This is a genomic window from Modicisalibacter coralii (assembly GCF_004117855.1).
Classification (GTDB): Bacteria; Pseudomonadota; Gammaproteobacteria; order Pseudomonadales; family Halomonadaceae; genus Modicisalibacter; species Modicisalibacter coralii.
Map to the genome: position 1 here is coordinate 55348 of NZ_QWBW01000014.1, position 56644 is coordinate 111991.

General features: G+C 67.6%; 52 protein-coding genes (2 of these 52 running past the window's edge). 22 read left to right on the forward strand and 30 right to left on the reverse strand.

Annotation, left to right across the window (positions count from 1 at the left end; genetic code table 11):
• The 6 genes in view from D0901_RS21065 to D0901_RS09180 are tightly spaced (each overlapping or abutting the next) and all read left to right on the forward strand, a layout consistent with a single transcriptional unit that may run on beyond the window.
• On the forward strand, positions 1–493 hold the 3' portion of the coding sequence (locus D0901_RS21065) for a hypothetical protein (protein ID WP_203234841.1). Its footprint begins 17 nt before the window's first position; the window shows 493 of its 510 coding nt (coding positions 18–510); its start codon lies off the left edge, out of view; it ends in the stop codon at positions 491–493.
• A complete protein-coding gene (locus D0901_RS09160; protein ID WP_203234842.1) occupies positions 490–3441 on the forward strand; it encodes a hypothetical protein in 2952 nt (983 codons plus the stop codon). Before D0901_RS21065 ends, D0901_RS09160 begins: the two co-directional genes overlap by 4 nt.
• Positions 3431–4255, forward strand: coding sequence for an FTR1 family iron permease (locus D0901_RS09165; protein ID WP_129140002.1), 825 nt, complete (start codon positions 3431–3433; stop codon positions 4253–4255). The genes D0901_RS09160 and D0901_RS09165 overlap by 11 nt, the downstream gene beginning before the upstream one ends.
• The gene (locus D0901_RS09170) at positions 4239–5678 is read left to right on the forward strand and encodes an FAD-dependent oxidoreductase (protein ID WP_129140003.1); all 1440 of its coding nucleotides are present in this window, start codon (positions 4239–4241) and stop codon (positions 5676–5678) included. The genes D0901_RS09165 and D0901_RS09170 overlap by 17 nt, the downstream gene beginning before the upstream one ends.
• Positions 5620–6258: a hypothetical protein gene (locus tag D0901_RS09175; protein ID WP_203234843.1), complete on the forward strand. Its 639-nt coding sequence runs from the start codon at positions 5620–5622 to the stop codon at positions 6256–6258. The genes D0901_RS09170 and D0901_RS09175 overlap by 59 nt, the downstream gene beginning before the upstream one ends.
• Positions 6255–7637 carry a hypothetical protein gene (locus D0901_RS09180; protein ID WP_129140004.1) on the forward strand — a complete coding sequence of 461 codons (1383 nt, stop codon included), beginning with the start codon at positions 6255–6257 and terminating at the stop codon, positions 7635–7637. Before D0901_RS09175 ends, D0901_RS09180 begins: the two co-directional genes overlap by 4 nt.
• 36 nt (positions 7638–7673) lie before the next feature.
• Here D0901_RS09180 and pepN read toward each other — a convergent pair whose 3' ends face one another.
• Positions 7674–10355, reverse strand: a complete 2682-nt coding sequence (pepN, locus tag D0901_RS09185; protein WP_129140005.1) for an aminopeptidase N — start codon at positions 10353–10355, stop codon at positions 7674–7676.
• Positions 10356–10450: 95 nt separating this feature from the next.
• Positions 10451–10906, reverse strand: coding sequence for a YbaN family protein (locus D0901_RS09190; RefSeq protein WP_129140006.1), 456 nt, complete (start codon positions 10904–10906; stop codon positions 10451–10453).
• A 252-nt stretch (positions 10907–11158) separates the two neighbouring features.
• Here D0901_RS09190 and D0901_RS09195 point away from each other — a divergent pair, with 252 nt between their 5' ends.
• Positions 11159–11986, forward strand: coding sequence for a DODA-type extradiol aromatic ring-opening family dioxygenase (locus D0901_RS09195; protein ID WP_162500847.1), 828 nt, complete (start codon positions 11159–11161; stop codon positions 11984–11986).
• Here D0901_RS09195 and D0901_RS09200 read toward each other — a convergent pair.
• Positions 11967–12452: a YajQ family cyclic di-GMP-binding protein gene (locus tag D0901_RS09200; protein ID WP_129140008.1), complete on the reverse strand. Its 486-nt coding sequence runs from the start codon at positions 12450–12452 to the stop codon at positions 11967–11969. The two genes, D0901_RS09195 and D0901_RS09200, sit on opposite strands and share 20 nt — an antisense overlap.
• Before the next feature lie 37 nt (positions 12453–12489).
• Positions 12490–13011, reverse strand: coding sequence for a GNAT family N-acetyltransferase (locus tag D0901_RS09205; RefSeq protein WP_129140009.1), 522 nt, complete (start codon positions 13009–13011; stop codon positions 12490–12492).
• A gap of 175 nt (positions 13012–13186) precedes the next feature.
• Here D0901_RS09205 and D0901_RS09210 point away from each other — a divergent pair, with 175 nt between their 5' ends.
• Positions 13187–14671 (forward strand): RimK family protein, encoded by a 1485-nt coding sequence (locus tag D0901_RS09210; RefSeq protein ID WP_129140010.1) that lies wholly within the window; start codon positions 13187–13189, stop codon positions 14669–14671.
• A gap of 65 nt (positions 14672–14736) precedes the next feature.
• Here the strand turns inward: D0901_RS09210 and D0901_RS09215 are convergent, their stop codons facing one another.
• The 4 genes from D0901_RS09215 to D0901_RS09230 all read right to left on the reverse strand — a co-directional run bounded on the left by D0901_RS09215 (position 14737) and on the right by D0901_RS09230 (position 18259).
• Entirely contained in the window at positions 14737–15996 is a 1260-nt protein-coding gene (locus tag D0901_RS09215) for a TRAP transporter large permease (protein WP_129140011.1), read from the reverse strand.
• Positions 15996–16451 (reverse strand): TRAP transporter small permease, encoded by a 456-nt coding sequence (locus D0901_RS09220; RefSeq protein ID WP_129140012.1) that lies wholly within the window; start codon positions 16449–16451, stop codon positions 15996–15998. Before D0901_RS09220 ends, D0901_RS09215 begins: the two co-directional genes overlap by 1 nt.
• 15 nt (positions 16452–16466) lie before the next feature.
• Positions 16467–17450 (reverse strand): TRAP transporter substrate-binding protein, encoded by a 984-nt coding sequence (locus tag D0901_RS09225; RefSeq protein WP_129140013.1) that lies wholly within the window; start codon positions 17448–17450, stop codon positions 16467–16469.
• 71 nt (positions 17451–17521) lie between these two features.
• The gene (locus D0901_RS09230) at positions 17522–18259 is read right to left on the reverse strand and encodes a GntR family transcriptional regulator (RefSeq protein WP_129140014.1); all 738 of its coding nucleotides are present in this window, start codon (positions 18257–18259) and stop codon (positions 17522–17524) included.
• Positions 18260–18342: 83 nt separating this feature from the next.
• On the opposite strand from D0901_RS09230, the gene D0901_RS09235 reads away from it, so the two are divergent.
• Positions 18343–19149 (forward strand): amidohydrolase family protein, encoded by an 807-nt coding sequence (locus tag D0901_RS09235; RefSeq protein WP_129140015.1) that lies wholly within the window; start codon positions 18343–18345, stop codon positions 19147–19149.
• A gap of 18 nt (positions 19150–19167) precedes the next feature.
• Here D0901_RS09235 and D0901_RS09240 read toward each other — a convergent pair whose 3' ends face one another.
• Genes D0901_RS09240 through D0901_RS09255 form a run of 4 tightly spaced genes read right to left on the reverse strand, consistent with a single transcriptional unit; the run spans position 19168 to position 23190 of the window.
• A complete protein-coding gene (locus D0901_RS09240) occupies positions 19168–20247 on the reverse strand; it encodes an AbrB family transcriptional regulator (protein ID WP_129140016.1) in 1080 nt (359 codons plus the stop codon).
• A 7-nt stretch (positions 20248–20254) separates the two neighbouring features.
• Positions 20255–21745, reverse strand: a complete 1491-nt coding sequence (locus tag D0901_RS09245; protein WP_129140017.1) for a tripartite tricarboxylate transporter permease — start codon at positions 21743–21745, stop codon at positions 20255–20257.
• A gap of 12 nt (positions 21746–21757) precedes the next feature.
• Entirely contained in the window at positions 21758–22207 is a 450-nt protein-coding gene (locus D0901_RS09250; protein WP_129140018.1) for a tripartite tricarboxylate transporter TctB family protein, read from the reverse strand.
• Positions 22204–23190 (reverse strand): Bug family tripartite tricarboxylate transporter substrate binding protein, encoded by a 987-nt coding sequence (locus D0901_RS09255; RefSeq protein ID WP_129140019.1) that lies wholly within the window; start codon positions 23188–23190, stop codon positions 22204–22206. Before D0901_RS09255 ends, D0901_RS09250 begins: the two co-directional genes overlap by 4 nt.
• Positions 23191–23324: 134 nt before the next feature.
• On the opposite strand from D0901_RS09255, the gene D0901_RS09260 reads away from it, so the two are divergent.
• The 3 genes from D0901_RS09260 to D0901_RS09270 are packed head-to-tail and all read left to right on the forward strand — an operon-like array spanning position 23325 to position 26421.
• Complete coding sequence (locus tag D0901_RS09260) at positions 23325–23993, forward strand: response regulator (RefSeq protein WP_129140020.1); 669 nt, start codon at positions 23325–23327, stop codon at positions 23991–23993.
• The gene (locus D0901_RS09265) at positions 23990–25393 is read left to right on the forward strand and encodes a sensor histidine kinase (protein ID WP_129140021.1); all 1404 of its coding nucleotides are present in this window, start codon (positions 23990–23992) and stop codon (positions 25391–25393) included. The genes D0901_RS09260 and D0901_RS09265 overlap by 4 nt, the downstream gene beginning before the upstream one ends.
• The gene (locus tag D0901_RS09270) at positions 25390–26421 is read left to right on the forward strand and encodes an ABC transporter substrate-binding protein (RefSeq protein ID WP_129140022.1); all 1032 of its coding nucleotides are present in this window, start codon (positions 25390–25392) and stop codon (positions 26419–26421) included. Before D0901_RS09265 ends, D0901_RS09270 begins: the two co-directional genes overlap by 4 nt.
• On the opposite strand, the gene D0901_RS09275 is transcribed toward D0901_RS09270, so the two are convergent.
• The 5 genes from D0901_RS09275 to D0901_RS09295 form a co-directional block, all read right to left on the reverse strand.
• A complete protein-coding gene (locus D0901_RS09275; protein ID WP_233440388.1) occupies positions 26422–27216 on the reverse strand; it encodes a DUF2797 domain-containing protein in 795 nt (264 codons plus the stop codon).
• Between the two features lie 26 nt (positions 27217–27242).
• Positions 27243–27515, reverse strand: coding sequence for a YeaC family protein (locus D0901_RS09280; protein ID WP_129140023.1), 273 nt, complete (start codon positions 27513–27515; stop codon positions 27243–27245).
• 57 nt (positions 27516–27572) lie between these two features.
• Positions 27573–28415 carry a rhomboid family intramembrane serine protease gene (locus D0901_RS09285; protein WP_129140024.1) on the reverse strand — a complete coding sequence of 281 codons (843 nt, stop codon included), beginning with the start codon at positions 28413–28415 and terminating at the stop codon, positions 27573–27575.
• 218 nt (positions 28416–28633) lie between these two features.
• Positions 28634–29638, reverse strand: coding sequence for a metallophosphoesterase (locus D0901_RS09290; protein ID WP_203234844.1), 1005 nt, complete (start codon positions 29636–29638; stop codon positions 28634–28636).
• Between the two features lies 1 nt (position 29639).
• Positions 29640–30521: an NAD(+) kinase gene (locus D0901_RS09295; protein WP_129140025.1), complete on the reverse strand. Its 882-nt coding sequence runs from the start codon at positions 30519–30521 to the stop codon at positions 29640–29642.
• Between the two features lie 123 nt (positions 30522–30644).
• Here D0901_RS09295 and D0901_RS09300 point away from each other — a divergent pair, with 123 nt between their 5' ends.
• Positions 30645–31601, forward strand: a complete 957-nt coding sequence (locus tag D0901_RS09300; protein WP_129140026.1) for a DUF1853 family protein — start codon at positions 30645–30647, stop codon at positions 31599–31601.
• Between the two features lie 30 nt (positions 31602–31631).
• Here the strand turns inward: D0901_RS09300 and D0901_RS09305 are convergent, their stop codons facing one another.
• Together D0901_RS09305 and D0901_RS09310 are read right to left on the reverse strand one after the other, a co-directional pair.
• Entirely contained in the window at positions 31632–32672 is a 1041-nt protein-coding gene (locus tag D0901_RS09305; RefSeq protein ID WP_129140027.1) for a zinc-dependent alcohol dehydrogenase family protein, read from the reverse strand.
• Between the two features lie 184 nt (positions 32673–32856).
• Positions 32857–33729 carry an EamA family transporter gene (locus tag D0901_RS09310; RefSeq protein ID WP_129140028.1) on the reverse strand — a complete coding sequence of 291 codons (873 nt, stop codon included), beginning with the start codon at positions 33727–33729 and terminating at the stop codon, positions 32857–32859.
• Here D0901_RS09310 and D0901_RS09315 point away from each other — a divergent pair.
• Positions 33728–34231 (forward strand): DUF6314 family protein, encoded by a 504-nt coding sequence (locus D0901_RS09315; protein ID WP_224419486.1) that lies wholly within the window; start codon positions 33728–33730, stop codon positions 34229–34231. The genes D0901_RS09310 and D0901_RS09315 overlap by 2 nt on opposite strands.
• Positions 34232–34317: 86 nt before the next feature.
• On the opposite strand, the gene D0901_RS09320 is transcribed toward D0901_RS09315, so the two are convergent.
• Together D0901_RS09320 and D0901_RS09325 are read right to left on the reverse strand one after the other, a co-directional pair.
• Entirely contained in the window at positions 34318–34602 is a 285-nt protein-coding gene (locus D0901_RS09320; RefSeq protein WP_129140030.1) for a hypothetical protein, read from the reverse strand.
• Between the two features lie 55 nt (positions 34603–34657).
• Positions 34658–35308 (reverse strand): MBL fold metallo-hydrolase, encoded by a 651-nt coding sequence (locus tag D0901_RS09325; protein ID WP_129140031.1) that lies wholly within the window; start codon positions 35306–35308, stop codon positions 34658–34660.
• 251 nt (positions 35309–35559) lie between these two features.
• On the opposite strand from D0901_RS09325, the gene slyD reads away from it, so the two are divergent.
• A complete protein-coding gene (gene slyD / locus D0901_RS09330) occupies positions 35560–36042 on the forward strand; it encodes a peptidylprolyl isomerase (protein ID WP_129140032.1) in 483 nt (160 codons plus the stop codon).
• A gap of 69 nt (positions 36043–36111) precedes the next feature.
• Here slyD and D0901_RS09335 read toward each other — a convergent pair whose 3' ends face one another.
• Together D0901_RS09335 and D0901_RS09340 are read right to left on the reverse strand one after the other, a co-directional pair.
• Positions 36112–36762 (reverse strand): CDP-alcohol phosphatidyltransferase family protein, encoded by a 651-nt coding sequence (locus tag D0901_RS09335; RefSeq protein WP_129140033.1) that lies wholly within the window; start codon positions 36760–36762, stop codon positions 36112–36114.
• 14 nt (positions 36763–36776) lie between these two features.
• Positions 36777–38972 (reverse strand): FAD-dependent oxidoreductase, encoded by a 2196-nt coding sequence (locus D0901_RS09340; RefSeq protein WP_129140034.1) that lies wholly within the window; start codon positions 38970–38972, stop codon positions 36777–36779.
• Positions 38973–39173: 201 nt separating this feature from the next.
• Here D0901_RS09340 and msrA point away from each other — a divergent pair, with 201 nt between their 5' ends.
• The gene (gene msrA / locus D0901_RS09345; RefSeq protein WP_129140035.1) at positions 39174–39794 is read left to right on the forward strand and encodes a peptide-methionine (S)-S-oxide reductase MsrA; all 621 of its coding nucleotides are present in this window, start codon (positions 39174–39176) and stop codon (positions 39792–39794) included.
• Positions 39795–39831: 37 nt separating this feature from the next.
• On the opposite strand, the gene D0901_RS09350 is transcribed toward msrA, so the two are convergent.
• Positions 39832–41034 carry an MFS transporter gene (locus D0901_RS09350; RefSeq protein ID WP_129140036.1) on the reverse strand — a complete coding sequence of 401 codons (1203 nt, stop codon included), beginning with the start codon at positions 41032–41034 and terminating at the stop codon, positions 39832–39834.
• Positions 41035–41124: 90 nt separating this feature from the next.
• On the opposite strand from D0901_RS09350, the gene D0901_RS09355 reads away from it, so the two are divergent.
• On the forward strand, positions 41125–42012 hold the full coding sequence (locus tag D0901_RS09355) for a LysR family transcriptional regulator (protein WP_129140063.1): 888 nt from the start codon (positions 41125–41127) through the stop codon (positions 42010–42012).
• Between the two features lie 48 nt (positions 42013–42060).
• Here the strand turns inward: D0901_RS09355 and D0901_RS09360 are convergent, their stop codons facing one another.
• A complete protein-coding gene (locus D0901_RS09360) occupies positions 42061–42660 on the reverse strand; it encodes a C40 family peptidase (RefSeq protein WP_129140037.1) in 600 nt (199 codons plus the stop codon).
• A gap of 254 nt (positions 42661–42914) precedes the next feature.
• Positions 42915–45365 carry a DUF1266 domain-containing protein gene (locus tag D0901_RS09365; protein WP_129140038.1) on the reverse strand — a complete coding sequence of 817 codons (2451 nt, stop codon included), beginning with the start codon at positions 45363–45365 and terminating at the stop codon, positions 42915–42917.
• A gap of 209 nt (positions 45366–45574) precedes the next feature.
• Here D0901_RS09365 and gabT point away from each other — a divergent pair, with 209 nt between their 5' ends.
• Positions 45575–46867, forward strand: a complete 1293-nt coding sequence (gene gabT, locus D0901_RS09370; RefSeq protein WP_129140039.1) for a 4-aminobutyrate--2-oxoglutarate transaminase — start codon at positions 45575–45577, stop codon at positions 46865–46867.
• A gap of 103 nt (positions 46868–46970) precedes the next feature.
• On the opposite strand, the gene katE is transcribed toward gabT, so the two are convergent.
• From katE to D0901_RS09385, 3 genes are all read right to left on the reverse strand, one after another.
• Positions 46971–49220, reverse strand: coding sequence for a catalase HPII (katE, locus tag D0901_RS09375; RefSeq protein ID WP_325051835.1), 2250 nt, complete (start codon positions 49218–49220; stop codon positions 46971–46973).
• A gap of 69 nt (positions 49221–49289) precedes the next feature.
• Complete coding sequence (locus tag D0901_RS09380; protein WP_129140041.1) at positions 49290–49535, reverse strand: GlsB/YeaQ/YmgE family stress response membrane protein; 246 nt, start codon at positions 49533–49535, stop codon at positions 49290–49292.
• Between the two features lie 64 nt (positions 49536–49599).
• Positions 49600–50148, reverse strand: a complete 549-nt coding sequence (locus tag D0901_RS09385) for a DUF924 family protein (RefSeq protein WP_129140042.1) — start codon at positions 50146–50148, stop codon at positions 49600–49602.
• Positions 50149–50464: 316 nt separating this feature from the next.
• Between D0901_RS09385 and D0901_RS09390 the strand changes: the two genes are divergently transcribed.
• The 4 genes from D0901_RS09390 to D0901_RS20885 all read left to right on the forward strand — a co-directional run bounded on the left by D0901_RS09390 (position 50465) and on the right by D0901_RS20885 (position 54591).
• On the forward strand, positions 50465–52069 hold the full coding sequence (locus D0901_RS09390) for a solute:sodium symporter family transporter (protein ID WP_129140043.1): 1605 nt from the start codon (positions 50465–50467) through the stop codon (positions 52067–52069).
• Positions 52070–52220: 151 nt separating this feature from the next.
• Positions 52221–53237 (forward strand): GlxA family transcriptional regulator, encoded by a 1017-nt coding sequence (locus tag D0901_RS09395; RefSeq protein ID WP_129140044.1) that lies wholly within the window; start codon positions 52221–52223, stop codon positions 53235–53237.
• Between the two features lie 2 nt (positions 53238–53239).
• Positions 53240–54418 carry an MFS transporter gene (locus D0901_RS09400; RefSeq protein ID WP_129140045.1) on the forward strand — a complete coding sequence of 393 codons (1179 nt, stop codon included), beginning with the start codon at positions 53240–53242 and terminating at the stop codon, positions 54416–54418.
• A 23-nt stretch (positions 54419–54441) separates the two neighbouring features.
• Positions 54442–54591: a hypothetical protein gene (locus D0901_RS20885; RefSeq protein WP_162500848.1), complete on the forward strand. Its 150-nt coding sequence runs from the start codon at positions 54442–54444 to the stop codon at positions 54589–54591.
• Here D0901_RS20885 and D0901_RS21250 read toward each other — a convergent pair.
• Positions 54588–56644: the final stretch of a calcium-binding protein gene (locus tag D0901_RS21250; protein WP_129140046.1), read on the reverse strand. The gene runs 2521 nt beyond the window's last position; the window shows 2057 of its 4578 coding nt (coding positions 2522–4578); the start codon falls outside the window, past its right edge; it ends in the stop codon at positions 54588–54590. The genes D0901_RS20885 and D0901_RS21250 overlap by 4 nt on opposite strands.

Genomic DNA, 56644 nt, shown 5'->3' on the forward strand with positions numbered 1-56644 from the left:
CCGACTGACATCGCGCTCCCCGCTGCCCGAGGCCGCCGCCGGGTACTGGTGGCGGCTGGCCTATCGTCATCGCGCCGCGGAGTGGACCCTCTACGCCCTGCTGCTCACCGGCCTGCCGCTGGTCGCCTGGTGGGCGGCGGACTGGCCGTTGCAGCGCTGGTCGCTGGCCCTGCACGGCCTGCTCGGCATGTTCGGCGCGCCACTCGTGGTGGCGCCCTTCTGGCTCGCTCACCGGCGGCTCTTGCAGACCTCGCGCAAGGCCTTCCTGCGCGTCACCGGCCGGCTGATGGAAATTCTCCTGCTGATCATCGCCGTCAGCGGCGTCTATCTGGTGGGGTGGGGCAATCGTGGCGACACGCTGGGTGCCGTCATGCACTGGGCCCACCTGATCGCCACCCTGACCTTCGCCCCGCTGCTGCTGCGTCACGCCTTCCGCTGGTCGGTACTGCGCCCGCTGTGGCGGCGTCTGGGCTGGCTGCGGACGACGCCATGAGTCGAGTGTCGCGCAGCACGGGGTGGCGGGGGCTGACGGCACTGGTGTGCCTGCTGGTCTGTGTCACGGCCTCGGCGGCGGTCAGCAGCGGCGGCTTCATCGCTTCGCCGGACGGTGACTTCCTCTATTCGGCCAATCTCGAAGCCGGCAGCGTCTCGCGGATCGCCGTCGAAGATCCCGACCAGCGCATCGAGCGCCACCTGGGCCGCGACGTCAGACGCCTGGCCCTGGCGCCCGACGCGGGGCTGCTGGCGGTGACCGACGATCTCGCCGAGAAGCTCTGGCTGCTCGACGCCGATACCCTCGAGGTCGAGAAGACCCTGTCGCTGGCGAAGAAACCCTTCGGCGTGGTCTACGATGCCCGCAACCGGCTGTTCTGGGTCACGCTCTTTGAATCGGCCGAGCTGGTCGGTGTCGGCCTCGACGGCAAGATCCGCCAGCGCCTCGGCACCGCCGACACGCCGCGAGGCCTGGCGCTGCTCAGTGACGGCCGGCTACTGGTCAGCCACGCCATGACCGGCCAGGTGTCGCTCTACGACACCAGCCGCCTGCCGCCGAAGCGGGTCAAGCGCATCGACCTCGCCGTCGAGCAGAATCCCGACGAGAGCGTCTCCCAGGGCTTGCCGCGGCGCCTCGACGACATCGCCGTGTCGCCGGACGAGAGCGTCGCCTGGCTGCCCCACGTGCTGTGGAACTTCGACCACCCCTTCCAGTTCCAGTCGACGGTGTTTCCGGCGATTTCGGAGCTCGCGCTGACCCCGGGCAAGGAGCGCGAGATCCTGCCCTGGCGCAAGCAGCTGTTCCAGCAGATCAACCTGCAGAACACCCGCAACCGCACCCTGATCACCTCCAACCCCACGGACGCCGAGTTCTCCGCCAGCGGCAAGAAGGTCTACGTGACCATGGCGGGCAGCGAGGACGTGCTGGTCTTCGATCGCTCGCGCGGGGTCCACGACCCCGAGAAGCTCGGCCACAGCAAGCGTGGCCGTGGCACCGAGAGCGGCGCCCAGGCCTCGCAGCTGGTGCGCGACGTCCCCGGCGACAACCCGCGCGGGCTGGTGGCACTGGGCGACAAGCTCTACGTGCAGAACGCCATGAGCCTCGATGTCACGCGGCTGAATACCGGCGGCGACTCGCCCTTCGCGCGGGTTCGCGTCGACACCCCCCACTGGGCGAAACTGGTCGCCGAGGACCCGCTGCCGGCCCCGGTACGTCGCGGCAAGACGATCTTCAACGACGCCAATACCGCCGAGAACCCCGACTACCCGATGGCCGGCGACTTCTGGATGAGTTGCGACAGCTGCCACGTCGACGGCTTCAACTTCACCAACCGCTACCTGATGGCGGCCGGCGAGGCCAATCCCCACGGCCCCAACCGTTCGCCCAACACCGCCATCACCGGCCACGCCGGTCTCGAACACATGGTCGGCGGCGACTTCGTCGGCGACTACATCCGCATGATCCAGGACACCCAGGGCGGGCTCGGCGAAGATACCCGCGACGGCGCCAAGCCGGTCGATCCCGATCACCCGCCGGCGGTGGTGAAGACGGCCATGGACGATCTGCACGCCTACGTGACCCGCCGCCAGAACCTGCCCTACGTCTCCACCTGGCTGCGCTTCGACCGCGACGAACGCTTCGTCCACCCCGAGGAGTGGCTCAGCTCGGCCTCCTGCGCCGGCTGTCACAGCACCATCTACAAGCAGTGGGCCAACTCGAATCATCACTTCATGGGCGCCTCCAATCCCTATTACCGGGTGGTCGAGGACATCGCCGGCGAGAGCGAGGGTGAAGGCTTCCGCGCCTGGTGCCTGGGCTGTCACAACCCGCAGCGGCTGAGCGTGGGCAAGAAGACCCACGCCGACGACAACCGCATGTTCGACAGGGACGGCCAGACCCTGCTCGCCGAGTACCGGGACACCAGCCACGCTCTCGACGAGGGCACCGGCTGCCTGTTCTGCCACCGCATCACCCGGCTGGAGGACGCCGGCGGCAACGCCGCCTTCACCGTCAACCTCAAGGACCGCCCGACCTACCCCGGCGAGACCAGCGGCAACCCCATGCTGCGCTGGTTCTCCGAGCGGTTGATCGGCGCCAAGCCCAAGGTTCATGCCGACTCCTACAGCCAGCCGTTCTACGACGACGCGCGCTTCTGCGGCAACTGCCACGACGAGTTCTCGCCCGGCCCGGGATCCAAGATCGTCGGCACCTACCAGGCGTGGAAGACCTCCTCGTTCAACGACCCGGCACGCCCCGAGAAGCAGCGCAGCTGCATCGACTGCCACATGCACGGCGACATCTCGCGCATCGGCGAACCGGTTCCCGGGCGCAGCACCGACGGCGGGCCGATGAAGGAGAACATGGTCAGCCACCAGTTCACCGGCGCCAACTACCACCTGGCCGGATTGCGCAGCGACGAGCAGCGCCGCATGAGCATCGCGCTGCTGCGCACCGCCGCCAAGCTCGAGGAGCGGCTCGACGACGGCCGGCTGGTGGTCCGCGTGCGCAACGTCGGTGCCGCCCACAAGCTGCCCACCGGGGTCTCCGACTTCCGCCAGTTGTGGCTGCAGGTCACGGTCACCGACGCCAGCGGCCGGGAACTGATCCATAGCGGCTTCCCCGACGCCGACGGCAACCTGCCCGAGGACAGCCGCCTCTTCCGCAAGGTGATGGGCGACGAGAACGGCCGGCCGGTGAAACTGCACTTCTGGCGCTTCGCGCGGATGCTCGAGGACACCCGGATCCCCGCCGACGGCTACCGCGACGAGGCGTTCGAGTTGCCCGCCGACGTCGAATGGCCGATCACCGTCGACAGCAAGCTGCAGTTCCGCATCTACCCGCAGTGGATCACCGACCGCGTCCAGCAGGCATTCCCCGACCTGCCCACCCCCGACATCATCACCCTGAACCACCTTCGAGAGACCCTTGGAGCCGCCGATGCTGACTAGCTTCCTGATCACCTTCCGGGAGGGCCTGGAGGCCTTTCTGCTGGTGGGCGTGATCCTCGTCCACCTGGCCAAGCTGGATGCCCGACGCTACTTTCGCTACATCTATCTGGGCGTCATCGCGGGCCTGGTGGTGTCGTTCGTCGCCGCCGTGATGTTCCAGGTGGTGGTCGATCAGTTTCACCAGCAGCAGTATCGGCAGATCTTCATGGCGGTGATCATGCTCACCGCCGCCGCGGTGCTCACCTACATGGTGACCTGGATGAGCAGGCAGGCGGGCAGGAAGGTCTCGCAGGTCCACGAGGATCTCTCGCAACTGGTCTCCGGCGGCGACGTGCTGGGCCTGTCGCTGCTGGCCTTCGTCTCGATCGCCCGCGAGGGCCTGGAAACCGTGCTGTTCTTCTCGGCGCTGACCTACAGTGGCGGCGCCGGCGGCCTGCAGGGCAGCGTCACGGGCGCCCTGATCGGGCTGGTGGCGGCCGTGGCGCTGGTCTGGGTGGTCTTCTCGCGGGCCCGCAAGGTGCCGCTGCAGCCGCTGTTCCGTTATACCAGCCTGCTGCTGATCGTGATCGCCGCCGGACTGCTGGCCTCGGCCACCAACATCCTGCAGGCCGCCGAGGTACTGCCGCTGTTCCAGGGCCAGTTGTTCGACCTGTCCGGCGTGCTCAGCGACCAGGGCCCGTTCGGCATGTTCCTGCGCGGCCTGTTCGGCTACAACGCCACTCCGACCACCGCCCAGTTCGCGGTATGGGCCGTCTACCTGGCGGTATTCCTGGTCATCTGGCAACGGAGCTATCGTCATGCCCAGCACGGCTAACGTGCCCCCCCGCGCCGACCACGTCGCCGTGCTCGGCGGCGGCCCGGCCGGCCTCGCCGCCGCCTGGAAGCTGATCGAGAACGGCTGCAAGGTCACGGTACTGGAAGCCGAGGGCGGTGTCGGCGGCCTGGCCGCCACCCAGGTGTTCGAGGGCCGTGCCGGCACCTACCGTTTCGACTTCGGCGGCCACCGCTTTCTGACCAAGAACCCGGAGCTGCTGGCGTTCATCGAGCAGCTCATGGGCGACGACCTGATGCACGCCCAGCGCTCCAGCGTGATCCGCTACAAGGGGCGCACCTACGACTACCCGCTGTCGCTGGGCAACCTGCTGCGCAACGCCCCGCCCGGGCTGCTCGCCGGGGCCTCCCTCGATCTGCTGAACAAGACCCTGCGCCCGCCGAATCTCGAGGAGCGCGACGACGAGATCAGCTTCGCCGAGTGGATCGAGGCGCGCTTCGGCAAGACGCTGTATCGCAACTTCTTCGAGGGCTACACCGGCAAGCTGTGGGGCATCGACCCGCGCCAGCTCTCCGGCGACTGGGCGGCCCAGCGCATCAGCCTGATCGACCTGCGCGACGTCGCCCGCCGGCTGATCCAGCGTCGTGGCGACACCCCGCGCACCTACGCCCGCCACTACCGCTACCCGCGTCACGGCTTCGGCATGATCTTCGACAACCTGGTCGATCTCATCCATCGTCACGGCGGCGAGGTGATCACCGGCGCGCCGGTCAAGGGCTTCGTCCGCGAGGCAGGCCGCATCAAGGCGGTGCGCTTCGGCCGCGACGGCGACGAAGGCGAGATGCCGGTGGATGCGGTGATCAGCAGCCTGCCGCTGCCCGAGATGGTGCGCATGCTCGGCGGCGAATCGCGGCTGGGCTTTCGCGCGCTGCGCTTTCTCAACATGCCGATGCGCGGCCCGGACATCTCGCCGCACACCTGGCAGTACCTGTCGGACCCGGACATTCTCGCCACCCGTCTGCAGGAACCGCGTCGTCGCTCGCCCTACATGGCCCCCGAAGGCCATACCTCGGTGATGCTCGAGATCCCCTGCAACGTCGGCGACGCCACCTGGCGGATGGACGGCGAGACGCTGCGCGAGCGTGCCCACGCCGACCTCGAACGCCTGGGCATCCCCCGCGAGCGCGCCACCGGCGAGCACTTCTCCGCCTACGCCGCGCATGCCTACCCGCTGATGGCGCTGGGCTACCATCAGGAGCGTCAGCGCAACCTGGGCTATCTGGGCCGCTTCGACAACCTGCTGATGTGTGGCCGCCAGGGCACCTTCCGCTACATCTTCACCGACACCGCCATGGAGATGGGCCAGTTGGCGGCCCAAGCCTTGCTGGAACAAAGAGACCTTCGCCATGAGATCTACAATCACCGCAACGAGAAGACCGTCATCGAGACCCAAAGCGTCGCCTGAGCCCCGCCCGGCGCTCCACCTCTGGCTGCTGGCGCTGCTGGTACTGCTCGCCCTGACGACCGGCCAGGCCTGGGCCTACTCCTATGCCGCCGCCGGCAAGGAGCCACTGATCGAGGGCCGCCAGGCACTGCTCGACGCCCTGGCCGCCGACGATCAGGCCAAAGCGCTCGAGACCCTCGAGGATCTGAAGCCGGAGCTGGCCTACCTGCAGGAAGACTTCGACCGCGACTATTACGCCGAGCTCGAGAGCGCGGTGAAGAGCGGCGACACGGACACCGTGGTCGCGGCCCTCGACAGCGCCTTCGTCGCCGAGATCCGGCGCCGCCTGGACGGCGCCGGCGAACACCTCGACGACTACCAGACCGCCAAGGCGCTGGTGTTCAAGGCCAAGCGCTTTCTCGATCTGGTCACGCCGCAGCTCGACGCCGATGCTCGCGACGCCGCCAACCAGGCGATCAACGCCGGCATGGACGCGCTGGGCAACCCCGGGGTGTTCGGCGTGGGTCAGAAGCCGGCCGACCCGGACGCCTACCGCGAGGCCAGAAAACACCTGCTGGAGGTCCTCGCGCCGCTGCAATGAGCGCTTCGCCCCACCGCCTGCGCCGCCCGGCTTCACGCTGGTCGGGCAGCCTTGCCGGGCTCGCGGCGCTCATCCTGGGCGCCGTACTGCTGTGGCGTTTCCCGGCCCTGCCCGGCAGCGACGATGCGCTGTTCCTGGCCCGCGGCGTCGAGCATTTCAGCGTCCTCGCGTTCTCGCCCAACTTCCCCGGCTACCCGGGGATGATCTGGCTGGCCCGCCTGCTGGCCCCTGTCACCGCCACGCCCTTCGCCGCGCTGTTCGGCGTCTCGCTGGTCGCCACCCTGGCGATGGCCTGGCTTGCCGGCGCGCTTTATCGCCGGCTGCTCGACGACGCCCTCGGCGGCCTGACGGTGACCCTGTTGATTCTCGCCACCCCGCTGACCGGCCAGGTGGCGATCTCCGGTCTCACCGACGGCCCCGGCCTTTGCCTGCTGTTGCTGGCCGGTTGGCTGGCGCTGCGCGGCGGCGGCGTCACCACCGGCCTGGCCTGGGGGCTGGGCGGGTGCGTGCGGCCCACCTACGCGCTGCTGTGGCTGGCCCAGGCGGGCGGCTTCCTGCGTCGCCCCGGCTGGCCATGGCGGCGTTTCGTCGTCGCCGTCATCTTCATGGTATTGGCCGCGCTGGCCTTCGTCTGGCAGGCCGACGGCCACGCCTACGTCGCCGAGGGCTGGCGCTTCGTGATGGGCCATTTCCTGATCTGGGGCGAGGCGGCCGGCGCCCGCGACGCCCACACCAGTTGGCCCGGCGCGTTGCGCGAGGCTGGCGTGCAGGGCGTGATCTGGGCACTGCTGGGGCTGGTCGTGGCCCTCGCCACCCCGTGGCTGACACGGCATCGCCCGGCCCTGCGCCCCTGGCTGCTGCTGTGGTGGCTGGCGCTGGCCTGGACCGCCCTGGCCCAGAACCCGCAGCATCTGCGTCACCTGCTGCCGCTCGTCGCGCTCGGCGGGTTACTCGCCGTCGCCGCGCTGCGCGCCCTGCTGCCGAGGTACCTGGCGACGGGGCTGCTCGCCGCGCTGCTGCTCGGCCAGGGCACGCTGCTGGTCGGGGCGCTAGCCGGCGCCCCGCGCCTGGCGCCGGTCCAGCAGGCGATCGCCTATCTGCGCCATCATCCCGGCGACTCGCAACTGGTGACCCACCACGAGGTCGAGCTGCTGCGCGCGGCGCTGCCCCGGTTGGGGGTCACCGACGCCTACTACCACGGCGACGCCGCCATTCGCCTGCGCGCGGGCAGCTGGCGGCTGGTCTCGACAGCCGCCCTGGTCAAAGCCTTCGACGGCCGGCGTTGCGCCTTCTTTCCTGCCCGACTGACCGGCGACACGCCACTCTGGCTGGTACATACGCGAGCCCCTTGCCCGCGAAAGCAACGGGCCGCTCGATGAGCGGCCCGTCGTCCTGCCTGTCGTCGTTGACGCGGATCAGCCGGCCAGCGCCTTGTCGACCACCTCGTAGACGTTGGGCGAGAGCTCCTCGGCCTGGATGCGTTCGAGTTCGGCCTTCATCAGCGCCTGGCGCTGCTCGTCGTAGCGCTGCCAGCGGGTCAGCGGGGTGATGATCCGCGCGGCGATCTCCGGGTTGAGCCGGTTGAGCTCGATCACCACATCGGCCAGCAGCTTGTAGCCCTCGCCGTCGAGGCGATGGAAGTTGACCCGGTTCTGGCCGGCGAAGGCGCCGATCAGCGCGCGCACCCGGTTGGGGTTCTTGAGCGAGAACGCCGGGTGATCCATCAGGTACTTGACGCGCTCCAGGGCGTCGGACTGCGGCCGGGTGACCTGGATGCTGAACCACTGATCCATGACCAGCGGATCGTGGGCCCACTTTTCGCCGAAGGCCTTGAGCAGCGGATCGGCGACGTCACCCCGCGAGCTGTGCACCAGCAGGGTCAGCGCCGCGCGCACGTCGGTCATGTTGTGCTGATCCTCGAACTGCTGACGGGCCAGTTCGACCGCTTCCTCGTCCTCGATGCTCATCAGGTACGCCAGGGCGACGTTCTTGAGGCGCCGTTCGGCGATCTGCTCGGCGGTCGGCGCGTAGGGCGCGTCGCTGCGGTTGGCCTGATAGAGCGCCAGGAAGTCGTCGCGCAGCGCCAGGGCCAGCGACTGGCGGACGAACTCCCGCGCGGCGTGGATGGCGTCGACATCGACCACCGGCTGCTGCTCGGCGATGTAGGCCTCGGAAGGCAGCGTGAGCATCTCGGCGAGTACCGCCTTGTCGTCGGCGGGCTCGGTGAGCAGCGTGCGGAACGCCTCGATGACCCGCGCGTCCATCACTTTCTCGACGCCGTTGCGGTGCGCGGCGATCAGGTCGTCGAGCGCCAGCAGCGCCAGACGCTGACCGGCGTCCCAGCGGTTGAAGCCATCGGAATCGTGCTGCAGCAGGAAGGCCAGATCCTCGCGGCCGTAAGGGAAGCGCAGCTTGACCGGCGCCGAGAAGCCCCGCAGCAACGACGGCACCGGCGCCTCGGCGAGGTCGGTGAAGACGAAGGTCTGCTCCTCCTCGCGCAGGTGCAGCACGCCCGACTTGCCGAGCGATTCGCCGTCGAGGGTCAGCGCCAGGTCCTCGCCCGACTTGGTGCCCACCAGGCCCACGCGCACCGGAATGTGCAGCGGCAGCTTGTCGGGCTGGCCTGGCGTGGCCGGCGTGCGCTGACGCAGGGTCAGGTGGTATTCGGCCTTGGCGTAATCGTACTCGCCATGGGCGTCGATCTCCGGCGTACCGGCCTGGGAGTACCAGCGCATGAACTGGTCGAGATCGAGCCCCGACACCTCGGCCATGCAGCCGACGAAATCCTCGATGGTCACCGCCTGGCCGTCGAAGCGCGCGAAGTACAGATCGCTGCCCTGGCGGAAGGTCTCCCAGCCCAGCAGGTTGCGCAGCATGCGTACGATCTCAGAGCCCTTCTCGTAGATGGTCAGGGTGTAGAAGTTGGAAATCTCGATGTAATGGTCGGGCTGCACCGGATGCGCGGTGGGCCCGGCATCCTCGGCGAACTGCGCGGTACGCAAAAAGGAGACGTCCTCGATGCGCTTGACCGGCGCCGAGTTGACGTCCGCCGAGAAGCTCTGGTCGCGGAAGACCGTGAAGCCCTCCTTGAGCGAGAGCTGGAACCAGTCGCGGCAGGTCACGCGGTTGCCCGACCAGTTGTGGAAGTACTCGTGGGCGACCACGCCCTCGACGCGCTGGAAGGCGGCGTCGGTGGCGGTCTGCGGGTGGGTCAGCACCGCCGCCGAGTTGAAGATGTTGAGCCCCTTGTTCTCCATCGCGCCCATGTTGAAGTCGTTGACGGCGACGATCATGAACAGGTCCAGGTCGTACTCGCGACCATAGGTCTCTTCGTCCCACTTCATGGCCGTCTTCAGCGAGCGCATGGCGTGCTCGGTCTTGTCGAGGTTCTCGGGCTCGACCCACAGCTGCAGGGTGACCTCACGACCGCTCATCGTGGTGAAGTGGTCCTCGACCTTCTCGAGCTTGCCGGCGACCAGCGCGAACAGGTAGCTGGGCTTGGGGTGCGGGTCCTCCCAGGTGACGAAGTGCCTGCCATTGGGCAGCTCGCCCTTCTCGACCGGGTTGCCGTTGGAGAGCAGCACCGGCAGCGCGGCACTGTCGCCGATCACCGTGGTCGAGAAGGTCGCCATCACGTCAGGACGATCCGGGTAGAAGGTGATGCGCCGGAAGCCCTGCGCCTCGCACTGGGTGCAGAACATGCCGTTGGACAGGTACAGCCCTTCCAGGGCGGTGTTGCTGGCCGGATCGATCACGACCCGGGTTTCCAGACGAAAGCGCTCGGGGACCGCGTCGATGGTCAGGGTGGCGGCGTCGACGCGATACTCGTCCTCGCCCAGGTCCTGACCGTCGATGGCCACGCGCTCGAGATCGAGCTTCTCGCCGTCGAGCACCAGCGGCTGCCCCGGGGCGCTGTCGGGGTGGCGCTCGAGATGCAGCACGGCATCGACACGGGTGGCGGACGCCTCGAGATCGAACTTGAGTTCGGCGTGGGTGACACGATAGGCCGGCGGCTGATAATCCTTCAGGTAGACCGGCTGGTGAGCGGCGTCGACGGGCTTGATCTCGGCCTCTTCGGAAACGCGCGTATCGGACATGACACTGGTACTCCTTGTACAAGGTTACCGGCATTGTACGGCGAGCGAGGCGGGAGTCTCAAAGGCGACGGCGGGCCATCCCGGTGCCGGATGGCTCAGCGCCCCGACTGGCGCGAGGCGCAGGAGGTCTCGGACAGGCGCTTCTCGGCGGCGGCATCGGCGGCCACGGCGAACGGACAGGCGGCGCGCGGTTCCGGCCGCGTGACGATCCACACCCCGAGCGCGACGAGCCCCACGATCAGCGCCAGCTTCAGCAGCGGCGAGGTGACGGTGAAGCCGATCACCAGCGTCGAGACGACGAGCATCGTGGCCGCCATCCACTTGGCATGCCGGGGAATCGCCCGCTCGTCCTCCCAGGCGAGGATCGGCGGCCCGAACCGCGGGTGCTGGCGAATCCAGCTCGCGAAGCGCGGCGATCCCCGCGAGGCCAGCCACACCGCCAACAGCATGAAGCCGGTGGTCGGCATCAGCGGCAGGAACAGCCCCACCACCCCCAGCACGAAGCTGACCGCGGCCAGGCTTGTATAGATGGCATGCTTGAGCTTGGGCATGGGTCGTGTCTCCGTCTCGCGGTTCTGTTCAGGCTAGCGGATTTCGGCGCATCTTGGCACGCGAAGGATCGTCGCACCTTGCGTTGGGTCAAGCGCGCCGCCGATGCCCGCCAACCGGGCGACGGTATCGCCGGGGCGGATCGGTCACCGCGGTCATCGTTGCCGCTCGGGCAAGGGWCCCTTGCCCGAACGCACGCTGTCAGCGGCGTGACACGGCGTTATGCTCGTCGGCAGACAGTCAGGAGACGCACCATGCCCCATGTCCTGTTTCTCTCCCACGGGTCGCCGAGCCTGGCACTCGAGACGCACCCGGCCCGGGACTTTCTGACCGCCCTGGGTCGGCGCCTGCCCCGGCCGCGAGGCGCGCTGGTGATCTCGGCGCACTTCGAGACACCGCGCCCTTGCCTGGGCAGTGCGGCCCGGCCGGACACCCTGCACGACTTCCACGGTTTTCCCGAGGCGCTCTATCGCATGCGCTACCCGGCGCCGGGCCTGCCCGATGCCGCCGAGCGCCTGGCCGCGACCCTGACCGACGCCGGCTTCGCGGTCGATCTCGATGCACGGCGCCCGCTCGATCACGGCATCTGGTCGCCGCTGTCGCTGGTCTGGCCCGAGGCCGACGTGCCCCTGCTGCCGGTCAGCGTTCCCATGGCGATGAGCGATGCCGAGCGGCTCGCGTTCGCCACCGAGCTGGGACGCTTCACCGAAGCGGAGGGGCTATGGCTGATCGGCTCGGGGTCGGCCACCCACAATCTGGGCAAGCGCAAGCCGCCCGGCAGCGAGCCCGATGACTGGGCCCGCGCCTTTCACGACTGGGCCCGCGATGCCGCCGAGCGCGGCGATGCCGAGACCCTCGCGGCCTGGCGCGAGCGGGCCCCGCACGGCGCCCTCGCCCACCCCTCGGCGGAGCACTTCCTGCCCCTGCCGATGGCGGTCGCCGCCCTCGGCGGCGCGCCGATGGTCACGCTTCACGAAAGCTTCATGCTCGGCAACCTGAGCATGCTGGCGCTGGCGGACGCCGCTACCGCCGCGCTGCTGGATACAACGCCAGCCCGAGAAGTCAGTCGCGAAAGTTGTTGAACTGCAGCGGCAGCTCGATCGACTCGTCGCTCTTGAGCAGGGCGATGGCCTGTTGCAGGTCGTCGCGCTTCTTGCCGGTGACCCGCACCTTGTCGCCCTGGATCTGCGCCTGCACCTTGAGCTTGGCATCCTTGAGGGTCTTGACGATCTTCTTGGCCAGCGGCTGATCGATGCCCTGACGCAGCACGATCCGCTGGCGGACTCGCACGCCGCCGGTCTCGGCGGTTTCCTCCTCGAGGCAACCGACGTCGATGCCCCGGGCGATCAGGCGCGCCTTGAGGATGTCGAGCATCTGGCGTAGCTGGAACTCGGCGTCGGCTTCCATGAGCACGGCGTCGGTTTCCTCGCTGAAACTCGCGGTCACGCCGCGAAAGTCGAAGCGCGTGGTGAGCTCGCGATTGGCCTGGTCGACGGCATTGGTGACTTCGTGCTTGTCGAGTTCGGACACGATATCGAAAGAGGGCATGGCAGGACTCCGGAAGGTAAGGGGCTGGCTCGGCATCCTAGCCGATGCGCTCCGCGGTTGCAGCGGTATCTGCCAGGCCCTCGTCCACTGCCGTGTCGGCCAGCGGCTTGTCCATCTGCCAGGCGGCACAGCCGTCGACGTAGTAGTCGTCCAGCCAGCGCCGCGGCAGATAGCCCATGCGTCGATAAAGCCCCATGGCGACGCGATTGTCGGCACGGACTTCCAGGCTCAGGCGCTGCATGCCACGCTCGACGGCGACCGCTTCCAGCGCGGCGAGCAGGCGGCGGCCCACACCGCCGCCACGCCGTTCGGGGTGCACACAGAAGGAATAGAGCCGGCCGGTGCGGCTGTTGCGACGAAACAGCAGGGTCCCGTAGCCCTGCAGTTCGCCGTGCTCATCGACGACGACCCGGGTCACGGCCTTGGCACGCTTGAGCAGATGGGAGAGCTGGCGACGCGAGAAGCGATCCCCCGCGAAGCAGGCCTGCTCGAGCCGACACAGGGCATCGAGATCCTCGGGGCGAGCGTCGCGAAGCAGCGGTGGTTGCGGCGAATTCATGACGGATTCCGAAACTGACGGCGAAGGCATTGTCGGACGCCGAAAACCGGCCTGTCATGGCCTGGTTGCATGAAATTATTTCACCGGCGCCCCCGCTTGTCGCGAGTGGCGGTCAAGGGCATGCTAGCGGCAATTTTGCCCCGTTCCGCTCCCTTTGCAAGCAGGAAACGCATTCATGGCCCCCTTGCGCATCGTCGTCGACCGCCTTTCAGACTGGCGCCCCTACTACCCGACCGAGGATCTGATCACCGCTGCCGACTACCTGGCCCGCGAGTCCAACGGCGAGCAGGACGGCGCCACCCACGTCATCAACCTGTGCGGCGACCTGGACTATCTGGAGACCGGCTACTACGTGTCGCTGCTCGCCCAGGCGCGCGGCCAGCGGGTACTGCCCACGGTCGAGACGCTCAATCAGCTCTCGCGCAAGGCGCTGGTCGACCTGCAGCTGGAATCGCTGGCGCCGCTGATGGACGAGCTCGCCCGACGCGGCGCCCTGCCCGGCGAGGCGTTCACCCTGCGGGTGATGTTCGGCGAGTGTCTGGAGCCAGGTCTCGGCAGGCTGGCCCGCCGGCTGTTCGAGCGGCTGCCCTGCCCGCTGCTCGAAGCGCGTTTCCAGCGCCGCCAGGGGCTGTGGCGGCTGACCCGGCTCAAGCCACTGGCGCTCACCGCCCTGCGCGGCGAGGAGCAGGACCTGTTCGCCCAGGCCCTGAACCGACATTCGCGCAAGGTCTGGCGCACGCCCAAGGCGCGCCGACGCTATCGCTACGACCTGGCGATCCTCGTCGACCCCAAGGAAGCGCTGCCGCCCAGCAACAAGAGCGCGCTCAAGCAGTTCATTCGCGCCGGGCGCCGGCTGGGGATCGATGTTTCGCTGATCACCAAGCGCGACGAGGGCCGGCTGGCGGAGTTCGATGCCCTGTTCATCCGCGAGACCACGAGCCTCGATCATCACACCTACCGCATGGCACGACGGGCCGAGCACGAAGGCCTGGTGGTGATCGACGACCCGCGCTCGATCCTGCGCTGTACCAACAAGGTCTACCTGCACGAGCTGCTGCGCGCCAAGGGCGTGCCCGCCCCCGACGGGCTGCTGCTGTATCGCGACGACCTGCCGCGGCTGGCGGAAAAGGCCGCCGGACTGCAGTTTCCGATGGTCCTCAAGGTCCCCGACGGCGCCTTCTCCCGCGGGGTGGTCAAGATCGCCTCCAGCGAGCAGCTGGTTCAGGAAGCCGAGCGACTGTTCGCCGCCTCCGCCCTGCTGCTGCTCCAGGAGTGGCTGCCCACCGACTTCGACTGGCGGATCGGCGTGCTCGACGGCAAGGTGCTGTTCGCCAGCCGCTACTACATGGCCCGCGGCCACTGGCAGATCTACGATCACTCGCGCGGCAAGACGCGCAGCGGCGGTTTCACGACGCACGTCCCCGAGGACGTGCCCAAGCCGGTGATCCGCGCCGCGCTCAAGGCCACGCGCCTGATCGGCGACGGCCTCTACGGCGTGGATCTCAAGCAGATCGGCGAGCGGGTGGTGGTGATCGAGGTCAACGACAATCCCAACCTCGACGCCGGCGTCGAGGACGTGGTGCTCGGCCCGCGCCTCTACGACAGCGTGATGGCGGTGTTTCTCGAACGCATGGAGGCCAATCGCCGCCGACCGGCCTGACGGCCGCGCCCGCGCGTAGCACCGGGGTCCGAGCGGGCCGGGTCACGCGCGGGCGGGCCGCCGCATCAGCGGAACCAGAGCGCCGTTGCCGGCACGAAGGACACCACCATCAGCACCAGGAACATCGACAGCAGGAACCACTTGCAGTAGCCCATGACCTGCTCGATCTTCAGGCCGGTGGTCGAACACACGGTAAGCAGCACGCTGGCCACCGGCGGTGTCTGCTGGCCGATCCCCAGGTTCAGACAGACGATCACCCCGAAGTGCACCGGATCGATGCCCATCTGGGTGGCCATCGGCAGCAACAGCGGCACGACCACGATGATCGCCGCGCTGGCGTGCAGGAACATCCCCAGCAGCAGGACGAAGACGTTGATGATCAGGATGTTGAGCACGTAATTGTCGGTGATGCCGCCCAGCGCGCTGGCGATCTGCTGCGGCAGGCGTTCGTTGGCCAGGTACTGGCCGAGCACCGCCGAGCCGGCGACGATCATCATCACCACGGCGGTCTGACGGCCGGTGGTCACCAGCAGCGAACCGAGAACTCGCGGATTGAGGTCGCGAGTGACCAGCAGGCCGAACAGCAGGGCGACCACGACGCCGATGCCGGCCGCCTCGGTGGGGGTGTAGATGCCGGCGATCAGCCCGCCCACCACGATCAGCGGAATGGCCAGCGGCACCAGCGCGCGCTTGAACGCCACGCCCAGCGCCTTGACCTGGAAATCGCCTTCACGGGGATGATGATCGCGCCGCGCGAACAGCCACGAGGTCACCATGAACGCCCCCGCGAGCAGCAGCCCCGGCACGATCCCGGCGATGAACAGATCGCGGATCGAGGTATTGGTGGTGACCCCGTAGAGCACCATGGGAATCGATGGCGGGATGATGATGCCCAGGGTCGCCGAGACCGCCGTGATGGAGGCCGCGAACCCCTTGGGGTAGCCGCGGCGTTCCATCTGCGGCACGAAGATCTTGGACATCACGGCGGCATCGGCGACCGCCGAGCCGCTCATCTCGGCCATGAACATCGAGGTCACCACGTTGATGTGGCTCAGCCCGCCGCGCATCCAGCCCACCAGCGCCGCCGCCAGGTCGATCAGGCGCTGGGCGATGCTCGTGGCGCTCATCAGCTCGCCCATCAGGATGAACAGCGGCACCGCCAGCAGGACCAGCGAATTGCTGCCCGAGTAGATCTGCACGGGGATCATCAGCAGGTTGATATCGGCCAGCCACATGGACACCGCGGCGGTGATCATCAGCGCGAACCCAACGGGGACGCCCAACAGAATGATGCCGAACAGCATCGCGACTACCAGCCAGGCCATCAGGCGTTCCTCCAACGGTCGATCAGGCGCGCCAGCATGGCGATCACCATCAGGATGCTCGCCAGCGGCAGCACGCCCATGAACACACCCTGGTCGATGGGCAGCGTTTCGATGGAGCGTCCGCCGACGCGCGCAATCATCTGCCAGGAGGTCACGCCCAGCAGCACGAAGAAGCCGGTCACGGCGAGATCGCCGAGTGCCCGCACGACGCGGCGCAGCGCACGCGGAAAGGCATCGACCAGCATGTCGAAGGCGATGTGGCCGTCGTCCCGGGCGGCGAGATAGGCGCCCAGAAAGGCGATCCACACCAGCAGAAAGCCCGGCACCTCATCGGCCCACACCAGCCCCGAGTTCAGGACGTAGCGAAAGAAGACGTTGAGGCAGACCGCGACGGCGGTGGCGGCCACCAGGGCCCCCACCACCACGCGCACGAGTCTATCCAGCCAATTGAGCATCGTGGCGCTCCGCCCTTACGAGGATTTGGCCGTGCGATACACGAGGTTCAGCCACTCGCCGCCATACTGCTTCGAGTAGTCGTCATAGACCGACTGCACGCGATCGCGGAACGGCTTGATGTCGACCTCGTTGATCTCCAGCGACTCGCCCATCGCCTCGAGATTCGACGCTTCGATCTCGGCCGCCTGGGCGTAGGCCGCATCGCGCATGTTCTCGCCGACCTCGTCGAAAACCCGACGCTGCTCGTCGGTCAGCGACGACCAGAACCTCGGCGACGCCAGCAGGAACGACGGGGTGTAGACGTGCTTGGTCAGCGACAGGTAGTCCTGCACCTCGTACATCTTCTGGCCATAGAAGCCGTAGGCCGCGGCCTCGGCGCCATCGACCACGCCGGTCTGCATGGCGGTGAAGGTCTCGCCCCAGGCGAGCTTGGCGGGAACCGCACCCAGCGAAGCGAAGATCTGCTGACGGAAATCACCGCCCGAGATGCGGATCTTCATGCCTTCGAGATCCGGCGGGATCCGAATCGGATGCTGGGAGTTGATGATGTGCCGGAAACCGTTCTCGTAGATGCCCACCACATGGGCGTCCATGTTGTCCTCGATGTCCGTGGTGATGGCGTCTTCCAGCCCGGCGGCCATGGCGCGCTGGACGTGATCACGCCCCTGGAACAGCCACGGCAGATCGAAGATCCCCAGCTTGTCGTCGACCTTGAGCACCCCGGAGGCGACGTTGACCATCTCGATGGTGCCGAGCTGCAGGTTGTCGAGCAGCGCCGACTCCTTGCCGAGCTGACCGTTGGGATAGAACGCGAAGTCGAACTGCCCGGGCAGCTTCTCCTCGATGCGTTCGGCGAACATCTCGGCCTGCTTGGCCAGCGGCGATTCGGCCGAGACGTGAGTGGCGATGCGTACCTCGCGCGGCTCGGCGTGCGCGGACAGTGCGACCACCCCGACGCCGGCAATACCGGCGAGCATGACGGCTTTCTTGAAGGACATGGCGTGACCCCTTACTTGCTGGTTTATGTCGCGCCGCTGCCGCGGCGCTTGTCGTGGCGGCCGGTGGCCGCCTAGCGAATGTCGAAACTGTAATGGAACCAATCGAGCCGCCCGCGGCTGACGCGCCACTCCAGTGGACGCTCGTCGTACCCCCGGGCCAGACGGGTGATCTCGATCACCGGCGACGCGGGCTCGACCGCCAGCTGTGTCGCCACCGTATCGCTCGCCGTGACGGCGGAGAGCGTGTCGGTCGCACGAAAGACCATCTCGCCGCAGACGCGCTCGTAGAGCGGGTACAGCAGATCGCCCCACGCCTCGGCGGGAAGATCGAGCAAGGCGGCAAAGCGCGCCGCCGGCAGATACAGCGTCTCGTAGAGCAGCGGCGTGCCCTCCACCCGACGCAGGCGCTCGATCTCGATGAGCTCGGCATCCTCGACCAGCTCGAGCTGGCGGATCGGCTCGGCCAACGCCGGGACGGCACGCACGCCGAGCAGTTCACTGGTCGGTGTCAGCGGTGTGCCCTGGCGGTCGGTGAGACGGAAGAAGCGCGCCAGGGAATGGCTGAAATCGACGCGCCGGACGAAGGTGCCCCGCCCGTGCTGGCGATCGACCCACCCGCGCTCCTCCAGCAGGTCGATGGCCTTGCGCGTGGTCCCCGGCGAGACGCCGTAGGCCTGCGCCAGATTCATTTCCGACGGCAGCCCGTCGCCGGGCTTGAGCTCGCCACGATGGATGCGGTCGAGAATCGCCCGATAGATACGGTAATACCGCGGCTGACGCTCTTGCTCGGCGGAATCTTGTAAATTCATGGCGCACAGTGTACTTATGGTCTTATATAAGAGTAGACAAGCTGTGACACATATGGCACAGGACGACTGCGGGCACAAGCACCATGCGACCAATGGATAAGACCATCGATAGTCATGCGCACGTCTTCACGAGCGCCTGTCGGGTGACCGACAATCCACGCCACCGGCCTCGCTACGAGGCGCCGCTGGCCACCTACCTGGAGCGACTCGACACCTGGGGAATCAGCCACGCCGTGCTGGTGCAACCCAGCTTCCTGGGCACCGACAACAGCTACCTGATGGATTGCCTGCGCGAGCATCCCGACCGCCTGCGGGGCGTCGCGGTGGTCGGCCCGGACGTCACCGATGCCAGCCTCGACAGCATGCAGGCACTGGGCATCCGCGGCACGCGGCTGAACTGGATCGGCCAGCGTGCCGACGCGCTCGACGCGCCGGCGTGGCAGGCCCTGTTCCGGCGCCTGAAGCAACGCGGCTGGCATCTCGAAGTCCAGGCCGAAGGTCCGGCACTGCTGGCGATCCTCGACCGGCTGGCGAAATGGCACTTCGAGGTGGTCGTCGACCACTTCGGCCGCCCGCGGGACAGCGCCTGGCGCGATCCGGTCGTCGAACGGCTCTGCAACGGCCACGACCGGGACCGCTTCTGGGTCAAGTGCTCGGCCCCCTACCGCAGTCAGGCGGAAAGCGTGACCGACACCGCCAAGCGGCTGCTCGACACGCTGGGCCCCCAGCGGCTGATGTGGGGCAGCGACTGGCCATGGACCCAGCACGAGCATCTCTACAGCTTCGACAAGGCCCTCGAGGACCTGCAGGACTGGGCGGGAGACGATGCACTGACCACCATCGCCTGGGAGACACCCTGTCGCTTCTACGGGTTCGAGCGCACCGCCTAGCGCGGCGGCACCCGCCGCTCAGCGTTGCGCCAGCCGCGACATCCCGCGCAGCAGCCAGGGCAGCAGCAGGACCAGGACGCTGAGGCGCAGCAGATGGTGGGAGGTCACGAAGGCAGGGTCGATGCCCAGCGACAGTGCCGCCAGGCTCAGTTCCGGGGCGCCGCCGGGCATATAGGCCAGCAACGCCGCCGCCGCGGAGATTCCGGTCGCGGCATGGATGCCCCAGGCCGCGCCGACGGCGATCGCCAGCAGGGCCACGGCCTGGACCACCGCCATCATCAGGCCGTGGCCCACCTCGCGTAGCGGTGTGCCGCCGAACCGCACCCCCACCGACAGACCGATGATCACCTGGGCCAGCGCGACGATCATCGGCGGGATACCCGCCTCGGTCATGCCGCTGACATGGAGCGCTGCCGAGACCAGCACCGGGCCGAACAGCAGCGGATTGGGCAGGCGCAGCCAACGCCCCAGCACCACCCCGGCCAGCCCCGCGAACGCCAGCATCAGGCTGTCGCCAGGGCCGGGGACCGCCAGCCAATGGGCCCAGCCGACGGTTTGCGATTGCAGGGTGACATGCCCCAGCAGGCTCAACACCGGCGGAATCGCCACCAGCAGCACCAAAATGCGCACGGCATGCGTCAGCCCCACGATGCGCAGATCGGCGTTCGACTCCACCGCCATCAGGGTGACCGCCGACACCCCGCCGGGCACACCGGCATACAGGGCCGTGCTCACCGAATACCCGGCGACACGCCGCCCGAACCACATCGAGAAGGCCATCATCAGCGCCGTCGCCATCAGCATGACGAGCAGGCTCGCGCCCCAGGCGGTCACATCGCCGGTCATGTCGGGCGAGAAGGCCGTCCCCAGCATGACACCGATGACGGCCAGCACGACCCGGCGCGCCCGCCCCGGCGAGCGTAGACGCATGCCGCTCAGGCTGACCAGCGTCGAGGCGATCAGCGCGCCCAGCAGCCAGGGCAACGGCAGGCCAGCCACATAGGCCAGCCCGCCGCCTGCGATGCCCAGCAGCAACGTCGGCAGGAAACGTATCACGCTCGTCAGCCAGGCCCGCCGCGGGTACGATCCCGCGCTCATGAGCGATTCAACGCCATGCCCGCAACACGCGCGGCAGCAGCCAGGGCAGGACCAGCAGTGCCACGGCCGCGATCCACAGGCCGATGGAGATTCCCGACTGCCAGAGGATACCCAGGTCGCCGCCGCTGATCGACAGCGCGCGGCGCAGGTTGCTCTCCATCATCCCGCCCAGCACGAAGCCGAGGATCACCGGCGCCAGCGAGAAGCCCAGCTTGCGCAACAGATAGCCGCCCACGCCGATGAGCAGCATCAGATAGATGGCCGCCAGGTTGGAGTGCAACTGGAAGACGCCGACGAATGCCAGCAGCGCGATCGCCGGCACCAGGACCCAGCGCGGGACGATGAGCACCCGGGCGAACAGCCCGGCCAGCGGCAGGTTGAGCGCCAGCAGCGCCAGGTTGCCGATGTACAGCGAAGCGATCAGCCCGCCGGCCACTTCGGGGCGCTCCGAGAACAGCATCGGACCGGGGTCGATGTTGTAGAGCATCAGCGCCCCCAGCAGCACGGCGGTGGTTCCCGAGCCGGGGATGCCCAGCGTCAGCATGGGCACGAAGGACCCCGCGGCGGAGGCGTTGTTGGCGGCCTCCGGGGCCGCCAGCCCACGCATGTCGCCGGTCCCGAAAGTCCCCTCCTTGTCGCTGATGCGCTTTTCCGTGGTGTAGGCGACCGCTCCGGCCACCGAGGCGCCGGTGCCCGGCAGAATCCCCACCAGGAAGCCCAGCAGGCCGCAGCGCCCCATGGTCGCGCGGCAGCGGCGGATCTCCTTCCAGCTGACGAAGACCCGGCCGAGCGGCGGCAGCCCCTCGCCGCCGCCACGCATGTTGTGCTCGAGCATCAGCAGGATCTCGCTGATCGCGAACAGGCCGATGATCATCACCACCAGGTCGATGCCGTCCTGGAGCTCGGCCATGCCGAAGGTATAGCGCATCACCCCGGTGCTCGAGTCGACGCCGATGGTGGCGATCATCACCCCGATCACCGCGCCGATGGCGGTCTTGATCGGGTCCTTGCCCATCATCACCGACATCGAGGCGAAGGCGAACACCATCAGGCCGAACAGCTCCGCCGGGCCGAACTGCACGGCGGCTTCGGCGAGCAGCGGCGCGAACAGCGTCAGGCCGATGATGGCGATGGTTGCCCCGACGAACGAACTCACCGCCGACAGGCCCAGCGCCGGCCCCGCCAGGCCCTGCTTGGCCAGCGGGTGGCCGTCGAGGGTGGTCATCACCGCGCCGGCGTCGCCGGGCACGTTGAGCAGAATGCTCGACATGCGCCCGCCGTACTCGGCGCCGGTATAGATCGCCGCCAGCATGATCAGCGCCGACTCCGGCGGCAGCCCCAGGGTGTAGGCCAGCGGCATGAGAATGGCGATGCCGTTGATCGGGCCGATCCCGGGCAGCGCCCCGAACAGGGTGCCGAGAATCGCCCCGAACAGCGCCAGGCCGAGATTCAGCGGGCTCAAGGCCACCTCGAAGCCCTGAATCAGGAAATCGAACATTGCGGATTCCTTCTAGAACCAGGCGCTCAGCCAGCGCCCTTCCGGCAAGCCAATGCCCAGCGCCTGGGTGAACAGGAAATAGGTCACGACGGTCATCGCCACGCCGGTCACCAGCGCCTTGCGCCAGCTGGCGGCGAACAGGCGCGCCAGGACGGTGACGGCGCACAACGAGGTCAGCGGATAGCCCAGTCGCGTGAACAGCAAGGCATAGACCAGCAGCACGGCCAGCACCAGGCCCAGTTTCAGCGCCATGGGGCGATCCGGCCACTCGCCGTTGGCGCCGGGCCGGATCACCAGCACCAGCGACAGAACGGCGAGGATCAGCGCCAACCCCATGGGGAAGGCCTTGGGCCCCAGGGGGTCGTAGCTGAACGGTACGTTGAAGCGCGTCGCCCAGGCGGCGGCACCCGCCGCCAGGACGATCAGGACCAGACCGAGAACCCGATCGGCGGTCCGATTCATTGCGTCAGCCCCACTTCCTTGGCCAGCCCCTTGAACTGCTGGATCTGCTGCTGCACGTAGCTGTCGAAGTCATCGCCGAAACGGGCCATCGGGAACAGCCCGCGCTTGGCGCGCATCTCCTCGAAGGCCGGCTTCTGGGTCAGCGTCTCGAAACGCTTCTCCCAGGCTTGATAGGCCTCGTCGCTGACATCGGGGCCCATGTAGAAGCCGCGCCAGATCGGCCACTGCACGTCATAGCCCTGCTCGGCGGCGGTGGGGATGTCCTTGAAGGGCCCGCCCATGCGTTCCTCGGAGAGCGCGGCGAGCACGCGAATCTTACCGCTGGCGAGTTGCGAGCGCAGTTCCGACAGATCGCCGGTGAACACCTGGATGTGATTGCCGAGCAGCGCCGACAGCGCCTCGCCACCGCCCTCGAAGGCCGCATAGCGCAGCTTGCGCGGCGAGATGTCCGCCGCCTTGGCGGTCAGCGCGGCCTTCATCCAGTCCTGACTGCCCACCGTGCCGCCGGCACCGAAGGCGATGTCGCCGGGATTGTCGCGCAGGTCGTCCATCAGTTCGTCGAGGTTCTGCCAGGGCGCGTCGGCCTTGACCACGATCGCCCCGTAGTCGACACCGAAGGCCCCCAGCCAGCGCACTTCGTCACCGCTGTAATCGCCGAACTTGCCCAGCGACAGGTTGACCGCGGCGCCCGTGCTGGCGGCGACGATCAGGTTCGGGTCGTCGGTGCGCACCCCGGTCAGGTGGTTGTAGGCCACGGCACCGATGCCGCCGGGCATGTAGGTGACCACCATCGGCTCGTCGATCAGCCCGGTCTCCAGCAGGCCGTTGGCCGCCAGACGACAGGTCAGATCGTAGCCGCCCCCCGGCTTGGCCGGGGCGATGCATTCGCTCTTGCCGGATTGTGCCTGGGCGCTGCCCAGTACCAGACTGCCGGCGACCAGCGCCAGCGCCGAACAGCTCTTGAACAAGCGGTTGAACTTCATGGCGAACTCCTGTCTTCTTGTCGTGGAAGTGACGACGCCACCGGCATCGCCACTGGTGTGACACTAGCGATGGTAGGGCGAGACCCTTTCATCAACCTGTCATCGTCACAGCCACCACCTACGACTTTGGTCCCATGCGCATACTGGTCGTCGAGGACGACGCGCTGCTGGCGCGCTCCCTGAACAAGTCCCTGGCCCCGCTCGGCCATCAGGTCGAGTCGTTCACGACCTACCAGGCGGCCCACGCCGCCATGGAGCGTGCCGAGTTCGACCTGATCCTGCTCGACCTGGGCCTGCCCGACGGCGACGGCCTGGGTCTGCTGAGCTGGCTGCGCGACCGCGGCAATGCCACGCCGGTACTGATCATCACCGCCCGCGACGCCATCGACGACCGCGTGCGGGGGCTCGACGAAGGCGCCGACGACTATCTGGCCAAGCCGTTCTCGCTGGCCGAGCTCGAGGCCCGGGTACGCGCCCTGCTGCGCCGCAGCCAGCAGCGCACCAGCAACCGGCTGAGCCTGGGGCCATTGAGTTTCGATGCCCAGAGTGGCGCCGTGTATCTCGACGCTACGCCGCTCGACCTGCCCCACCGCGAGCGCTGCCTGATCGAGGGGCTGCTCCAGCACGGCGAACGCATCGCCCCGCGCGAATTGCTCGAGAACCGGGTCTTCGGCTTCGCCGAGGTCGGCTCCAACGCCCTGGAGGTCTACGTCAGCCGCCTGCGCAAGCGCCTCGAGGGCAGCGGCCTGCGTGTGCGCACCTTCCGGGGGCTGGGGTATCGCCTCGAGATGGACACGCCGTGATCGAGGTCACCGGGTCGCTGAAGTCGCGGCTGGCCCTGTGGCTGCTGGTCACCGTCAGCGGACTCGGCGCCCTGCTGTTGCTGGAGGCCTATTTCGGTGCCCGCAACGCGGCCCAGCGCGCCTTCGACAGCCAGCTCGAAGCGGCCGGCCTGACCATCGCCGAGGGCATCCAGTGGCAGGGCGGGCAGCCGGTGGTCAAGATCCCCGCGGCCGCGCTGTCGATCCTCGCCACGCATCATCAGGAGCGGGTGTTCTACGCGGTGCTCGATGCCCGCGGCGAGACGATCACGGCCGATCTGGACTTCTCCGTCCCCGCCGCCTGGCAAGACGCCGCGGCCCAACGGCCCGTCTGGCGCGACGCCCGTTTCCTGGGCGCCGACTGGCGTCTTCACGGCCGCGAACTGGAGTCGGCCGGCTGGCAGACCCAGGATCCCGTGCAGATCTGGGTCGGGCACACCCTGAGCGGCCGTCGCGCCCTGGCCCACGAACTGTTCGAACGCTCGGTGTCGCGCTTTCTGGCCATGGTCCTGCTGGCCGGCGTATTGATGCTGCTGGCGATGCGCGCGGCCCTCACGCCGATGCGCCGCCTGCGCCACCTGTTGCGCCAGAGAACGGCCGAGGACATGCGCCCGCTGGACGCCAGGGTCCCCGAGGAACTGCGCGAGCTGGCCGAGACGCTCGACACGCTGTTCGCCCGGCAACGCGACAGCCACGACGCCCTGCTGCGATTCACCGCCGATGCCAGCCACCAGCTCAAGACACCGCTGGCCGGCCTGCAGCACACCAGCGAACTGGCGCTCGAGGAGCGCTCGCCCGAGGCATGGCACGAGGCCCTGACGATGATCCACCGACGTGCCGCCGATACCAGCCGCCTGGCCAGCCAGTTGCTCAGCCTGGCACGCCTGCGGCATCTGACCGGGCATCACGAAACGCAATGTGTCGAGCTGGCGACGCTGGTGCGCGACACCCTGCTGGAATCGGCCGCCAGCCTCGCGGCCCGCGATCACGACCTCGGCCTGGCACCGCTGCCCGAGGCACCGACCACGATTCGCGGCGAGCCCTGGGCACTGCGCGAGCTGCTGGGCAATCTGATCGACAACGCCCTGCGCTATACCCCCGCCGGCACGACGATCACCGTGCGCGTGAAACGCGACGCCGAGAGCGTCGAGCTCGTCGTCGAGGACGACGGCCCCGGCGTGCCGACAGCGTGGCTGGGGCGTCTGCACCAGCCCTTCGAGCGTGGCGGCCGTCAGGACACCGAAGGCTCGGGCCTGGGCCTGGCGATCGTCCACTCGATCGCCCTGCGTCATGCCGCCGAACTGTCCCTCGAGGCCGGCGACCAGGGCGGCCTGCGAGTGCGCTTGCGCTTTCCCTTCGCCGCGACCGGGACGACCTCATGAAAACCTGGATGGCCGCCCTGCTGCTGACGATCGCCCCGGTGCTCGCCGGAGCCGCCCAGGCCCAGCCGCTGCGCATCGAGGCGGCGCTGGACCGCGAGGTCGTGCAGCCATTGCTCGACGCCTTCGCCCGGCAAAATCCCGACATCGAGGTGCACTTCCACGATCGCTCCACCCGGGAGGTCGACCGACGCGTCGCCGCCGGGCCGCCACCGGACGTGGTGATCAGCTCGGCGATGCCCTGGCAACTGGCGCGCGTCAATCAAGGCTACGCACGCCGCCTGGATACCCCCGAGACCCGGAACTGGCCGCAATGGGCCAAGTGGCGCGACGCGGTGTTCGGCTTCACCTTCGAGCCGATCGTCATGGCCTATCGCCTGGATCTCGCCCGGCACATGCTGCCCCCGACCACCCATGCCGACCTGCACGACCTGCTCGACACGCACCCGGCCCTGCTGCGCGGACGCGTGACCACCTATTCGCCGAGCGTGAGCGGCATCGGCTATACGCTCTTTCAGCAGGACGCCCGCTACAGCTCGCGATTCTGGGATCTGGTCGCCGCCATGGGCGCGGCGGACGTCGCACTGGAAGACGAGACCCGGGCGATGCTCGAAGGCCTCACTCAGGGACGCTACTGGCTGGGCTACAATCTGCTCGGCTCGTACGCCATGGTCTGGGCCCAGGATCATCCCGAAGTGATGGTGCAGGTTCCCAAGGACTATGCGCTGGTGCTGATGCGCATGGCCTTCGTGCATCGCGACGCCCCACACCCCCGGGCGGCGATCCGCTTCATGGAGTTCCTGCTCAGTCGCGCCGGCCAGCGCGTACTCGCCGGTCAGACGCCGTTGTTCAGCATCCGCCCCGACGTGGTCGGCCCCTACACCGCGCAGCGCCTGCGCGACCAGGTCGGCGACCATCTCTACCCGATTCCCCTCGACGCCTCGCTGCTGGCGTTCATAGACCCCAAGCGCCGCGCGGCCTTCATGGATCGCTGGCGGCGCGAGATCAATATCCTCGAGGACGGCGACTGATCAGCCGACACTCACCTCGTAGCCGGTGAACTTGCGCAGGTTGATCACCCCGGTGTCGAACATCAGGTACTGCCCCTTGATCCCCATCAGGGTGCCGCCGACGGTGGGTGTCTTGTCGAAGTTGAGCGAGACCACCTTGGTGGGCGCTTCGAGCACCGGATAGTCGAGTGTCACCGGCGTTTCGTCGAGGGTACGGATGGCGTCGGCACCGAAGCGCTCGCGGAGCTGTTCGAGGCCTTCGGCCAGGACATCGAGCAGACGGTCGCGTTCGGCGACGAGATCGAGCACTGCCACCTCGCCCTTGAGCATCGCCCGCCAGTTGGTGCGGTCGGCGACCTGGGTCTTGAACAGCGTCTCGACCAGCCCCGACTGCTGGCGGGTGGCGACCTCGAGGATCGGCAACGCCTGGATCGCCCCCTGGTCCAGCCAGCGGGTGGGCAACTGGGTCTTGCGGGTGATGCCGACCTTGAGCCCCGAGGAATTGGCGAGATAGACCACGTGCGGCTGGAAGCAGTGCCGTTCGCCCCATGCCGGGTCGCGGCAGGTACCCAGGAAGTAGTGACAGGTTTCCGGTTTGACGATGCAGGTATCGCACTGGGGTAGACGCTTGAAGCAGGGGTAACAGTACCCCTGGCCGAAGCTCTTGCGGGTCGCCCGCCCGCAATGCGTGCAGGCGATGGCGCCGGTGTGGGCGAGGCCCAGCGTCTGCCCCAGCCGCGCGTTGAGATCCAGGCGCGCCTCGCCGGCACGCAAGGTGTAACGCGCCGGCCCGCCGTCGCCGGGGGCGATCGCCATCTTGCTCAGGCAGCCCCGGGCGGCCATCAGTTCAGCCACTTGATGCGTTCCTCGCCGTTGCTGGACTCACCATTGCCGGACGCGCTCTGGCAACTGCCCTGGAGATAGCCCACGCGCTCGGTCTCGGGCACGTCGTGTTCGATCTCGTAGCGGATCACCGCCTCGAGACACAGCTCGGTCTGTTCCTCGGAGAGGCGCCGCCCGTCGGGCCACTTGCGCAGCGCCACCGCCTGCTTGAGGCTGCGATAGACCTCGGGCGTCATCTGCTGGATCATGCGTTCGAACGTCATGTCGCTCATCGTCGTCTCCTTCGCCTTGTCGGCCTGATTGTCTCACGTCGCGCTGGCCCACGGTGTTCAACCGGCGCGTTTCTTGCGGCTGGCCCAGCCCCCGAACGCCAGGCCCAGCAACAGCCCGCCGAGGTGCGCCTCGTTGGCGACGTTGCCGAAGCCCAGCGGTTCGGCGAAATCGGTCATGGTGAAGACCATCCAGCCGAGCATGAACACCACCAGCATCTGCGGCACGAAGAAACCGCTCGACGGGCGACGCCGCGACATCAGCCAGACGTAGCCCAGCAATGCATAGTCGACCCCCGACATGCCGCCGAACAGCACGGTGCCGGTGGCGTACTGGGCCAGATTCGAGCCCACCGCGCCGATCACCACGACCAGGGCCAGACGTCGGGCGCCGTGCAGGCTTTCGACCTGACGGCCGAAGTACCACAGCCAGAGCATGTTGAAGATCAGGTGCATCCAGCCGAAATGCAGCAGCACCGGCGTGAACAACCGCCACACCTGGCCGCTGGCCAAGGTCTCGCCGAGCGAGCCGAGATGCACCGCGTTGCCGACCACACTGACCGGCGTGATCATCAGCCAGGCGAGTACCCGGTCGCCGAGCAGGGCCATTAGGGCAAAGACGATCACGCACATGCCGACCAGCCCGGCGGCGACCGGCGCCTCGGCCAGCGCCCCCCGTTTCCAGTGGCCGCGGGCGCGTGTCGGTGGCTCGACATCGAGCGGCTCGCCCCGACGCCAGCGCTCGACCAGTTGCCAGAACGCCTCGTGCTGGCCGGGGTCGGCCAGCCATATCACCAGCGCCTCGTCCTCCTCGCTGATGCGGTGGCCGATGCGCTGCGCCCACAGCGCCTGGCGCAGGCCACGGATGTCGATGTCGCGGGAGATCCTCAGCACCGGCTGCATGGGCGTTCCTCGGAGGCGATGGGTGACGGGGCGCGGGACGCGCAAAAAGAAAAATCCGGCGGAGGGGGCCGCCGGACAAAGAGCAAGGGATCATTCAAGGGAACACTCACTCTGACGGCGGTCACGCGGGTAAGTTTCATGGCGAGGCAAAAAAATGTGTAATTAATTGTAATCGACCAATCGCGCCTCGAACGCCGCGGTTCCCGAGCGCCCGGGGCTCAATCCAGATCGATCTCCCAGGGGCGGGGACGCGCCCGTTCGTCGCGTGGGACTCGCAGCCAGACGAACTTGTCGGCATCGAGCGTCGACTCGCCGTCCCAGCGATAGGCCACCAGCCGCCCGAACTTCACCGCACTGTAGTCCAGGCAGGCGATGTTGGGCGCGGGCAGCGCCGGCACGCCCTCGCACCAGTAATGGCCGAGGAACAGCGGCGGCTCGTCGGGGCCGTAATAAGGCAGACTGGCCAGCTCGGCCTCGGAGAGGGGCTGGGTCTCCAGATCGCCGGGCAGGTTGTCGGGCTGGAACACCACGTCGCCGTAGGTGCGCGGCTCCCTCGCCCAGAAGTGCGCCCGGAAGGTTCGCCGGGTAAAGCCGTCGCCGGAATGAATCTCGACGCCCTCGGGCAGGCGCAGGTGGGTCCCCCGCGTCAGCCGCTCGAGGACGCGAAAGGCGAAGCTGCCGGAATCCGCGGACTCGGCGAGGAAGGCCTCATCGATGCGTCCGCTCGGATGACGCGCCAGAAAGCGCCGGATCAGCGGGGCGTCCCAGCAGGCGTGCACCACCCGCAGGCCATCGATCTCGAGCACCAGCGGAATCGTCATGAACCAGGCCAGGGCATCCTCCCACTCGCCGGGATGATGGCGATACTGCTCGAGGGTCTCGCGGATGATGCGATTGTGCCGCGGGGTATGCTCGCGCAGCCACTCGCAGCTCGACCCGCTGGGACAGCGCCGGTTGTAGGCCAGGGCATTGATCTCGTGATTGCCCATCACGATGTGGGCCTCGCCGGCCTCGACCATGCGGCGGGCGATCGACACCGCCAGACGAATCCGCGGTCCGCGATCGATGAGATCGCCCAGGAAGATCGCCTTGCGCCGCGGATGGCGGTAGATGCCGCACTCGCGGCGGTAGCCGAGCTTCTCCAGCAACGCCGCCAGGGTCGCGCCGCAGCCGTGAACGTCGCCGATCAGGTCATAGCCATCGATGCCGTCGGTCATGCTCATCTCATTCCCCCAGCCGGCTGCTCCAGCCGAGTTTGCTGCGACAGATCTCGTAGTAGTTGTGACCGTGCGGATGGATCAGCGTCAGGCGTTGCGGCTTGCGTCGCACGTGGAGGATGTCGCCGGGCTTGGAGACCACCTGGGTCTGACCGTCGCAGCTGACGTGGGGGTAGGCTTCGTTGGTCTCGCCGATGTGGATCTTGATCTCGCAGCCGGCGTCGACCACGATCGGCCGGCTCGACAGGGTGTGCGGGAACATCGGCACCAGGGTAATGGCCTCGAGCCGCGGATGGACGATGGGCCCGCCACCGGACAGCGCATAGGCGGTCGAGCCGGTCGGCGTGGCGATGATCAGGCCGTCCGAACGCTGGCTGTAGACGAACTGATCGTCGACGAACAGCTCGAACTCGATCATCCGCGCCGCCTTGCCGGGATGGATGACCACGTCGTTGAGCCCATCGGCGGTGCCCACCAGGGTGCCGTTGCGATAGACCTCGGCGTCGAGCAGGAAGCGCTCCTCGCTGTCGTAATGGCCGTCGAGCACCTCGCCGACCTTCTCCTCGACCTCCGCGGGCGAGATATCGGTGAGAAAGCCCAGCCGCCCGCGATTGACGCCGAGCACCGGCGTGCCGCTCAGGCACATCGCCCGGCCGGCGCCGAGGATGCTGCCGTCGCCGCCGACCACGATCACCAGATCGCAGATGTCGCCGAGCAACCGCCGGCTGGACTCCTGCTGGCCGTGGTCGAGCAGCACGGTGGCGGTGCGGTCCTCGATGATGACATGATGACCCCGGGCATTGAGGAAGCGGATCAGGCGCCTGAGGGTCTCGACCACCTTGGCACTGCCCAGGCGGCCGATCAGGCCGATGTTCTTGAAGGGTTCCATGCACGCTCCCCTGCCTCGTCGAGCCCGCCATTATGCGGGCAGGGCCGGCCCCGGGCAAACGCGCCGGGCGTCGCGCAGCCGCCACGCCGCCGCCCATCACGAGCCCGATCGAGGGAAATGCTCATGAACCAGGCGCCTTCGCCGTCAGCCTATCTGGACACCCTGCGCCATCCACTGGTCCGTGACCTGGCCTGGCTGCTGCACGCCCCGGACCTGCTGGTCACGCCCTACCCCGGCCGGCCGACGCTCGACGAGCTGGGGCTCGGCGACGCGCCGACGTGCGCGGCATGGCTGGCGGCGCTGGAAGCGGACCCGGCAGCGCTCGAGACGGCCCTCGACCATCGCCTGACGGGGCGGCTGGGGCTCTATCACGAGGCACTGTGGCACTTCCTGCTCGACCGCGCCCCGGCGACCCGGCTGCTGGGGCGCAACCTGGCGGTCCGCGACGCCCACGGGGCGACGCTCGGCGAGCTCGATCTGATCTATCGACGCGAAGGCGACGGGCCGCCGGTGCATCTCGAACTGGCGATCAAGTACTACCTGGGACTCGCCGACGGGCCGGGCCCGCCCGATGCCCCGGCACGCTGGATCGGCCCCGGCTGTGCCGACTCCCTGGCCCTCAAGCACCACCATGCCCTCACCCACCAGTTGCCGATGAGTCGGCGTCCCGAAGCCCGCGCCCTGCTCGCTCCGTTCGGTGCCCCACCCCTGGCACGGCGACTGGCGATTCTCGGCGTACTGTTTCGGCCCTGGCGGGCGGTGCTGCCCCTGCCGCGGGGCTGCGCGCCCGGGGCGCCGGTCGGCGTCTGGCTGCACCTCGCCGACTGGCCGGCCTTTCGCGCCACCCTCGGCGAGGCGCGCGGCGCCTTCCTCGACAAGCCGCACTGGCTGGCGCCGCCACCCGACGACGCCCTGCAGTCCCTGGCGGCGCTCGGCGAGCGACTCGACGGCCATTTTCGCCAGCACACCACCCCGCGCCAGCTGGTGGTGAAGACGGCAAGCGGCACACGGCACAGGCTGTTCGTGGTCGCCGACGACTGGCCGCGCCTCGTCCCGCTCGCCCCACGCGCGGCGGGCTGAAGCGCGGCGGGCTGAAGCGCGGCGGCGCGTTCAATCGGCGATCAGCAGCACCTTCATCGCCCGCTCGTCGGCGGCGTTGGCAAAGACCCGGTAGGCCTGCTCGATGTCGTCCAGATCGAAGCGATGCGAGATCAGCTCGGCCGGCGCGATCCGGCCGCCCTGCACGGTCTGCAGCAGCATCGGCGTGGTGTTGGTGTTGACCAGGCCGGTGGTGAGGGTGATGTTCTGGATCCACAGCTTTTCGATGTGCAGCTCCACGCTCTTGCCGTGCACCCCGACGTTGGCGATGTGTCCGCCGGGCGTGACGATCGACTGGCAGACGTCGAAGCTGGCCGGCACGCCCACCGCCTCGATGGCCACGTCGACGCCCTTGCCGTCGGTGAGCGCCATGATCGCCTCGACGGCCGACCCTTCGCGGGCGTCGATGGTATCGGTAGCCCCCAGCCGGCGCGCCATCTCGAGCCGTGCCGGGTCCATGTCGGCGACGATGAGCCGCGAAGGCGCATAGAACTGCGCGGTCAGCAGAGTCGCCATGCCGACCGGTCCGGCGCCGACGATCGCCACGCTGTCTCCCGGCTGGACCCGGCCGTTGAGCACGCCGATCTCGAAGCCGGTGGGCAGGATGTCGCTGAGCATCACCAGCGCCTCCTCGTCGGCCTCCGCCGGCACCGGATAGAGGCTGTTGTCGGCATGGGGAATGCGCACGCGCTGCGCTTGGGTACCGTCGATCAGGTGGCCCAGAATCCAGCCCCCGTCCTCGCAGTGCGAATAGAGTTGCTTCTTGCAGGCAGAACAGCGACCGCATGCGGTAATGCACGAGATCAACACCCGATCGCCGGGCTGGAAATTGGACACGGCGTCGCCGACCGCCTCGACGATGCCCACGCCCTCGTGGCCCAGAATGCGTCCCGACTCGACCTCGGGGACGTCGCCCTTGAGGATATGCAGATCGGTACCGCAGATGGTGGTGTACAGGATCCGCACCAGCGCATCGGTAGGCTTTTCGAGAGTGGGATCGGGTGTTTCCTGCCAGGCTTTCTTGCCAGGCCCTTGGTAGACCAGTGCTTTCATTGAACGAGGCTCCTCACGCTGGGGCGACGTCGCGTCGCCCGTCGGCACTACCCCGCCGCCGACCCGTGCCGGCGGCATTTCGAGAGTGCCCAAGGAGCATGGCGCATGACCGCCGACCCGCCTTGACGTGCATCATTCCCGTTGGCGATGGCCCGCCGCCAAGCTGACCGGGATCAAGTCCGGCTCATGCGACAGCCGTGGCGCGCCGGCGGTGCCGCACCCACCACTCGTTGACCAGCAGGGCGGCGACGATGACCGCACCGCCCGAGGCCAGGCGCAGGAGATCGGCATCGCGATTCCAGATCAACAGATTGACCAGCAGGCCGGCCGGGATCAGGGCGTTGTTCATGATCGCCAGGGCCCCGGCGTCGACCCGGGTCGCGCCCTTGTTCCACAGGAAGTAGCCCAGCCCCGAGGCGGCCAGGCCCAGCCAGGCCAGCACGCCCCACTGCACGCCACTCGTCGGCAGCTTGGCCGAGCCCAGGCCCAGGTAGGCCATGGCCACCAGCACCAGCGCGCCGAGATAGAACCAACCGAACACGCTGCGCTGGGAGACCCCGTCCGGCAAACGCAGCGCCAGATGCCGGTAGGCCACCTGCCCCACGGCGAAGCACAGGTTGGCGCCCTGCACCACCCAAAAGCCCAGCCAGAAGTCCTCGCTCACCCCCTGGTAGCGGATCACCGCCGCCCCGGCCACGGCAATCGCCGCGGTGAGCAGGTAGAATGGCGAAAAGCGCCCGCCGATGGCGTCGTCGAGCAGCGTGACGTAGAGCGGCGTGAAGATGGTGAACAGCAGCACCTCCGGCACCGACAGCAGCAGGAACGACTGATAGAAGAAGATGTACATCAGCCCCAGCTGGACGGCACCGATCGCCATCAGCGCGAGCTTCGCCCCGTGACTCAGCGCCCGGGGGCGCAGGAACGGCAGGAACAGCAGGCTGGCCAGCGAGATGCGCACCAGCACCGCGAAATAACTATCGACCTGACCGGCCAGATAGGCGCCGATCAAGGAAAACGAGAACGCCCACAGGGCGGTGACACCGATCAGGTAGGACATGAGTCAGCATTCCGTCGAGCAAGGAGACGAGCCGGCCATCTTAGCGCTGCGCCGCCGGCTCCTGTCAACCAAAACAGTTTCCTTTAGTTCACAGCCAGGCGAGCAGTCGCTCAGCGGCTGGGCCGGCCATGGCGACGGCGCTGTCGTGGTGGCCGAGCACACCGACGCCAGCGTGACCTTCACCGAGACCGGCCACTTTCGTCTCGCGGCCGGCGACCGTCGCCCACCGGGCGCGCCGGTGGCGTTTCGCAACGTCTTTCGCTGGACGCCCTACCCCGGGCGCATCGCCCTGTCCCACGAAAGGCGCGGCAGCGAGGCGGCGGTCTGGCTGTTCGATCTGATCGCCGGCGAGACGCCCGACACCCTGGTGTCGGCCGCGGCGCATCTCTGCGGAGAGGACCGCTACCAGGCCCGTCTGGTACTGGGCGAGGACGGCTTCGAACTGAGCTGGACGATCGACGGGCCGCGCAAGCAGGAGCGGCTGGTCTATCGGTACCGCTGACGCCCGGCCCGTGGCACCCGGAACGCGCGAGGCCAGCCGGATACGGCTGGCCTCGTGGATCGAAAGGCGCGGCTGACGCTGGCAGCTTACTTGCGGGTTCTGGCCTTGCTCATACCCCAGCCGATCAGCTTGGTCGCCAGCCAAGCCACCAGCAGCAGGATCAACACCGTCAGCAGCATGGAGACCGGCTCGACGATGCAGGTGGCGCCGATGATCGCCGCCGCTGCGCACCAGACCCAGCGGTCGTCCTGACTGCGCAGCACCCGGGGCACGCGGCGGTCGATGAAGTGGCCGAACGGGCCGTCCCAGCTTTTCCAGGTCAAAAAGAGAATCAGGGCGAAGACGATCAGCCAGATCACGGTCAAGGTCATTGATTAGCTCCTGAGAGTCACTCGAGGTCGGTGGTGGATAGCGTTGTTATCGGCATCAAGCCCGCCCCGTCACGCGATCGGCGACGAACGGGTTGCTGCGTCGCTCCTCGCCGAAGGTCGACAACGGCCCATGGCCGGGCACGAAACGCACGTCGTCGCCCAACGGCCAGAGCTTGTCGACGATCGAGCGCAACAGGTCGGCCTGATTGCCCCGCGGGAAATCGGTACGCCCGATGCCGCCGTGGAACAGCACGTCGCCGACCCAGGCGAGCCGCGCGGTCGCCGAATGAAAGATCACGTGGCCCGGCGTATGACCGGGGCATTGCAACACCGCCAGCCGCTCGCGGCCGATGCTGACCGCATCGCCCTCGCTCAGCCAGCGGTCGGGCAGGAAGGGTTCCGGTGTCGGCAGGCCGAACAGCGCGGCCTGTTCGTCCAGGCCGTCGATGAGAAACCGGTCGTCGCGGTGCGGACCGATGATCTCGACCCCGGTGCGCCGCTTGAGTTCACCCACGGCACCGACATGATCGAGATGGCCGTGGGTGAGCAGAATGGCGGTCAGGGTCAGGCGACGCTGCGCGACGGCGTCGAGCAGGCGATCGGCGTCGCCACCCGGGTCGACCAGGGCCGCCTCGCCGGTGGTCTCGCAGTACAGCAACGAACAGTTCTGGGCAAAGGCGGTAACGGGGAAGCAGTCGAATTGCATGTTCGGTGCCATCGGGCCTGGGCTTGCGAATCCTGTCGGCAGGGTACCCCTGCCCCGTGAGCGGCGCAACCAGCCGTCAGGCCGCCCCGGAGCGGGCGTCCGGGGCTTTCCCGCGCCTGCCGCCGCACGCGTCTTGAAGCACAGTCATGCCGGGCCCGGGATGCATGAAAAAATTCCCGCAGCCCCTGACAGCCCTGGGACGAGACGTTACCATTGTCGTGACATACACATACCGAAAGGTCCATCACATCATGCAGATTGCGCAGAATTCCGTTGTCGCGTTCCACTACACCCTGACCAACGACTCGGGTGAAGTGCTGGACAGCTCGGAAGGCCGCGAGCCGCTGACGTACCTTCACGGCGCCGGAAACATCATCCCCGGCCTGGAAAAGGAGCTGGAAGGCCACCAGAGCGGCGATAAGCTGCAGGTGAACGTCAACCCCGAGGAAGGCTACGGCGAGAAGCAGGACGCACTGGTCCAGGAAGTTCCGCGTGATGCCTTCCAGGGCGTCGAGAGCGTCGAGCCGGGCATGCAGTTCCAGGCTCAGACCCAGGGCGGACCGCTGATGGTCACCGTCACCAAGGTCGAGGGCGACACCGTCACCGTCGACGGCAACCATCCGCTGGCCGGCCAGAAGCTCAACTTCGACGTCGAGATCGCTGAAGTCCGCGAAGCGACCAACGAAGAAGTCGAGCATGGCCATGTCCACGGTGAGGACGATCACGAGCACTGAGTTCGCACGCCGCAACGGCCGAGAACATCGAGGGCAGCGCCAGGCGCTGCCCTTTTTCGTGGGCGGGAATCACCGGGGCGTACCTGCCGACGCCTCCTCGCCCCGCCCCACCTCGCGCAACGTCCGATAGCCGCCCCACAGCCGGGTCAGCGTGGTGATCAGGCACGCCACCGTGAAGCCCCCCGCCAGCCAGACGAACTGCCCCGGCCATAGGCAGAACGCCACGAAGGCGAGAATCGTCTCGGTACCCTCGGTCAGGCCGTCCAGATAGAAGAACGCCTTGTGGGGAAATACCGGCCGCTCCAGGCGGTGCCGGGCGGCCATGATCGCAAAGGCCAGAAAGGTGCTGCCGGTGCCCACGAAGGCAAACAGCAACCAGACCGCGGCCAGGGCGTTGGCCGCTGGATCGGCCAGGGCAAAGCCCACCACCACGGCGGCGTAGAACACGAAATCCAGGCCGATATCCAGAAATCCCCCGGCGTCGCTGGCGCGATGCGTGTGGCGCGCCAGCGCGCCGTCCAGGCCGTCCGCCAGGCGGTTGAGCAGGATCGCCACGAGTGCCGCGCCATAGGCCTCGACGGCCAGCAGCGGCAGGGCCAGCATGCCGATGGCGAACCCCGCCAGGGTGATCTGGTCGGGCGACACCCCCCGCGTGGCGAGGCGTGACGCCACCCGGGCGAGCGGCGGTTGTACCCAGTTGGCAGTCCAGCGGTCGAGCATGTGCGCTCCTTTCGTCAGAGGGTCTCGTCGCGCCGGGCCCGGCGCCGCCAGGCGAAGTAGCGCGCCAGCCAGCCCAGCACGCGCTCCGGCTTGTGGGCGTTCTTCCAGACCCCGGCACTGGCCTTGGCGGCTTCGGCATAGGTCGGATAGGCATGGATCGTGCCCAGCAGCTTGTCGAGGCCGATGCCCTGGGTCATGGCCAGGGTGAACTCGGCGAGCAATTCGCCGGCCGCCTGCCCCACCAGGCTGACGCCGAGAATGCGGTCCTTGCCGGGCACGGTGAGCACCTTGATGAAGCCCTCGGTGGCGTCCTCGGCGATCGCCCGATCGAGTTCGGCAAAATCGTAGCGGGTCACCTCGACAGCGATGCCCCGGGCCGCGGCGTCACGCTCGTTGAGCCCGACCCGGGCGACTTCGGGCTGGGTGAAGGTCACCATCGGCAGGTTGCGGTAATCCACCGCGAAGCGCTTGAACTCGCCGAACAGCGCATTGACCGTGGCGTGCCAGGCCTGATGCGCGCCGGCATGGGTAAAGCGATGCGGTCCGACCACGTCGCCGCAGGCCCAGACATTGGGATGCAGGCTACGCAGAGTCTCGTCCACCTCGATGGTGCCCGCTTCGCCGACGCCGATCCCCAGCGTCTCGAGGCCCAGCCCCGCGACGTTGGCCTCGCGGCCCACCGCCAGCAGCAGATGGCTGAACGCCAGACGCTGCGTCGTGGCGGGCGCCCGGCCGTCCGGTGCCTCGGGGCCCTCCGCCGCGTCCCGCTCGACCACCAGCCACTTCTCACGGCCCCGTGTTTCGACACGCAACGCCCGTGTCGACAACCGCACCTCGACGCCTTCCGCCTCGAGCCGGGCGACGAGCGGCTCGGTCACGTCGCGGTCCTCGCGGGGCAGCAGCTGATCGCCGCGCTGAACCAGGGTCACCCGACTGCCCAGCCGCGCGAAGGCCTGGCCGAGTTCGCAGCCGACCGGCCCGCCCCCCAGGATCACCAGCCGTTCGGGCAACCGTTCGAGCCACCACAGGGAGTCGGAGGTCAGATAGTCGATCGTGTCCAGTCCCGGCAGATCCGGCACACGCGGCCGCGCCCCGGTGGCGACGATCACGTGACGCGTGGTGAGGACACGCTCGCCGACCCGCACTTCCCAGGGCGTCTGCAGGAATGCCTGGCCGGCGACGACCTCGACGCCCAGCGACCGGTAGCGCTCGGCGCTGTCGTGGGGCGCCACCCGCTCGACGGCGCGGTGCACGCCGGCCATCACCGCGGCGAAGTCGACGCGCGGCGCCGCGGTCTGGATGCCCAGACGCGGTGCCTCGCGCACCTGCTGGGCGAGGCGCGAGGCATGAATCAGCGCCTTGGAGGGCACGCAGCCGGTGTTGAGACACTCGCCGCCCATGCGCTCGCGCTCGACCAGTGCCACCCGGGCACGCAGCGCCGAGCCGATGTAACTGGCCACCAGCCCCGCCGAACCGGCCCCGATCACCACCACGTCGTAGTCGAAGCTACGCGGTTTGCCGAAGCGCCGCGCCGTGCGCCGCCGTTTCAGCCAGTCGACGCCGCGCCGCGCCAGCAGCGGAAACAGCCCCAGCGCGACGAAGGAGGCGATCACCACCGGCGACAGGATCCCGCCCACGCTGTCGACCTCGCCCAGCGCCCGGCCGGCGTTCACGTAGAGCAGCGTGCCCGGCAGCATGCCCAGTTGACTGACCCAGTAGAAGGTGACCAGGCGCATCCGGGTCAGGCCCATCACCAGGTTGATGATGAAGAACGGGAAGATCGGCACCAGGCGCAAGGTGAACAGATAGAACGCGCCTTCCCGGCGGATACCGCGATTGATCCATTCCAGTTGCCGCGAGAAGCGCCGCTCCACGGCACCCCGCGCCAGCCAGCGGGCGACCAGGAACGCCAGCGCCGCACCGATGGAACTGGCGAAGGAGACGATCAGCATGCCCCAGCCGAGCCCGAACAGCGCGCCGGCGAGCAGGGTCAGCAGCACCGCGCCCGGCAGTGACAGCGCGGCCATGGCCACGTAGATCGCGAAGAAGCCACCGGCCATCGCCAGGGGGTGCGCCGCGAACCGGGCCTGGAACTGCGCCTGTTGCGCCTTGAGGGTGGCGAGGGTCAGGACGTCGTCGGCGCCGCTGACGAAGAACATCGCCACGAGCAGCACGAGGACGAGCAGCAGGATCAGGCGTGTTCGGTTCACGAAAAGGGCTCCCCGGTTGGATTGACGACGATCCGGCATCCAGCCAGGGCGATCGTCCGTACCGTTATACTGAAGAACCTTGCTATTGGATTCATCCGCTTTGGAAGCGCTGAATAAATTGGCGCACGCTATGACGTGATTTGCCCGCGCAGCCAGTTATGCAGTGTTTCTCTTCGACGATCACGACCCGGGAGGTAACCCATGCGTCAGATCATCTTGTCCCTGCTGCTTGTGCTCGGGGCCGCGAGTCTCTCGGTCCAGGCCCAGGCTCAGCCCCAGGATCAGGAAACCCGTACCGCCACCTTCGCCGGCGGCTGCTTCTGGTGCGTGGAACAGGCCTTCGACGAGGTCGATGGCGTGCTCAGCACCACCTCGGGGTACACCGGTGGCGATCAGGCCGACCCCACCTACGAGGCGGTCTCCGCCGGCGACACCGGCCACGCCGAATCCGTGGAGGTCGTCTACGACCCGCGCAAGGTCGACTACGCCACCCTGCTGCAGGCCTTCTGGCACAACATCGACCCCTTCGCCGAGAATCGCCAGTTCTGCGACAGCGGCAGCCAGTACCGCAGCGCGATCTTCTATCACGACGCCGAGCAACAACGCCTCGCCGAGGCCTCGAAGGCCGAACTCGCCGAACGCTTCGACCGGCCGATCGCCACCCAGATCGTTCCCGCCGGGCGCTTCTGGAAGGCCGAGGCGTATCACCAGAACTATTACCAGAAGAACCCGGTGCGCTACCGCTTCTACAAGGCCGGCTGCGGACGCGTCGAACGCTTGAAAGAGGTCTGGGGCGACCAGGCCGGCCACCCCGGGAAGTGACGAATACCCCCGGCCGGCGGCATTCGGGCGATCTGTCTCAAGTGCCGTCGGTGACGGCCACCGGCCGCCGCTCGCGGCGCCATAGCCAGGCGGCGGTGGTCAGCGTCACCGCCAGCACCAGCCAGGAGCCGGCGATCACCGCCGGCCAGCCGCCGGCGTGCCAGAACGGCTCCAGATAGAGCCCGCCGAGACTCGCGCCCAGGTAGTAGAACACCAGATACAGCGCCGAGGCCGTGCCCCGCGCCGCCCGGGCCTGGCGGCTGACCCAGCTCGAGGCCATGGAATGGCAGAAGAAGAAACCGAAGGCGTTGACGGTGAGCCCCAGCAGGATCCCGGGCAGCGCCGCGCTGAGCGTGACCAGATTGCCCAGCATGAGGATGACGATCCCCAGCAGCATGCATAGCGGCTGCGCAACGCGCTGAGCGACACGCCCGGAGAGCGCCGACCCCAGGGTGCCGCCCAGGTAGGTGACGAAGATCATCCCCAGCCACTGGGTCGACAGCGCATAGGGGGCATCGCTGAGGCGGAAGGTGATGTAGCTGTACTGGTTGATGAAGATGAAGAAGTTCAGCCCGCCGATCAGGTAGGCACCGAGCAACAGCGGGTTGCGCAGATGATCGGCGATCCCGCCGAGGGCGACGTCGAGGCGCAGCGATGTCGGGTGGAAATTGCGCGCCGCCGGCAGCAGGCGCCAGAAGATCGCCACGCAGGCCAGGCTCAGCGCCCCCACGGTGAAGAAGCTGGCATGCCAGCCGCCGTATTCCCCGGCGAAACCGCCGATCACCCGGCCGCCGATGCCGCCCAGGGTGTTGGCACTGATGTAGAGCCCCACCGCCAGCATCAGGGCGCGGCGGTCGAACTCATCACCCATCCAGGCGATCGCCACCGCCGGCAGACCGCCGAGCACCAGCCCCTGCAGTGCCCGCAGCGCCAGCAGGCAGGCGAAGTTGGGTACCAGCGGCAGCAGCAGCGAACACAACGCCGCCAGCAGCAGTGTGATGCGCATGATCGCGCCACGCCCGATGGCGTCCGAGAGCGGCCCGTAGATCAGCAGCGAGGCCGCGAGCGTCAGGGTCGACACCCCCATCACCATGGCACTGGCCAGTGTCGAGACCTCGAAGGCATGACGCAGGTCGGGCAACAACGGCTGCGCCGCATAGAGATTGACGAACACGGTAAAGGAGCCCAGGCACAGGGCCAGGGTGGCGCGCCACCAGTCACGACTGTGCGCTTCGATCATCGGTTTCTCCTCTGTCGGGGCGCACAGGATCGCGCATCGCGCTATCATCGGCCAAATAGAGCTTGAAGATGGCAACGATCGGTTTTCGTGATGACTCTACCCTTCGACCTACGCGCCCTGCGCGTCTTTCTCGCCGTCGCCGATCTGGGCGGCTTCACCCGGGCCGCTCGCGAGCTGCACACCGCCCAGTCGGCGGTCAGCCAGACCATCGCCACGCTCGAGGCACGCCTGGAGCTGACGCTCTTCCACCGGCACGAGCGGCGCATCACGCTGACCCCGGAGGGGGCGCTGCTGCGCGACCGGGCCCGCGAGCTGCTGGAACGGGCGGATCAGGTCCACCTGGCGATGCGCGAGATCAACGGGCTGGTCAAGGGCGAGGTGCGCATCGGTATCCCCTCGATGCTGGGGTCGTACTACTTTCCGCCGCTGCTGATGGGCTTCAAGGCGCGCCATCCCGGCATCCGCCTGACCGTGGTCGAGGCGGGAACCCGGCGTCTGCAGCAGATGATCGATGCCGGCGAGCTGGATCTCGGCGTGATCACCTCGGATGCCAGCAACGAACGGCTCGAGCGACGCGCGCTGCTGCGCGAGGAGATGGTGGTCTGCGTGCCGGCGGATCACCGCTTCGCCGACCGCGACGCGGTGAGCGCCGAGGAGGTCTTCGACGAGCCGCTGGTGCTGTTCCAGGACGGCTACTTCCATCGCGAGTTCGTCGACCGGCTGGCCACGCGGATCGGTCGCGAGCCGCAGATCGCCTTCCAGTCGAACCTGATTCCGTTGACCAAGGCGATTGTCCGTCAGGGCTTCGGCATCACCACCTTCCTGCGCCGGGTGGTCACCGAGGCGGATCTGGTCGCCGTCTCGCTGTCACCGCCGGCCTGGCTGGACCTGTCGCTGGCCTGGGGGCGTGGCGCCTACCTGTCGCGGGCCGAGAGCGCCTTCGTCGAGTTCGTGCTGGAGCATCGCGAGCAACTCTGACGAACCGGACTCGTCCCGCCGGCAGGGATCGCGAGCGGGATGGCGGTTTCAACCTTCGCGGGTCGCCAGCCAGCGCTCGGCCAGCTCCACGCGCGGCAGCGGACGACGCGCCTGCCAGTAGTAGCGGCGCCAGTAGATGTTGTCGAGACGCGAGATCTTCACGCCCTGAGAAGAGGACGCGTGCAGGAAGCGTCCGCTGCCGACGTAGACGCCGACGTGGTTGTAGGGGCCAGGCGGGCGGAAGAAGACCAGATCACCGGGCTTGAGATCGTCGCGGGCCACCTGCTCGCCCTCGCGAACCTGGTCGTCGGTGGTACGCGGCAGCATCAGGGCGAAGGCCTCGCTGAAGATACGCTGCATGAGTGCCGAACAGTCGATCCCCTGGGGGCCCTCGCCACCCAGCCGATAGGGCGTGCCCATCCAGCGCTGGTGTTCGTCGAGCAGTGCTTCACGGATCACCTGGGGGGATGCCTGCCGGAAATGGCGCAGCCGCTCGGCCAGGGTATCCGACGGCGAGCGGGTGGCCGACAACGCATAGGAGGCGAGATTGTGGGTGTCGGCCGTCTGCGGGGACGACATCGACGGCGAGCCGGCACAGCCCGCCAACAGCCCGGCGAGAGCCAGGCCAGCGAAAATGACACGGAGCATCCAGCGACCCCATCGCGATCCGTGGGACCGACCCGCCGTGCGAGGCACGGGAGGGGCGTCGCTGTGGGAGTGATGCCCGGGTACCACTCCCAAAGCGGCCTGTCATCGGTCCGGCTAGGTGTTGGACGGATGCCCGACAGCGGCACCCGCGTTGATCGGAAGGATGATAGGCAAGAGCCCGGGGCGTTGTCACGCAATGTGATGAGACATCTTTCAACGCCACGCCACGGTCGATGCCGCGCCGGGGTACGCGGTCAATGCAGGGTGCGCGCATCCCCGGGCAGCGTATCGATGTGCATGGGCGCCCAGTGTCGCGGCCGGGCCCCCGGAAAGTCGAGGCTCGCCCAGCAACCGGCCAGCGGCGGAGCGCCGCTCAGCCAGGCCACCAGCGCCTGACGGAAGTTGTCGAGCAGGGCCTCGCGCTCGTCGGTCTCGCCCATGAAGAACGAGAAGCCGGCGTACAGGCCGAGGGCGTAATCCCGCCAGTTGCCGTAATGGCGCTGGGCGATGCGCAGGGCGGCGTCGAGAATCCCGCCGAAGGCGTCGCGACCCAGCCAGTCGAGACTGCGCCCGGCGACGGCGATGTCCACCGCCTGGGCGATGTCCCAGGCGGTCATGTCGGCCTCGTTGCAACCGGCGTCGTTGTCGCGCACCCGCTTGAGTCGCAGCAGGTGATTGCGCGAGTCCTCGTCGCACTCGCCCGACTCGAGGATGGCGATCTCCTCCTCGAGCCGGGACGCATTGAGCGTATAGGGGGCATAGTTGATCTGGTATTCCTGGCGATCCCCCGCCTCGAGCAGGAAACTCAGGAAGTCGTCGAGCTCGGCGGCGCTGTGCAGGCCGTACTGGCTGTCCAGCCACTGGCGCACGGCCTCGCGTTCGACATGCCCCTCGGGCTGCGGCTCGGCCCATACCCCGGCATTCAGCGGCCCGGCCAGCGCCAGGGCAGTGAAGCGCGAGAGCGTCGGCCGTGGCCCCGGCTCCTGCCAGGCCGTCTGGCGCCAGTCGAGCCAGTGGAAGGGGCTGCCCGGATCGTCGCGATGCCAGCGGATCTCGTGCACCAGGCTGTCGTCCGGCAGTTCCGGCAGCGCCGCCTCCCAGCTCGCCCAGGCGTCCAGCAGCCGGCGCGGATCGGGATAGAAGCGGCACAGCACGCCGCGCAGCGATTCGGCCAGACGTTGCAGCCCGGTCGCCTCGAAATCGCCGCTGTCATCCGCCATCAGCAGGTAGAAGGCGTACTTCTCGGCCATGAAGATGGTGGCCGCATGCCGCACGCACGGCTTGAGGGCGTCGCGCAGGCCGACCGCCTCGGCGGGCGGGCGGCCGAGGCGGGTCTCCAGCGACGGCAGGGCGTTGTGCGCGGCATCGGCCGCCAACTGGTTGAGATGATGGACCTGAGCGGGCAGCCAGAAACGCGCCAGGCCACCGACACCCTCGTCGGGAAACAGCGCCAGGGTTTCCTGCAGATAGCGCCGCACGTCCCGACGCCGCGCGTCGTCGACCGCGACGGGGATGCCCTGGCGGTAGAGCAGGTCGGGTTCACGTACCGAGGCCAGGGCCAGTAGCCAGTGACGGGTATCGTGACGCCAGGCGCGCATCGCCTGCCGCGATGCCTCGCGGCGTGGCTCGTCGAGCAGCTCCGCCAGCGGTGCATGCCAGGGGCTGAGCGGCGAATGCAGCAACAGCGCCCAGTCGTCGGCGTGAGCGGCCATCTCGTCGCGGCCCTCGAACAGGCTGCGGCCGCGCTGATAGGCCAGGGTCAGTGCGGTCCAGTCGCTGTAGCGCCGCATCACCAGATCGGCGGCATGACCGGCGAACTGCTCGGCTTCGTCGGGCTCGAGCCAGCCCAGCGCCGCCCCGGCATAGGCCAGATCGGCCAGTCGCAGCCAGTCCCAGGCCGCCCACTCCAGGGGTTCACCGCGCTCCAGGAAGCGCAGCAGCACCTTGCCGTAGCGGCGTTGCTCGCCCAGCCCGGCGAGCCAAGCCTGGCGTGCCGCGGCATCCATCTCGACCAGGCGGGCGGCATCGATGTCCCAGCCGTAGCGATGCCCCTGCCCGGCCAGCCACAGCATCACGCGGATCAACTCGTCGCGGCCATGCACCTGCCAGCCCTCGGCCAGCCAGGCTTCGGCATCCGGCCAGTCGGGCCGCTGCGCCGGCGGCAGCACCAGCACCGGGGCAAAAGCGGCGCGCAATGGCCAGGCACCAGGCGCCTCGGGCCACGGCGTGCCCCGGGGGCGACGTTCGAGCGCGTCGGCGAGCAGCGGCCAGGTCACGCCGTCGCCATCCGCCTCGATCTTCGACAGCGCCTCGCCGGCCGCGGCGAAGGCTTCGTCGCCGTGGTGCCAGCCGGCCGCGAGCCGCGCCCGGCGCAGCGAACTCAGCCAGGCGTCGAGCGAATCGTGATGACTGTGGATGCCGCGACACAGGGCGTGCAGCCAGGCATCGACGCGCTCCTCGGGCAGCCAGCCCGCCGCCGCGCCCAGCGCCAGCATCTCCAGCGCCGCCAGTTGGGCCCGGGGATCGTTGCCGCCGGGCGGAAAGCCCTCGATCAGACGCCAGCCCAGTTCGCCGCGATCCGGAACGCCCAACTGCGACAATCGCTCGATGGCCAGGGCCGGTTCCAGCGAGGTAGGGTCGGGTTCGAAGGCCCAGCCGCATAACACCAGCTGTTGGGCCCACCAGGCATAGAGCGGATCGACCAAGACGCACCTCTTGTTGACTGACTAGCGGAGACGGTTTCCGGGCGACATAGTGTAGCGGAAAGCCGTACGTTCGCCGATGCCCACGTGCCCGTCCCGCGGCGGGCGATACCGGCAAACACGGAGCTTGCCGGTTATGGTCATTGTGTACGACGCTTTGCTCGAGACAAATGCGTTTCTCGCGCATCGCCATCCCCAACCAGGAGGTCAGCATGAACAACGCCCAACTCAACGAGCTCAAGCTACGCTACGTGGCCAGCGGCGCGGCCAGTCCGGCCGAGCAGTTCGCCGACCGGGCCGAGAACGCCGAACTGTGGGACGCCGACGGCAAGCGTTTCATCGACTTCGCCGGCGGCATCGGCGTGCTCAACATCGGCCACCGCCATCCCAAGGTGGTCGAAGCGGTCAAGGCGCAGCTCGACCGCGTCATGCACACCTGCCAGACCGTGATGCCCTACGAGGGCTACGTGCGGGTCGCCGAGAAGCTCAGCCAGATCACCCCGGTCCGCGGCCATGCCAAGGTGATGCTCGCCAACTCCGGGGCCGAGGCGCTGGAGAATGCGGTCAAGGTGGCGCGCGCCGCCACCGGGCGCAACAACGTGATCTGCTTCGACGGCGGCTATCACGGGCGCACGTTCATGACCATGGCGATGAACGGCAAGGTCGCCCCCTACGCCACGGACTTCGGCAGCATGCCGGGCAACGTCTTCCGCGCGCCCTACCCGGTGCCCTACCACGGGGTCAGCGAGGACGAGGCGATACGCGGCCTGAAGATGGCCATAAAGACCGACGCCAACCCCAAGGACACCGCCGCCATCGTCATCGAGCCGGTCCTCGGTGAGGGCGGCTTCTACGCCGCGCCGGCGAGCTTCCTGAAGAAGATTCGCGAGATCTGCGACGAGCACGGCATGCTGATGATCGTCGACGAGGTGCAATCCGGCTTCGGGCGTACCGGCAAGATGTTCGCCATCGAACACAGCGGCGTCGAGCCGGACATCGTCACCATGGCCAAGAGCATGGCCGACGGCATGCCGATCTCCGCCGTGGTGGGCACCGACAAGCACATGGACGCTTCCGGCGGCAACTCGCTGGGCGGCACCTACACCGGCAGCCCGGTCTCCTGCGCGGCGGTGCTGGCGGTGCTCAAGGTCTTCGAGGAGGAAAAGATCCTCGACAAGAGCCAGGCCCTGGGCGACAAGCTGGCCAGCCGCTTCGGCCAGTGGCAGCAGGACTTCGACTGCGTCGACAACCCCCGCAACCTGGGCGCCATGGCGGCCTTCGACCTGGTATCGGACAAGGCCAACCATACGCCGGACGCCGAACTGGCCGGCAAGCTCTGCAAGAAGGCCCGCGAAAAGGGGCTGATCCTGCTTTCCTGCGGCCTCTACGGCAACACCATCCGGTTCCTGATGCCGGTGACCATCAGCGACGAGGTCCTCAACGAAGGCCTGGCCCTCATCGAGGAAACCCTGACCGAACTGGTCGGCCAGAAACAGACGGCCTGACCGCAAGGGGCGGTGTCAGTCACCGCCCCTCGATAGCCCCCAACGCAAACGCCCCGCCGGTCTGGCGGGGCGTTTGCTGGGTGGCTTCAGCCGGGGTGACCGGTCAGGCCGGCATGGCATTGGCCTTGGAATCGCGCGTCCAGACGCGATGCTGGCCCAGCGACTCGGCGAACGGCGTGAAGACGTCGTCCACCGCGCCACCGACGAATACCCCCTCCTCGGCATCGGGTACCCGGGCGGTGTCGAGCAGCGTCTTGCCCTCGCCCACCGCGGCGATCGGCTTGAGGTGCTTGTAGGCTTCCTGCACGTAGTACACGCCCAGCCCGGATTGGGTCAGCGCCCGGGCGCTCTCGGCGCCGCCGGCGACGATCACCGCGTCCAGGGTCACCGACGGCAGGCCGTTGAGCATCGCATCCGGCGTCACCGTCCGGCCGTCGGCGGCCTGGAGTGGCGCCATGCTCGGCGCGATCACCAGGCCCTGGGCACCGCCGGCCTCGAGCTGCTGGCGGATCTGCTCGACCTGATCGGCGTCGACGCCGTCGGCGGCGAGAATCGCCACCTTGCGGTACTTGATGTCACGCGGCAGCCGCGCCATCAGGCTCAGTGCCTCGGAGGAGCGCTGCGAACTCTGGCCCAGTTCCTCCGCCGGCGCCGGCTTCTCGGTGGGGGCCTCGATGCCATGCATTTCACCGACCCGGCGTGCCAGTTCGAGGTCGATGTTGGGCAGGATCTCCTGGATCACCCGCTCGCGGATCCACGGCCGGCCGACCTTGGAGAGCTCGAAGGCGTAGGCGGCGATGATGTGCTCCTTCTCGACCTCGGTCTGGCTGTTCCAGAACAGCGTCGCCTGGGAGTAGTGATCGCCGAACGACGCACTGCGTGCGCGTATCTTGTTGGCATCGACGCGCTCGTTGACCGTCTCGAAACCGCCGTTCTCCTCGGCGGGCGGCGTCTCGCGCGGCCAGCCGCCGTCGATCGAGTTGGGCTCGTAGGAGGCCTGGCCCTTGTTGATCGTCTGGCGATGCATGGCATCGCGCTGGTTGTTGTGGAACGGTGCCACTGGCCGGTTGATGGGGATCTCGTGGAAGTTGGGACCGCCCAGGCGCAGCATCTGCGTATCCAGGTAGGAGAACAGCCGCCCCTGCAGCAGCGGGTCGTTGGTGAAGTCGATGCCCGGCACCACGCTCGCCGGATTGAAGGCGACCTGCTCGGTCTCGGCGAAGTAGTTGTCGGGGTTGCGATTGAGCACCAGCTTGCCGATCGGCGTCACCGGGACCTGCTCCTCGGGGATCAGCTTGGTGGGATCGAGCAGATCGAAGTCGAACGCATGTTCGTCTTCCTCCTCGACCACCTGGATGCCCATTTCCCACTCCAGAAAGTCACCGTTCTCGATGTCGTTCCACATCTCGCGGCGGTTGAAGTCGGGGTCGCGCCCCCAGAGCTTCTGGGCCTCGTCCCAGATCAGCGACCAGGTGCCGGCGAGCGGCTTCCAGTGGAACTTGACGAAGCGCGCCTTGCCCTGTTTGTCGACCAGCCGGAAAGTGTGCACGCCGAAGCCTTCCATGGCGCGATAGCTGCGCGGGAAGGCGCGGTCGGACATCGTCCACAGCACCATGTGGCTGGCTTCCGGCATCAGCGAGACGAAGTCCCAGAAGGTGTCGTGGGCCGACTGCCCCTGGGGGATCTCGTTGTGCGGCTCGGGCTTCACGGCGTGGACGAAATCCGGGAACTTGATGGCGTCCTGGATGAAGAACACCGGCATGTTGTTGCCGACCAGGTCCCAGTTGCCCTCGTCGGTATAGAACTTGGTCGCGAAGCCGCGCACGTCGCGCACCGTGTCGTTGGAGCCCCGCGGGCCCTGGACGGTGGAGAAGCGCACGAATACCGGGGTCTTCTTGTCAGGGTCCTGAAAGAGACCCGCCTTAGAATACTGCGCGGCGTTGTCGTAGGGCTGGAAGAAACCATGCGCGGCCGCGCCGCGGGCATGCACGATGCGCTCCGGGATGCGCTCGTTGTCGAAGTGGTTGAGCTTTTCGCGGAAGATGAAATCTTCCATCAGGGTCGGACCCCGCTCGCCGGCCTTCAGCGAGTTGTGGTTGTCGGCAATCCGGGTGCCCTGGTTGGTACGCAGGTCGTGGCCTTCGGCGTCGCTGCGGTGGGGTTCCAGGTTCTCCGACTTGCTCTGTTTGGTGGTCTTGAAATCCGTGTCGTGCGCCGCGTCACTGTTGGGGCGCGTATGCGGGTTCTTCGCCATGGTCAAACGCTCCTGTTTGCTGTTGGCTACCCATCCTCTGATAGGGCACCGCTCGCGCCTTGGCCTCGCTATTCCCTGGCGCGGCGACGAGCGGTGGATGTTTTATCAGTACGTCATCGTTTGCCTCTTAGAAGGTAGACACCGAATGTCGTATCGGGCAAATACGTCTCAGGATGATTTGCGCAGCTTGGCGACCACCCACAGCAACACCACGGCACCCACGGTGGCGGTCACCAGCGAGCCGAGAAAACCGCTCGACGACAGGCCCAGCAGGCCGAACAGGAAGCCGCCGATCACCGCACCGACGATCCCCACCCCGATGTTGCCGAGGACCCCGAAGCCACCACCGCGCATGATGTTGCCGGCGATCCAGCCGGCCAGGCCACCGATGATCAACCACAGTATCAGGTCCATCGTTCTCTCCTTCCTCCAGTCCATGAAATGCGAAACCCGCGTGGCAAGGGTGCCACAAGCGCGCTCAGAATGACGACCCGGGTTGCTCGAGGAAGGCCCGCTCTTCATCCGTCGAGGCCCGCCCGAGGATGGCGTTGCGGTGCGGATAGCGGCCGAAGCGCACGAGGATCTCGCGATGCCGGCGTTCGTATTTCAGGTTGTCCTCGAGCCCCGGCTGGTCGAACAATCGCAACGCCTCGTCGTGGATCGCCAGCGACTCGCTGTGCATGTAGGGCATGTAGAGGAAGGCGCGCCGGGGGCCCTCCAGGTGCCGGTCGGCGTGATGCGCCACCGCTTCCTGGGCCAGCACCAGTGCCTGCGGGTCCTGGGCAAAGGCCTCGGGCCGATCGCGATACAGGTTGCGCGAGAACTGATCGAGAATCAGGATCTCGGCCAGCCGGCCCTGGGGCGACTGGCGCCAGGTCCACAGCTCGCCGGCCCGCGCCGCCTCGAAGACCGCCTGGAAACGTTGCGCGATCTGCCGGTCGAGCGCCGCGTCCTTGGCGAACCACTGCCTGGGCGTCAGGCCGTTGAACCAGAAATCGAGAATCGTCTGTGCCGTCGTTTCGCTCATGCCGATGTCCGTCGCGGTGGGAAATGCCCTTGTCGGGGCCCGTAAGCAGAGCATAGCCGAGGCGTCGACCGCCCCGCGAAAAACCGCATCCGTCACCTCGCGCGACCTCTCGCCATGTCCGCTCGCGGGTAGCGCGCTTCCCGTCACGCCCCGCCGGCTTGCAAAGACATTGAAAAAGTTATGTCCGACAAAGGGATAATGGCAAAATCGACGTCCGCTCATATACTTTCGTCTTGCCGTGAGTTGCAGCGGAGCCTGCCATAACCGGCGCGGTGCCCGCCACCACGCCGTCCAGTCATCCAAGGACCCTCATACTATGCATGCCCTGACGATCCTATCGTTTCTCTTCTTCACGGGCCTGGTAGCGGCGATCACCTGGTGGATCACCCACCGCGACGATCACCGCAGCACCCGTGGCTACTTCCTCGCCGGACGCAGCTTGACCTTCCCGCTGATCGCCGGGTCATTGTTGATGACCAACCTGTCCACCGAGCAGATGGTGGGCCTCAACGGCAGCGCCTTCACCGACGGGCTGAGCGTGATGGCCTGGGAGGTGGTCGCGGTGGTCGCCCTGGTGGCGCTGGGTCTGTTCTTCCTGCCGCGCTTTCTGCGCAGCGGCATCGCGACCGTGCCGCAGCTGCTCGAGATCCGCTTCGACGCCGGCACGCAAATGATCTGCAACATCATCTTCCTGCTCGCCTACGCAGTGATCCTGCTGCCGATCATCCTCTACTCCGGCGCCGTGGGCCTCGAAGGCATGCTCGACCTGCCGGGCCTGACCGGCATCCAGTCGCCCACCGTGCTGCTCTGGGGCACCGTCTGGGTGGTGGGCCTGATCGGCTCGATCTATGCCCTGTTCGGCGGCCTGCGCACGGTCGCGGTTTCCGATACCCTGAACGGCATCGGCCTGCTGATCGGCGGCTTCGTGGTGGTCTATTTCGGCCTGCAGGCGGTCGGCGACGGCCACGGCGTGATGGCCGGCTGGGAGACGCTCAAGCAGCAGAATCCCGACAAGCTCAACTCCATCGGCGGTGACGATCAGCAGGTGCCTTTCGCCACCCTGTTCACCGGGGTGTTCCTGATCAACCTGTTCTACTGGACCACCAACCAGCAGATCATCCAGCGCACCTTCGCCGCCAAGACCCTCGCCGAAGGCCAGAAGGGCGTGCTGCTGACCGGCCTGTTCAAGCTGCTCGGGCCACTCTATCTGGTGCTGCCGGGGATCATCGCCTACAACCTGTACGCCGGCGACGGCATCAAGGCCGACGCCGCCTACGGCCATCTGGTGTTCAACGTCCTGCCGCCCTACCTGACCGGCTTCTTCGCGGCGGTGATGGTCGGCGCCATCCTGTCGTCGTTCAACTCGGCGCTCAACAGCACCACCACGCTGTTCAGCCTGGGGCTGTACAAGACGCTGATCAACAAGAACGCCAGCGAGGAGCAGGTGGTCAAGTCGGGCAAGGTCTTCGGCTGGATCATGGCGTTCGCCGCGATGACCATTGCCCCGCTGCTCGCCGGTCAGGACAGCCTGTTCGGCTACCTGCAGAAGATGAACGCCCTGTACTTCATCCCCATCCTGGCGGTGGTGCTGGTCGGCCTGCTGACCAAGCGCGTGCCGCCCATCGCCGCCAAGATCGCCCTGATCGGCGGCTGCCTGGTGATCGGGCTGGTCTACTTCGTGCCGCCGTTCAACGGCTTGCTCGACGTCATCCAGAACTTCCACTTCGTGGGGCTGGTCTTCGTGCTGCTGGTGGCGATGATGCTGGTGATCGGCAAGCTCAGCCCGCGCACGACCGACTGGGTCCAGGAGGACGCCGGCCAGGTCGACCTGACACCGTGGAAGGGCGCCATCCCCACCGGGATCCTGCTGATCGTGCTGGTCATCGCGATCTACGCCTCCTTCGCCGGCGGCGTATCCTGAGCCGACCGCCGAGACTCCCCGACGACGACCCCGCCCCTGGCGGGGTCGTTGCATTTTCGCCCCCGGATGTCCCTATCGGTGGGATGATGGTCGTTGCCGACATTGCGACCGCCGGTGACAATCGAGGTATCGTCACCTCGGACTGTTCATCATGTCTCGCCCGATCGCCCTGCTCGCCTATCCCGACTGTCAGCTGCTCGACGTCACCGGGCCCTGGCAGGTGTTCGCCACCGCCAACGAACTCTCCGGTTCGCCGCTCTACCGTCTGAGCCTGCTGGCCGAGTCACCGGGGTTGGTGCGTACCAACTCGGGACTGCCCCTGCAGGCCGACCGCGCCTGGCACAGCCTGCTCGACGCGCCGGCGCCGGACACCCTGCTCGTCGCCGGCGGTTGCGGGGTGTTTGCCCAATGCGACGACCCGGCGCTACGCGCGCTCCTCGCCGCGAGCCTCACCCGGGTGCGACGGCTGGGCTCGGTATGCAGCGGCGCCTTCCTGCTCGCCGCTGCGGGCTTGCTCGACGGGCAGCGCGCCACCACCCACTGGCGCCATGTCGAGCGTCTCGCCGCCACCCATCCGCAGATTCAGGTGGCGACGGATGCGCTCTACGTTTGCAACCCGCCGACCCACGACGACGAGGCGACGCGTTACACCAGCGCCGGCGTCACCGCGGGCATCGACCTCGCCCTGTCGCTGCTCGAGGCCGATCACGGTTCGGCCCTGGCCGGGCGCGTGGCGCGCGAACTGGTGGTCTTCCTGCGCCGGCCGGGTGGCCAGTCGCAATTCAGCGAAGCGCTGCGCAGCCAGCAGCGCGACACCGGCCCGTTGCGCGCCCTGCTCGACGACCTGCACGCCGCCCCGGCCGACGAGCACCGTCTCGAGACCCTGGCCGCGCGGCTGGCGGTGACGCCCCGGCACCTCTCGCGACTGTTTCGTCGTCATCTCGACACCACACCCGGCGCGTACCTGACCCGGCTGCGCCTCGAGCAAGCCCGGCGGGTGCTGATCGACAGCCCCACCCCGCCGCCGCTGGAACGCCTGGCACGCGACTGGCGGCTGGGCGGCGCCGAGCAGTTACGCCGGCTGTTCCAGCGCCACTACGGCGTCTCGCCCTCGGTCTATCGCCAGCGCTTTTACACCGCCCCTTCCTCGTCCATCACCGGAGACTGACCATGCCCGTCAGCGTCGTGCTGCTTTCGCTATGCCAGGCCCTGCTGGTCAGCGGCAACATCCTCCTGATCGCCGTTTCACCGTTGATCGGCGCCCAGCTCGCCCCGGGGCCGAACTGGGCCACCGCGCCGGTCGCCACCCAGTTGCTGGGCCTGATGAGCGCGACCATCCCCGCCTCGCTGATCATGGCGCGGCTGGGCCGCAAGCTCGGCTTCGTGCTCGGCAACCTGGTGGGGCTGGCCGGCGTGGCGGTCGCCGCCCTGGCCCTCGTCCATCAGCGCTTCGGGATGTTCATGCTGGGCACCGCACTGATCGGCGTGGGCATCGGCTTCGGCATGCTGTATCGCTTCGCCGCCGCCGAGGCAGCGCCCCCGGCAGGCCGCGACCGGGCCATCGGCCTGGTGATGGGCGGCGGCGTGATGGCGGCCTTCCTCGGCCCCTGGCTGGCCCGCGCCAGCCGCGACCTGCTCGCCACGCCATTCCTGGGCAGCTTCATCGGGCTCGGCGCGCTCTACCTGCTGGCCCTGATGCTGCTGCTCTTCACCCATCTGCCGGCGCCCTCGCGCAGCCACGGCGACGGCCCCGCCCGACCGCTGGGCGAGATCCTGCGCCAGCCGGTCTTCGTCGTCGCCGCCGTCAGCGGCCTGGTCGGTTACGGGGTCATGAACCTGGCGATGACCGCCACGCCGCTGGCGATGCAGCGCGCCGGCTTCGCCTTCGACCCCATCGCCACGACCATCCAGTGGCACGTGCTGGCGATGTTCCTGCCCTCCTTCGTCACCGGACGGCTGACCGCACGCCTGGGTGCGCCGACGATGATCGCCACGGGCTGCCTGCTGCTGATCGGCTGCGCGCTCATCGCCCAGCTGGATCTCGGCCTGGGCGGCTACTACACGGCGCTGATCCTGCTCGGCCTGGGCTGGAACGCGACCTTCCTGCCCGCCACCGGCCTGTTGACCGAGGCCCATCGTCCGCCCGAGAAGGCCCGCACCCAGGCCGCCAACGAGTGCCTGGTGTTCACCACGGTCAGCGTCAGCGCCCTGCTCGCCGCGCCACTCGAGGCCAGCCTGGGCTGGGCCGGTCTCAACGCCCTGCTGATCCCGTTCGCGCTGCTGCCGCTGCTGGCGCTCACATGGCAACGACTTGTCAGCGCCGCCGATCGCCCGCAGATTAGGGGCTGACATTTCCTGCGGATCCTCACTGCATGCGCCAGAGCCTGGCTCGCGAATTCAGCAACCTCATCGAACGTGGCCGGGACCGCCAGTTGCACCGCCCCTACCATGAAAAAGCGCCGCAGTTAATGCTGCGGCGCTCGATCGATAGCGAAGTCCGAATGACGTCGGGCCAGCTCTAGACCAATATCAATTCGTCCATCTCGTTGAGCCCTAGCGCTCGAGGCGCGTCGTCCGTTGTCAGCGGCTCGATGGCTTCCTTCGTCAATCGATGGTCACCGACCTGTATCGCATCCAGACGAGTGGTCTCATCCGACTGCCAGCCCGCGACCCTGATGACATCGTCGCTATCTTCCACCGTAATCATCAAGCCGATATAGTCATACGAGACACGCAATGCCATGTAGTCGATATCCATGATCATCAACACATCTTGATCGTTATCGGGGTTCTGCGAGGTATTTTGAATCAGAGTCTGGCCATCACCGGCCGAAACAACGAAAATATCGCTACCCCCGGGATCTATCAGACTATCGTTCCCGCCACCACCGACCAGTCTATCGTTGCCCATACCGCCATCGAGTATATCCGGCCCACCCTTGCCTTCCAGGATATCGTTGCCTTCCTCCCCATACAGGAAATCCATGCCGATACCTCCGATGAGCCTATCGTCGCCGGCGGTACCGTGTTCGGTATTCATACCACCGTCGTAACCACCGGATGGTTCCTCGTCGGACACCATCGGTTCTATATCGGGTAACGTCCACTCCACGCCATTCTCGAAGCGGAGCGTTTCGACCTCGCTCGGGTAGGCCTCCGATAGAAACCCATTGATGGTCAGCGTTTCACCGCTTTCATCGAGAGTAACGATCAGATCGTATTCATCCCGCGACACCGATACGTCCTCGGGCAACAGTGCTTGAAACTCGACCACGTCCACGCGCTCGGCGTCATAAAGGCTTACCGTATCGATAATATCGTGGCCATCACCCAGCCCGTAGCGCACGATATCGGCCCCCGTTCCACCGACGAGTTCGTCATCGCCGGGCCCACCCTGCAAGACATCGTTACCGGCACCGCCGTCAATGACATCATTTCCCAGACCACCGCTCAGCGTATCGTCGCTCGCGTAACCCTGTAGATGATCGTCGCCGTCGCTCCCCTGTATCATCATGAGCTTGACGTCCTCGAACGACCATGCCTCACCATCGGAAAAGTGAAGGGTATCGAGTCGATAGAGCTTGTCTTCATCATCAAGAAAGTAATTTTCGACGGTAATACGGTCATCCCCTTGCCGGGATTCGATGACCAGCGAAAAGTCATCTCGCCGCACGGAGATGTCCTCGGCGGTCAACCCGTCACGAAACACGATGGCATCTGTGGATTCATCATGATCGAACGCAAGATTATTCAGGATGTCCTGTCCCCAGCCCTTGGCGAACCAATATTCGTCACTACCGCTACCCCCTTCCAGGATATCCTGGCCCGCACCACCAACCAGGGTGTCGTTGTCGCCTCCGCCCAGTAACCTATCGTTCCCGGCTTGACCATTGATGAATTCGTCCAGGGCCGTGCCTTCGACGATATCATCTCCCGGTGTCGTGGCGATGAGTTTCGATGAAATCGCGCGTCGATCCCAGACCTCGCCATTGGCGAAAACCACACGGTCCAGGGCACCGTGCGTCGTGCCCGTCGAAAAGTACAAGCTGATTTCGATTCGGTCATCGCCCGAGGCCGAACGCAGGATGAGATCGGAATCCGACCTCCCCACCCGAATATCCGTCGGGAGGACGGTATCATCGAACGCGATGACATCATTTTCGGTAACACTGAGGAGTTCATCATTCCCCCAGCCTTCGCTGAAGATATACGTATTCCGCCCCCCGACCTGCCAGATCGTATCGTCACCGCGGCCGCCCTCGATAACGTCATCACCGGCGCCTCCATTGATCAGGTCGTCACCGTCTCCACCCGCGATCACGTTGCCAGCGTCGCCTCCCCGGAGGGTATCGTTACCCAGGCCTCCCTGAAGCCAATTGAAACCGCCGCCACCAAGCAGGAAATCCTCACCGCGACCGCCTTCGAGTTCATCGTCGCCCAGCCCCCCGTTCAGGGTATCGTCACCCAGGCCGCCCTCGATCGAGTCACTGCCGTCACCCCCCTGTATCCAATCATTGCCGCGACCACCGTCGAGCGTATCGTCACCCAAACTGCCCTGCAGGATGTCGTTCCCCA

Excerpts from the sequence above, each read along its gene's own strand:
- D0901_RS09160 (WP_203234842.1), top strand. The coding sequence starts at position 490 with ATGAGTCGAGTGTCGCGCAGCACGGGGTGGCGGGGGCTGACGGCACTG.
- D0901_RS09165 (WP_129140002.1), top strand. The coding sequence starts at position 3,431 with ATGCTGACTAGCTTCCTGATCACCTTCCGGGAGGGCCTGGAGGCCTTT.
- D0901_RS09170 (WP_129140003.1), top strand. The coding sequence starts at position 4,239 with ATGCCCAGCACGGCTAACGTGCCCCCCCGCGCCGACCACGTCGCCGTG.
- D0901_RS09175 (WP_203234843.1), top strand. The coding sequence starts at position 5,620 with ATGAGATCTACAATCACCGCAACGAGAAGACCGTCATCGAGACCCAAA.
- D0901_RS09180 (WP_129140004.1), top strand. The coding sequence starts at position 6,255 with ATGAGCGCTTCGCCCCACCGCCTGCGCCGCCCGGCTTCACGCTGGTCG.
- pepN (WP_129140005.1), bottom strand. The coding sequence starts at position 10,355 with ATGTCCGATACGCGCGTTTCCGAAGAGGCCGAGATCAAGCCCGTCGAC.
- D0901_RS09190 (WP_129140006.1), bottom strand. The coding sequence starts at position 10,906 with ATGCCCAAGCTCAAGCATGCCATCTATACAAGCCTGGCCGCGGTCAGC.
- D0901_RS09195 (WP_162500847.1), top strand. The coding sequence starts at position 11,159 with ATGCCCCATGTCCTGTTTCTCTCCCACGGGTCGCCGAGCCTGGCACTC.
- D0901_RS09200 (WP_129140008.1), bottom strand. The coding sequence starts at position 12,452 with ATGCCCTCTTTCGATATCGTGTCCGAACTCGACAAGCACGAAGTCACC.
- D0901_RS09205 (WP_129140009.1), bottom strand. The coding sequence starts at position 13,011 with ATGAATTCGCCGCAACCACCGCTGCTTCGCGACGCTCGCCCCGAGGAT.
- D0901_RS09210 (WP_129140010.1), top strand. The coding sequence starts at position 13,187 with ATGGCCCCCTTGCGCATCGTCGTCGACCGCCTTTCAGACTGGCGCCCC.
- D0901_RS09215 (WP_129140011.1), bottom strand. The coding sequence starts at position 15,996 with ATGGCCTGGCTGGTAGTCGCGATGCTGTTCGGCATCATTCTGTTGGGC.
- D0901_RS09220 (WP_129140012.1), bottom strand. The coding sequence starts at position 16,451 with ATGCTCAATTGGCTGGATAGACTCGTGCGCGTGGTGGTGGGGGCCCTG.
- D0901_RS09225 (WP_129140013.1), bottom strand. The coding sequence starts at position 17,450 with ATGTCCTTCAAGAAAGCCGTCATGCTCGCCGGTATTGCCGGCGTCGGG.
- D0901_RS09230 (WP_129140014.1), bottom strand. The coding sequence starts at position 18,259 with ATGAATTTACAAGATTCCGCCGAGCAAGAGCGTCAGCCGCGGTATTAC.
- D0901_RS09235 (WP_129140015.1), top strand. The coding sequence starts at position 18,343 with ATGCGACCAATGGATAAGACCATCGATAGTCATGCGCACGTCTTCACG.
- D0901_RS09240 (WP_129140016.1), bottom strand. The coding sequence starts at position 20,247 with ATGAGCGCGGGATCGTACCCGCGGCGGGCCTGGCTGACGAGCGTGATA.
- D0901_RS09245 (WP_129140017.1), bottom strand. The coding sequence starts at position 21,745 with ATGTTCGATTTCCTGATTCAGGGCTTCGAGGTGGCCTTGAGCCCGCTG.
- D0901_RS09250 (WP_129140018.1), bottom strand. The coding sequence starts at position 22,207 with ATGAATCGGACCGCCGATCGGGTTCTCGGTCTGGTCCTGATCGTCCTG.
- D0901_RS09255 (WP_129140019.1), bottom strand. The coding sequence starts at position 23,190 with ATGAAGTTCAACCGCTTGTTCAAGAGCTGTTCGGCGCTGGCGCTGGTC.
- D0901_RS09260 (WP_129140020.1), top strand. The coding sequence starts at position 23,325 with ATGCGCATACTGGTCGTCGAGGACGACGCGCTGCTGGCGCGCTCCCTG.
- D0901_RS09270 (WP_129140022.1), top strand. The coding sequence starts at position 25,390 with ATGAAAACCTGGATGGCCGCCCTGCTGCTGACGATCGCCCCGGTGCTC.
- D0901_RS09275 (WP_233440388.1), bottom strand. The coding sequence starts at position 27,216 with ATGGCGATCGCCCCCGGCGACGGCGGGCCGGCGCGTTACACCTTGCGT.
- D0901_RS09280 (WP_129140023.1), bottom strand. The coding sequence starts at position 27,515 with ATGAGCGACATGACGTTCGAACGCATGATCCAGCAGATGACGCCCGAG.
- D0901_RS09285 (WP_129140024.1), bottom strand. The coding sequence starts at position 28,415 with ATGCAGCCGGTGCTGAGGATCTCCCGCGACATCGACATCCGTGGCCTG.
- D0901_RS09290 (WP_203234844.1), bottom strand. The coding sequence starts at position 29,638 with ATGAGCATGACCGACGGCATCGATGGCTATGACCTGATCGGCGACGTT.
- D0901_RS09295 (WP_129140025.1), bottom strand. The coding sequence starts at position 30,521 with ATGGAACCCTTCAAGAACATCGGCCTGATCGGCCGCCTGGGCAGTGCC.
- D0901_RS09300 (WP_129140026.1), top strand. The coding sequence starts at position 30,645 with ATGAACCAGGCGCCTTCGCCGTCAGCCTATCTGGACACCCTGCGCCAT.
- D0901_RS09305 (WP_129140027.1), bottom strand. The coding sequence starts at position 32,672 with ATGAAAGCACTGGTCTACCAAGGGCCTGGCAAGAAAGCCTGGCAGGAA.
- D0901_RS09315 (WP_224419486.1), top strand. The coding sequence starts at position 33,728 with ATGAGTCAGCATTCCGTCGAGCAAGGAGACGAGCCGGCCATCTTAGCG.
- D0901_RS09310 (WP_129140028.1), bottom strand. The coding sequence starts at position 33,729 with ATGTCCTACCTGATCGGTGTCACCGCCCTGTGGGCGTTCTCGTTTTCC.
- D0901_RS09320 (WP_129140030.1), bottom strand. The coding sequence starts at position 34,602 with ATGACCTTGACCGTGATCTGGCTGATCGTCTTCGCCCTGATTCTCTTT.
- D0901_RS09325 (WP_129140031.1), bottom strand. The coding sequence starts at position 35,308 with ATGCAATTCGACTGCTTCCCCGTTACCGCCTTTGCCCAGAACTGTTCG.
- slyD (WP_129140032.1), top strand. The coding sequence starts at position 35,560 with ATGCAGATTGCGCAGAATTCCGTTGTCGCGTTCCACTACACCCTGACC.
- D0901_RS09335 (WP_129140033.1), bottom strand. The coding sequence starts at position 36,762 with ATGCTCGACCGCTGGACTGCCAACTGGGTACAACCGCCGCTCGCCCGG.
- msrA (WP_129140035.1), top strand. The coding sequence starts at position 39,174 with ATGCGTCAGATCATCTTGTCCCTGCTGCTTGTGCTCGGGGCCGCGAGT.
- D0901_RS09350 (WP_129140036.1), bottom strand. The coding sequence starts at position 41,034 with ATGATCGAAGCGCACAGTCGTGACTGGTGGCGCGCCACCCTGGCCCTG.
- D0901_RS09355 (WP_129140063.1), top strand. The coding sequence starts at position 41,125 with ATGACTCTACCCTTCGACCTACGCGCCCTGCGCGTCTTTCTCGCCGTC.
- D0901_RS09360 (WP_129140037.1), bottom strand. The coding sequence starts at position 42,660 with ATGCTCCGTGTCATTTTCGCTGGCCTGGCTCTCGCCGGGCTGTTGGCG.
- gabT (WP_129140039.1), top strand. The coding sequence starts at position 45,575 with ATGAACAACGCCCAACTCAACGAGCTCAAGCTACGCTACGTGGCCAGC.
- D0901_RS09380 (WP_129140041.1), bottom strand. The coding sequence starts at position 49,535 with ATGGACCTGATACTGTGGTTGATCATCGGTGGCCTGGCCGGCTGGATC.
- D0901_RS09385 (WP_129140042.1), bottom strand. The coding sequence starts at position 50,148 with ATGAGCGAAACGACGGCACAGACGATTCTCGATTTCTGGTTCAACGGC.
- D0901_RS09390 (WP_129140043.1), top strand. The coding sequence starts at position 50,465 with ATGCATGCCCTGACGATCCTATCGTTTCTCTTCTTCACGGGCCTGGTA.
- D0901_RS09395 (WP_129140044.1), top strand. The coding sequence starts at position 52,221 with ATGTCTCGCCCGATCGCCCTGCTCGCCTATCCCGACTGTCAGCTGCTC.
- D0901_RS09400 (WP_129140045.1), top strand. The coding sequence starts at position 53,240 with ATGCCCGTCAGCGTCGTGCTGCTTTCGCTATGCCAGGCCCTGCTGGTC.
- D0901_RS20885 (WP_162500848.1), top strand. The coding sequence starts at position 54,442 with ATGCGCCAGAGCCTGGCTCGCGAATTCAGCAACCTCATCGAACGTGGC.